This is a genomic window from Actinomadura atramentaria DSM 43919, from assembly GCF_000381885.1.
GTDB classification, from domain to species: Bacteria; Actinomycetota; Actinomycetes; order Streptosporangiales; family Streptosporangiaceae; genus Spirillospora; species Spirillospora atramentaria.
Window position 1 is genome coordinate 114121 of the sequence record NZ_KB907208.1, and the last position, 57548, is coordinate 171668.

Annotated in this window: 54 protein-coding genes (1 of these 54 running past the window's edge); 35 read left to right on the forward strand and 19 right to left on the reverse strand. The window is 72.7% G+C overall.

The window, feature by feature from the left end:
• Positions 1-147, forward strand: partial view of a hypothetical protein gene (locus G339_RS32055; protein ID WP_157407224.1) — the final stretch only. The gene continues 1605 nt to the left of window position 1, outside the view; only the last 147 of its 1752 coding nucleotides appear in the window; its start codon lies beyond the left edge, outside the window; the stop codon is at positions 145-147.
• Between the two features lie 13 nt (positions 148-160).
• On the opposite strand, the gene G339_RS0100535 is transcribed toward G339_RS32055, so the two are convergent.
• The 5 genes from G339_RS0100535 to G339_RS0100555 all read right to left on the reverse strand — a co-directional run bounded on the left by G339_RS0100535 (position 161) and on the right by G339_RS0100555 (position 7453).
• Positions 161-2374: a bifunctional glycosyltransferase/CDP-glycerol:glycerophosphate glycerophosphotransferase gene (locus tag G339_RS0100535; protein WP_019629124.1), complete on the reverse strand. Its 2214-nt coding sequence runs from the start codon at positions 2372-2374 to the stop codon at positions 161-163.
• Positions 2375-2473: 99 nt separating this feature from the next.
• Positions 2474-3409 carry a CDP-alcohol phosphatidyltransferase family protein gene (locus G339_RS0100540; RefSeq protein WP_019629125.1) on the reverse strand — a complete coding sequence of 312 codons (936 nt, stop codon included), beginning with the start codon at positions 3407-3409 and terminating at the stop codon, positions 2474-2476.
• A gap of 345 nt (positions 3410-3754) precedes the next feature.
• Positions 3755-5074: an acyltransferase family protein gene (locus G339_RS32060; protein WP_019629126.1), complete on the reverse strand. Its 1320-nt coding sequence runs from the start codon at positions 5072-5074 to the stop codon at positions 3755-3757.
• A gap of 77 nt (positions 5075-5151) precedes the next feature.
• Complete coding sequence (locus tag G339_RS0100550; protein ID WP_026341015.1) at positions 5152-6570, reverse strand: LCP family protein; 1419 nt, start codon at positions 6568-6570, stop codon at positions 5152-5154.
• Between the two features lie 37 nt (positions 6571-6607).
• A complete protein-coding gene (locus G339_RS0100555; protein ID WP_019629128.1) occupies positions 6608-7453 on the reverse strand; it encodes a TIGR03089 family protein in 846 nt (281 codons plus the stop codon).
• Between the two features lie 173 nt (positions 7454-7626).
• On the opposite strand from G339_RS0100555, the gene G339_RS0100560 reads away from it, so the two are divergent.
• From G339_RS0100560 to G339_RS0100570, 3 genes are all read left to right on the forward strand, one after another.
• Complete coding sequence (locus tag G339_RS0100560) at positions 7627-9726, forward strand: hypothetical protein (protein WP_019629129.1); 2100 nt, start codon at positions 7627-7629, stop codon at positions 9724-9726.
• 131 nt (positions 9727-9857) lie between these two features.
• The gene (locus G339_RS0100565) at positions 9858-10859 is read left to right on the forward strand and encodes a glycosyltransferase family 2 protein (protein ID WP_019629130.1); all 1002 of its coding nucleotides are present in this window, start codon (positions 9858-9860) and stop codon (positions 10857-10859) included.
• On the forward strand, positions 10860-11939 hold the full coding sequence (locus G339_RS0100570; RefSeq protein WP_019629131.1) for a glycosyltransferase family 4 protein: 1080 nt from the start codon (positions 10860-10862) through the stop codon (positions 11937-11939).
• A gap of 6 nt (positions 11940-11945) precedes the next feature.
• Here the strand turns inward: G339_RS0100570 and G339_RS0100575 are convergent, their stop codons facing one another.
• The gene (locus tag G339_RS0100575; RefSeq protein WP_019629132.1) at positions 11946-12920 is read right to left on the reverse strand and encodes a lysylphosphatidylglycerol synthase transmembrane domain-containing protein; all 975 of its coding nucleotides are present in this window, start codon (positions 12918-12920) and stop codon (positions 11946-11948) included.
• 210 nt (positions 12921-13130) lie between these two features.
• Between G339_RS0100575 and G339_RS0100580 the strand changes: the two genes are divergently transcribed.
• The 5 genes from G339_RS0100580 (at position 13131) to G339_RS0100600 (ending at position 19913) form a co-directional block, all read left to right on the forward strand.
• Positions 13131-13808, forward strand: coding sequence for a class I SAM-dependent methyltransferase (locus G339_RS0100580; RefSeq protein ID WP_205625472.1), 678 nt, complete (start codon positions 13131-13133; stop codon positions 13806-13808).
• A 102-nt stretch (positions 13809-13910) separates the two neighbouring features.
• Positions 13911-14978, forward strand: coding sequence for a mannose-1-phosphate guanylyltransferase (gene manB, locus G339_RS0100585; protein WP_019629134.1), 1068 nt, complete (start codon positions 13911-13913; stop codon positions 14976-14978).
• Between the two features lie 52 nt (positions 14979-15030).
• Positions 15031-15918 carry a DNA-3-methyladenine glycosylase family protein gene (locus G339_RS0100590; RefSeq protein WP_019629135.1) on the forward strand — a complete coding sequence of 296 codons (888 nt, stop codon included), beginning with the start codon at positions 15031-15033 and terminating at the stop codon, positions 15916-15918.
• A gap of 334 nt (positions 15919-16252) precedes the next feature.
• Entirely contained in the window at positions 16253-17212 is a 960-nt protein-coding gene (locus tag G339_RS0100595) for a LysR family transcriptional regulator (protein WP_019629136.1), read from the forward strand.
• 136 nt (positions 17213-17348) lie between these two features.
• Positions 17349-19913: a bifunctional FO biosynthesis protein CofGH gene (locus G339_RS0100600; protein ID WP_019629137.1), complete on the forward strand. Its 2565-nt coding sequence runs from the start codon at positions 17349-17351 to the stop codon at positions 19911-19913.
• 104 nt (positions 19914-20017) lie between these two features.
• Here G339_RS0100600 and G339_RS39645 read toward each other — a convergent pair whose 3' ends face one another.
• On the reverse strand, positions 20018-20518 hold the full coding sequence (locus G339_RS39645; protein WP_019629138.1) for a hypothetical protein: 501 nt from the start codon (positions 20516-20518) through the stop codon (positions 20018-20020).
• Between the two features lie 286 nt (positions 20519-20804).
• On the opposite strand from G339_RS39645, the gene G339_RS0100610 reads away from it, so the two are divergent.
• Positions 20805-21656, forward strand: a complete 852-nt coding sequence (locus G339_RS0100610) for a DUF5753 domain-containing protein (protein ID WP_084693061.1) — start codon at positions 20805-20807, stop codon at positions 21654-21656.
• Positions 21657-21698: 42 nt separating this feature from the next.
• Here G339_RS0100610 and G339_RS0100615 read toward each other — a convergent pair whose 3' ends face one another.
• Positions 21699-22982: a coenzyme F420-0:L-glutamate ligase gene (locus tag G339_RS0100615; RefSeq protein ID WP_019629140.1), complete on the reverse strand. Its 1284-nt coding sequence runs from the start codon at positions 22980-22982 to the stop codon at positions 21699-21701.
• Positions 22979-23920: a 2-phospho-L-lactate transferase gene (gene cofD / locus G339_RS0100620; protein ID WP_019629141.1), complete on the reverse strand. Its 942-nt coding sequence runs from the start codon at positions 23918-23920 to the stop codon at positions 22979-22981. The genes G339_RS0100615 and cofD overlap by 4 nt, the downstream gene beginning before the upstream one ends.
• 246 nt (positions 23921-24166) lie before the next feature.
• Here cofD and G339_RS36265 point away from each other — a divergent pair, with 246 nt between their 5' ends.
• Positions 24167-25120: a hypothetical protein gene (locus G339_RS36265; RefSeq protein WP_026341018.1), complete on the forward strand. Its 954-nt coding sequence runs from the start codon at positions 24167-24169 to the stop codon at positions 25118-25120.
• Between the two features lie 201 nt (positions 25121-25321).
• Positions 25322-25588: a WhiB family transcriptional regulator gene (locus tag G339_RS0100630; protein WP_019629142.1), complete on the forward strand. Its 267-nt coding sequence runs from the start codon at positions 25322-25324 to the stop codon at positions 25586-25588.
• A 151-nt stretch (positions 25589-25739) separates the two neighbouring features.
• Here the strand turns inward: G339_RS0100630 and G339_RS0100635 are convergent, their stop codons facing one another.
• A complete protein-coding gene (locus tag G339_RS0100635; RefSeq protein WP_019629143.1) occupies positions 25740-26156 on the reverse strand; it encodes a metallopeptidase family protein in 417 nt (138 codons plus the stop codon).
• Between the two features lie 200 nt (positions 26157-26356).
• Here G339_RS0100635 and G339_RS0100640 point away from each other — a divergent pair, with 200 nt between their 5' ends.
• The 7 genes from G339_RS0100640 to G339_RS0100670 all read left to right on the forward strand — a co-directional run bounded on the left by G339_RS0100640 (position 26357) and on the right by G339_RS0100670 (position 33140).
• Positions 26357-26737, forward strand: coding sequence for a DUF3499 domain-containing protein (locus tag G339_RS0100640; RefSeq protein WP_026341019.1), 381 nt, complete (start codon positions 26357-26359; stop codon positions 26735-26737).
• Between the two features lie 69 nt (positions 26738-26806).
• Complete coding sequence (locus G339_RS0100645) at positions 26807-28156, forward strand: phosphomannomutase/phosphoglucomutase (protein WP_019629145.1); 1350 nt, start codon at positions 26807-26809, stop codon at positions 28154-28156.
• Positions 28153-28335, forward strand: coding sequence for a Trm112 family protein (locus G339_RS0100650; protein ID WP_019629146.1), 183 nt, complete (start codon positions 28153-28155; stop codon positions 28333-28335). Before G339_RS0100645 ends, G339_RS0100650 begins: the two co-directional genes overlap by 4 nt.
• On the forward strand, positions 28332-29471 hold the full coding sequence (locus G339_RS0100655; protein ID WP_019629147.1) for an SIS domain-containing protein: 1140 nt from the start codon (positions 28332-28334) through the stop codon (positions 29469-29471). The genes G339_RS0100650 and G339_RS0100655 overlap by 4 nt, the downstream gene beginning before the upstream one ends.
• The gene (locus tag G339_RS0100660) at positions 29472-30428 is read left to right on the forward strand and encodes a cation diffusion facilitator family transporter (RefSeq protein ID WP_019629148.1); all 957 of its coding nucleotides are present in this window, start codon (positions 29472-29474) and stop codon (positions 30426-30428) included. It abuts the gene before it with no gap.
• A 435-nt stretch (positions 30429-30863) separates the two neighbouring features.
• Positions 30864-32429, forward strand: coding sequence for a sensor histidine kinase (locus tag G339_RS0100665; RefSeq protein ID WP_019629149.1), 1566 nt, complete (start codon positions 30864-30866; stop codon positions 32427-32429).
• Positions 32430-32456: 27 nt separating this feature from the next.
• Complete coding sequence (locus tag G339_RS0100670; protein WP_019629150.1) at positions 32457-33140, forward strand: response regulator; 684 nt, start codon at positions 32457-32459, stop codon at positions 33138-33140.
• Between the two features lie 3 nt (positions 33141-33143).
• On the opposite strand, the gene G339_RS0100675 is transcribed toward G339_RS0100670, so the two are convergent.
• Both G339_RS0100675 and G339_RS0100680 read right to left on the reverse strand, forming a co-directional pair.
• Positions 33144-33677 carry a hypothetical protein gene (locus G339_RS0100675; protein WP_026341020.1) on the reverse strand — a complete coding sequence of 178 codons (534 nt, stop codon included), beginning with the start codon at positions 33675-33677 and terminating at the stop codon, positions 33144-33146.
• An 89-nt stretch (positions 33678-33766) separates the two neighbouring features.
• Entirely contained in the window at positions 33767-34108 is a 342-nt protein-coding gene (locus tag G339_RS0100680; protein ID WP_026341021.1) for a MerR family transcriptional regulator, read from the reverse strand.
• 129 nt (positions 34109-34237) lie between these two features.
• Here G339_RS0100680 and ahcY (G339_RS0100685) point away from each other — a divergent pair, with 129 nt between their 5' ends.
• The 9 genes from ahcY (G339_RS0100685) (at position 34238) to G339_RS0100720 (ending at position 41232) form a co-directional block, all read left to right on the forward strand.
• The gene (gene ahcY, locus G339_RS0100685) at positions 34238-35668 is read left to right on the forward strand and encodes an adenosylhomocysteinase (protein WP_019629152.1); all 1431 of its coding nucleotides are present in this window, start codon (positions 34238-34240) and stop codon (positions 35666-35668) included.
• A 72-nt stretch (positions 35669-35740) separates the two neighbouring features.
• The gene (gene ahcY / locus G339_RS0100690) at positions 35741-37012 is read left to right on the forward strand and encodes an adenosylhomocysteinase (protein ID WP_019629153.1); all 1272 of its coding nucleotides are present in this window, start codon (positions 35741-35743) and stop codon (positions 37010-37012) included.
• Positions 37013-37046: 34 nt separating this feature from the next.
• Positions 37047-37322: a hypothetical protein gene (locus tag G339_RS38385; RefSeq protein WP_157407225.1), complete on the forward strand. Its 276-nt coding sequence runs from the start codon at positions 37047-37049 to the stop codon at positions 37320-37322.
• Entirely contained in the window at positions 37312-37860 is a 549-nt protein-coding gene (locus G339_RS0100695; RefSeq protein ID WP_157407226.1) for a hypothetical protein, read from the forward strand. The genes G339_RS38385 and G339_RS0100695 overlap by 11 nt, the downstream gene beginning before the upstream one ends.
• A 111-nt stretch (positions 37861-37971) precedes the next feature.
• A complete protein-coding gene (locus tag G339_RS0100700) occupies positions 37972-38520 on the forward strand; it encodes a hypothetical protein (RefSeq protein WP_019629155.1) in 549 nt (182 codons plus the stop codon).
• A 30-nt stretch (positions 38521-38550) separates the two neighbouring features.
• Positions 38551-39147: a hypothetical protein gene (locus G339_RS0100705; protein WP_019629156.1), complete on the forward strand. Its 597-nt coding sequence runs from the start codon at positions 38551-38553 to the stop codon at positions 39145-39147.
• 55 nt (positions 39148-39202) lie between these two features.
• The gene (locus G339_RS0100710) at positions 39203-40048 is read left to right on the forward strand and encodes an MBL fold metallo-hydrolase (RefSeq protein WP_019629157.1); all 846 of its coding nucleotides are present in this window, start codon (positions 39203-39205) and stop codon (positions 40046-40048) included.
• Positions 40049-40060: 12 nt separating this feature from the next.
• Positions 40061-40717, forward strand: a complete 657-nt coding sequence (locus tag G339_RS36270) for a hypothetical protein (RefSeq protein WP_019629158.1) — start codon at positions 40061-40063, stop codon at positions 40715-40717.
• A 68-nt stretch (positions 40718-40785) separates the two neighbouring features.
• Complete coding sequence (locus G339_RS0100720; protein WP_019629159.1) at positions 40786-41232, forward strand: hypothetical protein; 447 nt, start codon at positions 40786-40788, stop codon at positions 41230-41232.
• 36 nt (positions 41233-41268) lie between these two features.
• On the opposite strand, the gene G339_RS0100725 is transcribed toward G339_RS0100720, so the two are convergent.
• Both G339_RS0100725 and G339_RS0100730 read right to left on the reverse strand, forming a co-directional pair.
• Positions 41269-42687, reverse strand: a complete 1419-nt coding sequence (locus G339_RS0100725; protein WP_019629160.1) for a cellulase family glycosylhydrolase — start codon at positions 42685-42687, stop codon at positions 41269-41271.
• 89 nt (positions 42688-42776) lie between these two features.
• Positions 42777-43802, reverse strand: a complete 1026-nt coding sequence (locus G339_RS0100730) for an RDD family protein (protein ID WP_019629161.1) — start codon at positions 43800-43802, stop codon at positions 42777-42779.
• A gap of 92 nt (positions 43803-43894) precedes the next feature.
• On the opposite strand from G339_RS0100730, the gene G339_RS0100735 reads away from it, so the two are divergent.
• Positions 43895-44890 carry a stage II sporulation protein M gene (locus G339_RS0100735; RefSeq protein ID WP_026341024.1) on the forward strand — a complete coding sequence of 332 codons (996 nt, stop codon included), beginning with the start codon at positions 43895-43897 and terminating at the stop codon, positions 44888-44890.
• Positions 44891-44960: 70 nt separating this feature from the next.
• On the opposite strand, the gene G339_RS0100740 is transcribed toward G339_RS0100735, so the two are convergent.
• Genes G339_RS0100740 through G339_RS0100760 form a run of 5 tightly spaced genes read right to left on the reverse strand, consistent with a single transcriptional unit; the run spans position 44961 to position 50080 of the window.
• The gene (locus G339_RS0100740) at positions 44961-46253 is read right to left on the reverse strand and encodes a DUF58 domain-containing protein (RefSeq protein ID WP_019629163.1); all 1293 of its coding nucleotides are present in this window, start codon (positions 46251-46253) and stop codon (positions 44961-44963) included.
• On the reverse strand, positions 46253-47242 hold the full coding sequence (locus G339_RS0100745) for an AAA family ATPase (protein ID WP_019629164.1): 990 nt from the start codon (positions 47240-47242) through the stop codon (positions 46253-46255). Before G339_RS0100745 ends, G339_RS0100740 begins: the two co-directional genes overlap by 1 nt.
• On the reverse strand, positions 47239-48402 hold the full coding sequence (locus tag G339_RS0100750) for a DUF4350 domain-containing protein (protein WP_240489720.1): 1164 nt from the start codon (positions 48400-48402) through the stop codon (positions 47239-47241). The genes G339_RS0100745 and G339_RS0100750 overlap by 4 nt, the downstream gene beginning before the upstream one ends.
• On the reverse strand, positions 48399-49061 hold the full coding sequence (locus tag G339_RS0100755) for a DUF4129 domain-containing protein (RefSeq protein WP_019629166.1): 663 nt from the start codon (positions 49059-49061) through the stop codon (positions 48399-48401). The genes G339_RS0100750 and G339_RS0100755 overlap by 4 nt, the downstream gene beginning before the upstream one ends.
• Complete coding sequence (locus tag G339_RS0100760) at positions 49058-50080, reverse strand: hypothetical protein (RefSeq protein ID WP_019629167.1); 1023 nt, start codon at positions 50078-50080, stop codon at positions 49058-49060. Before G339_RS0100760 ends, G339_RS0100755 begins: the two co-directional genes overlap by 4 nt.
• Positions 50081-50380: 300 nt before the next feature.
• On the opposite strand from G339_RS0100760, the gene mtrA reads away from it, so the two are divergent.
• The 6 genes from mtrA (at position 50381) to G339_RS0100790 (ending at position 57541) form a co-directional block, all read left to right on the forward strand.
• Positions 50381-51058, forward strand: coding sequence for an MtrAB system response regulator MtrA (gene mtrA / locus G339_RS0100765; protein ID WP_019629168.1), 678 nt, complete (start codon positions 50381-50383; stop codon positions 51056-51058).
• A gap of 19 nt (positions 51059-51077) precedes the next feature.
• Complete coding sequence (mtrB, locus tag G339_RS32080) at positions 51078-52685, forward strand: MtrAB system histidine kinase MtrB (RefSeq protein WP_019629169.1); 1608 nt, start codon at positions 51078-51080, stop codon at positions 52683-52685.
• A complete protein-coding gene (locus G339_RS0100775; protein ID WP_033322009.1) occupies positions 52682-54448 on the forward strand; it encodes an LpqB family beta-propeller domain-containing protein in 1767 nt (588 codons plus the stop codon). The genes mtrB and G339_RS0100775 overlap by 4 nt, the downstream gene beginning before the upstream one ends.
• A 65-nt stretch (positions 54449-54513) precedes the next feature.
• Positions 54514-55182 carry a ComF family protein gene (locus G339_RS32085; RefSeq protein ID WP_019629171.1) on the forward strand — a complete coding sequence of 223 codons (669 nt, stop codon included), beginning with the start codon at positions 54514-54516 and terminating at the stop codon, positions 55180-55182.
• A gap of 675 nt (positions 55183-55857) precedes the next feature.
• Positions 55858-56544, forward strand: a complete 687-nt coding sequence (gene hpf, locus G339_RS0100785) for a ribosome hibernation-promoting factor, HPF/YfiA family (RefSeq protein ID WP_019629172.1) — start codon at positions 55858-55860, stop codon at positions 56542-56544.
• A 232-nt stretch (positions 56545-56776) separates the two neighbouring features.
• Positions 56777-57541: a response regulator transcription factor gene (locus tag G339_RS0100790; RefSeq protein WP_157407227.1), complete on the forward strand. Its 765-nt coding sequence runs from the start codon at positions 56777-56779 to the stop codon at positions 57539-57541.
• Positions 57542-57548 lie beyond the last annotated feature (7 nt).

The window sequence follows — 57548 nt, forward strand, 5'->3', positions numbered from 1 at the left end:
GGCGAGGCCGTCGAAACCATCGAGCCCGCCAAGACGGTCACGGCCGTTAAGTCCGACGCGACCACCAGCGCCACCGAACCCGCTGAAGAGGCGGACTTCGGCGAGACCGCCGAGCCCGCCGGAACGCCTGAAGCCGCCGACCACTGACGCACCTCGGAACTCAGCCGGGTGTCTTGACCTTTTCGCCGAGGAACAGGCCGCGGACGGCGCGTTCGGCGGCGCGGCCGTCGTCCCAGGGGCAGAAGCGCGCGCGGAAGTCGGCGCGGGCGGCGTGGGCGGGGTCGTCCCAGACCGCGCCGGAGGTGAAGGCGTCCGCCAGCTCGTCCTCGGTGCGGGTGACGACGCCGGGCGCGGTCGCGGGCAGGTCGAAGTAGACGCCGCGGGTCCGCCGGTACGCGTCGTAGTCGTCCACGTGGACGACGATCGGCCGGTCGAGGTTGGCGTAGTCGAACATGACGGACGAATAGTCCGTCAGCAGAACGTCGGAGGCGATGGCCAGGTCCTCGACCGAAGGGTGCCCCGACACGTCCACGACCTGGTCGTGGACCGGGCCGATCGAGTCCGCGAGGTCCTCGTCGCCGTAGAAGTAGTGCGCGCGCAGCAGGAGCACGACGTTCGGCCCCAGCCGCTCCACGAACCGGCCGATGTCGAACATCGGCCGGTAGCCGCGCTGGTACTCGCGATGCGTCGGCGCGTACAGGATCGCCGTCGCGCCCTCGGGCACGCCGAGTTCGGTCCGCAGCCGGGCGCGTTCGTCGTCGTCCGAGCGCACGAGCCGGTCGTTGCGCGGATACCCGATCTCCCACATCTCGTACTCGCAGGGGAAGACCCGCCGCCAGACCTCGCTGGAGAAGGGGTTGGAGGAGATGAGGTAGTCCCAGCGGTCCGAGCGGCGCATGAGCTTCCCGAAGTGCATGCCCTTGGCGCCGACGGGGTAGTCGCGCTGGTCGAGGCCCATCACCTTGAGCGGCGTCCCGTGCTGCGTCATGAGGTGGACCTGGCCGGGGCGCTTCACGATGTGCCCGGGGAAGTTCACGTTGTTGATGAAGTACTTGGCACGCGCGATGAGCCGGTAGTAGGCGGGCGACCCCGCGACGACGTGCTCCACACCGGGCGGCAGGCCGCCGCGCTCGCCCGCCGCGTCCGGCCGCACGACCCACACGCCGCGCACGTCGGGGGCGAGTTCCCGCGCCTTCTCATAGATTGCCGCGGGATTGCACGAGTAGCCGCGGTTCCAGTACGCCGCGTACACCGCGAGGTGCTCGTCCACGGGGCACCGCCGCCGCTCGACGCCGTAGTAGCCGAGCTTGAGCCGCCGCTTGACGCGCGTCGTCCGGCGGCCGACGCGGCGCGTCAGGTCGCGGTTGCGCGCCTCCCGGCGTCTGCGGGCGTCCGCGCGGTCGAGTGCGCGCCGGTAGGCGTCGTGGTCGCCCGCGGCCACCGCCGCGACCGCCGGGTCGTCGGCGGTGACGTGCCCCTCCGGGCGGTGGGACCGGTAGAACCGGGCGACCTTGGCGAAGAACGCGGGCCGGTCCTCGTCGGGCAGGCGGTCGCGCTTGCCGAGGATGACGAGCAGGTGCCAGAGCGCGCGGTCGAACATCAGCGCGCGGAACGGCTCGGTGGCGGGCGTCCGGTCCATGAACGCGAACACCCGCTCGTACTGCGCGAACACGTCGAAGTGGCGGCGGCCCGTGGTCCGCGTGATCGCGCCCCTGCGCCGCTGCCGGTACACGTAGCAGACCCGGTCGAGCAGGCTCACCCGCTCCGCCGCCATGAGGACGGGATACGTGACGTTGAGGTCTTCGTAGTAGCCGCCGCTGAACCGGAGCCCGAGTTCGAGCAGCAGTTCCCGCCGGATCGCCCGGTTCCAGGCGGTCATCATCAGTTCGAGCACGCTGGGGCGGTCGACGGGGGAGAAGACGTCCGGTGCCGGCGGCTCCCGGAACAGGCGGTTCATCTTGTTGCGTTCGAAACGCCCGGTCCAGTAGGACCGGGCGTAGTCGAACAGCAGCACGTCGGGCTCGGTCGCCGCGAGACGGGCCAGGATCGCCGGGACGGCGCCCTCGGTCGCGTAGTCGTCGCTGTCGAAGAACCAGAGGTAGTCGCCCCGGGCCAGCTCCAGCCCGACGTTGCGGGCTTCGCCGAGGCCGACGTTGTCGTCGAGGTGGACGACCCGCACCCGCCGGTCGCGCGCCGCGTACTCGTCGAGGATGGCCCCGCAGCCGTCCGGAGACGCGTCGTCCACGGCGATCAGTTCCAGTCCTTCGGCGTCCTGGACGAGCAAGGAGTCCAGGCACTGCCGAAGGTAGCCCTGAACGCCGTGGACGGGCACGACGACACTGAGGGTCGGAGCGGGAGAGCGGTCGAATTCCATGAGAACGCCAATCGGACGACATCGTCGGATGGATTCCGGGCGGCTTTCCGATGGACCCTCCCCGCGGGGGACCTGACGAGCGGGGTCGCGGTGGGGCTGTCAGCCGGTGCTGGCGACCGGCGTGCCCTCCTCGATCGGGAGTTGGGCGCGGGCGTCGGCGATGCGCCGGTCCAGCTTGGTCATCGACCGGCTGTAGTCCTTGGTGGAGAGCCAGAACTTGTAGATGATGATTAGCTCGAACGTCAGCATTCCGGCGGCCGACAGGGCGGTCACGGGGATGATCGCGCCCGGGACGGCGGCGGCGATCAGCGGGGCGACGATGAACACGCCCATCTGGAACTCGATGCCGCTGATCAGGTGCGGGCGGATGCGGCCGCGCAGCAGCGCGTTGCGGATGCGCGCGTACCAGGGGAAGCGCTTGTTGAAGCCCTGCTGGAGCGCGACGTTCGGGTTGTCGCCGACGACCTGCTCCTCCATGTCCGCCTCGGGGTCGGGCTGGAGCCCGGTCGACTGGAACGCGTCGTGGAGCGTGCCCGTGACGGGCTCCTCGCCGTTGCGCCGCCGGACGGCGAGTTCCAGCTCCGCCGCCTCCTCCTGCGCCATGCGCATCTTGCCGCGCATCTGGTTGCGGACCTTGTAGATCTCCAGCGCGTCCATGTACCGGAGCATGTCGAGGAACACGACGGCGACGGCGGCCCAGATGTAGGCGACATTGTCCGTCCGGGCGTACTGCCCGCCCATCAGGGCGCAGGCGCAGGCCAGGACGCGGACGCGGTCGAAGATGTAGTCGAGCCAGGCCCCGAAGATCGACCCGGTGCCCTTGAGCCGCGCGATCTTGCCGTCCATGCAGTCGAGCGTGAACGACAGGTGGTACAGCAGCGCGCCGATCAGCAGGTACGGCCAGGTCGCGACGGTGAAGCACGCGCCCGCGGCGAGGCCGAGGAGGAGCGCGCCGACGGTGAGCTGGTTCGGAGTGATCCGGGTGCGGTTGGCGGTGAAGCGGACCAGCCGGGCGGCGAGCGGATCGACCAGCATCACCGTCCACCACGCGTCACGCGCTTTATACGTTCGTTGCCGAACGTCATCGAGCGTGAAGTTCGCCATGAAAAGCTGTCCTTTCTCCGTGCCGAGAGGCATCCCCGGTCGCCGAGCGCGCGAACCTCAAGAATGTTCACGCTTCCCGGCATGCGGCGCCCACAGCCTGCGTGTGCGGGGGTTCTCGAAACGCCCTGTCGATGGTAACGGGTGACCGGATTCGGCCTTCGGCGTTGTCGCCGAGTTGTGACTAAAAGTGCCAACCGGTGCCAACCGGGCGAACCCGATGGGCGTCCGGTGCGGGCTGGCCGGGACGGCGGGACCGTTGGCACGGTCCCGCCCAGGTCAGGCGGGCGGGTACGGGCGTCCGCCGGGCGCGGACGGCAGCGAACCGGCCGGTTCGGGCGCTCCCGGCCCGGCCGGGACGTCCGGCGCGGAGCCCTCGGCCGGAGCGGCGTGCTTCGGCTGCCGGGTCGTCGTCAGCGCGGGCTTGCGCAGCCGGGTGAACGCCCAGGTCATCTTGGGTTCGAGCGCCCAGCTCATGCACTTCACGACCGGCTTGGAGCACAGGAACGTCCCTACGGCGGCCGCGCCGACGAGCACCGCGACCATGCCGGGGACCGTGTGCATCCAGTCGGACCCCCACCAGCCGGTGAACTGGAGCAGCCGTGTGACGAACCCGTGGAGCAGGTAGGCGTACAGCGTCGTCGCGCCGAGACCGGTGAACCATGTCCGCCGCTGCGGGACCAGCGTCAGGAACGCCGCGACGAGCAGCACCGCCGCCGCGAACATTGCGAGCCGCATCGCCGTGCCGGTCACGTTGTCGACGCCGAACGAGCTGTTCGGGCTCTTCCAGTAGACCCACGAATGGGCCATGTGGTCCTTGGCGACCCACGCGACCGCGAGCCCGCAGACCATCACGACGATTCCGATGGCCCGCGCCTGCGGTTTCTTCAGCATCTCGAAGTGGTCGGGCTTCAGCATCAGGCCGAGCACGTAGAACGGCAGGAGCCCGATCACGCGGTGGATGTCGAAGGTGCTGCCGAGGTGGCTCATGTACGACAGCAGCGAGAACACCAGCGCCACGGCGAGCGGCCACCGGATCTGCTGCCAGACCGGCGTGGACAGCCGCCAGAAGAACAGCGCGCACAGGAACCACGTCAGGAAGTACGGGTCGAGGAGGCTGATCTCCAGGTGGTGGCGGCCCGCCAGCCAGTCGTACAGCGAGTACGCCGTCTCGAAGACGACGTAGGGGATTCCGACGTTGGTGATGAGCTTGCGGGCCTTGCCGCCCGCGAACGTCCAGTTCCGCGAGAAGTAGCCGGTGATCACGATGAACAGCGGCATGTGGAACATGTAGATGAAGATGTAGAGGCCCTTGGCCACCGGCACGTCGAGCAGGTTGGCCAGGGAGTGCCCCATCACGACCAGCAGGATCGCCAGGAACTTCGCGTTGTCGAAGAACGGGTCCCGCTGCTTGCGGGGCCGGGGGGCGGTCGGCGCGCCGCCGTCCCTCGCCCGCTGCGCCGCGTCCGGACCGCCGCCCTCGCCCGGCCCCGGCGGGGCGTGCGCCCCGGTCGCGGCGGGGACCGCGGCATCCGGCGTCTCGCCGGGCCACGGGCGTCTGGGCTGCGGGGTGGCCGATGGCCTGGTGTCGTACGTCATGGGCTGTGGAGCCGGCTCCTCATCGGTACGTTCCGGCCGTCACCGCCGCACCGTCCCGTCTTCGGGCCGGCCGCGGGTCAGGCGCCCTTGCAGATGTCGTCGCTCGCCTTGACCTCGTCCCGCTGCTCGGGAATCCCGCCCCCGGCGCCCTTCAGACCGCCCCAGTCGCGGCCGATGATCAGGCCGACCGACCCGGCGGCGGCGGACGGGAGCGCCTTCGGCGCGGGCGCGTTCTGGATCTGGGCGGCGAGGGTCTGGGCCTGCTCTTCCGCCCCAGCACCGTACACGACCTTGGTCGTCGCCGTGCTGGAAGCGTTGCCCGTGCCGCTGATCTGGAAGCCCTTGGTCCGCAGGTCGGAGGCGACGCGGTTGGCCTGACGCGGCGTCCCGCTGCCGTTGTAGACCCGCACCGTCACCTGGCTCGGCGGGACCTTCGTGGCCTTGGGCTTGGCCTCGGACGGGACGGTCTTGTCGTTGCGGACGGCGGAGAAGAAGTCCTGGGCGCCCGACGACAGGATGACGCGGTTGGTGTCGGCGGGGTCCGGGCCGGACGGCACGGTGACGAACCGCAGCTTGCCCGACGACAGGCCGGACATGCTCTGCGCGAGCTGCATCATCGTGCCCTCCTTCAACTCGTCGTCCACCACGAGACTCTTGGTGGCGGCGTTGATGAGGGGGACGAGCTTCGTCGGGTTGCTCAGCGTCCCGGCGCTCAAAACCTTGTTGGCCAGCGCGCCGATGAACTTCTGCTGGCGCTTGATGCGCTGCGTGTCGGAGCCGTCGCCGAGGCCGTGCCGGGCGCGGACGTACGCGAGCGCCGTCTCACCGGAGATCTTGTGCGTGCCGGCGGACAGGTGGAGCTTGGAGTCCTTGTCGTTCACCGCGTTCGGCAGGCAGACCGGGACGCCGCCGACGGCCTTGGTGATCGTCTTGACGCCGGTGAAGTCGACCTGGACGAAGTGGTCGATCTTGATCTGCGTGAGGGCTTCGATCGTCTTGATCACGCAGGGCGCGCCGCCGTTGGTGAACGAGGAGTTCATCATGGCCCGGCTCACCGCGGGAGTCTTCTGCCCGTTCCGGCCCGTGCAGGACGGGATGGGGATGAGGAGGTCGCGCGGGAAGCTGATCCCGATGGCCTGCTTCCCGCCGGGGGAGAGGTGCATCAGGATCATCGTGTCCGAGCGCGGCGGCTCGTCCTTCATGCGCCTGCCGTACTTGGCGTTCTTCCCCGAGCGCGTGTCCGACCCGAGGACGAGGATGTTCATCGCGTTGTTGAGCTTCTTCGGCCGGTTGGGGCCGATGGCAGCGTTGACGTCCTCGTGCGCGATGTTGCCCAGCGCGTGGCGGTAGATGCCGTAGGTGGTGAGGGCACCCGCCACGGTGACCACCGAGAGGCCGACGGAGATCCAACCGAGGACGCGCCAGCCACGTCGACGAGTCGCCGGTTCGGGATCGGCGTCGTCGACGTACTCCATGTACATCGGGTTGTTGTTCATCGGCTCCGAGTGGGACGGGATCGCGTCTGAGCGTAGGTCAGGCGAGCCGGTGGACGGACCCGGACGCGTCATTGGGTTCGGGCACACCGGCCATCGCTGTCACATGTTCGAGGGTCAGGCGACGATCTAGGGCCGCTTTGTCAAAGTTTCGTTGGATTATGACGGAAGCTCCTGAGACTAGTGGAGCAAGGAGACTCGCCAGTAGACCCTCGAGTGTGGCGAAGGACATGGCAACGAGGAGCCTGTCCTGCGAGTCCAGGCCCCATTTGTCGACGGTTCGGGCCGCTTCGGCCACCAGCTCGCCCGCTGTCAGTGTGACCTTTGTCACAGTCAACGCCGAGGTCTGCGGGCCAACGCCCGGCGGCGGCGTGAAACGGTCGCCGTGTGCGCGCACCTCCACCGCGTAGTCGGTGACGCCGGGCGGCGCCGCGGCCAGCGGGCCGCCGAGCGCGTGCAGCGACAGACCGACCAACTCGTCGGCGGCCGACCCGAGCGGGCCGTCCGCGACGTCCGCGAGCACCTCTTCCGCCGCCGCGAGGATGAACGGCGCGTCCGGCGGGTCGCCCGCGACCCCGTCCGCCGGATCGACCACGCGCACGGCGACGCCCGCGGACCAACACGCCATCAACCACACTGCGGACTGCCAGTGCGGCGGAAGCACCAACACCGCGTGCTCGATCCCGCCCGGCCCCGCGCCGAGCTCGTCCACCAGCAGGTTCGCGGTCTTGGCGACCCAGTTGTCGAACGTGCGGGCCGACAGCTCCACCCGCTCGCCGGAGGCGTCGTCGTAGAAGGTCACCAGCGGCCGGGACGGGTCGTCGGCGACCCGCCGCCGGAGCAGCTCGGCGGGCGTGCGCGGCTCCGGTCCTCGTGCGTCGGTCATGGGCCGAGCGTAGAGGCACGCGCGGCCCGATCCGATGATCTCCCGACGCTTGCGGCACGTCACCAGCGGTGAATACGATCAGGCACCCGATCGACGGACCGCGCTCCCGGACGGCGCGCGGCGGCCCGTGGCGGCCCCGCCCGCGGCCGACGGAACGCCCAGCGGAGGCACATGTGAGCGCGGGCCGGCTGCTCGCGCGGCTCACGGTGATCCCGGCGCTGCTGGTCATGGCGTGGCTCGTCGTCACCCTGCCGCTGCTGTTCGGCGGCGTGCTCCGTCCCGGACCGGCGATCGTGATCTTCGTCCCGGTCGCGGCGGCGCTGCTGTGGGCGGGTTTGCGCCGGTCTCCCGCCGACGACCCGGTCCGAGTGCCCTGGTGGTCGACCGTCGGCGTCGTCGTCGTCGCCTTGGCGTTCCTGGTCCTGCAGGCGCTGATGTGCTCCGAGCAGATCATCGTCCGCCGCGATCCGGCTTCCTACGTCCAGTTCGCGACGTGGCTCACCGACCACGGTTCGCTGCCCATTCCGCAGATGCGGCAGGCGTTCGGCGGCGGAGATCCGGTCCTCACCTACGACAGCCCCGCCTTCTACGCGGACGGCGGCTCGATCGTCCCGCAGTTCATGGCGGGGCTGCCGCTCGTGCTGACGCTCGGCGGCTGGCTCGGCGGCACCCACGGGATGGTCCTGATGGCGCCGCTGCTCGGCGCGGGCGCCGTGCTCGCGTTCGGCGGCGTCGTGGCGCGGTTCGCCGGGCCGCGCTGGGCACCGGCGGGCGCGCTGATGCTCGCGCTGACGACGCCGATGATCTGGGGTTCGCGCTCCACGCTGAGCGAACTCCCCGCGCTCGTCCTTCTCCTTGGCGGGCTGGCGATGCTGGACGACGCCGCGCTGAGCCGACCGCGCGTGCGCGCGTTCCTGGCGGGGCTCGCTTTCGGGTTGATCGTTCTGGTTCGTATCGACGCGCTGCGGGACGTCTTCCCCCTCGTCGTGATCGCGGGCCTGCTCATCGGCCTCGCTCCCCGGCGGCGCCGGCGTGACCGGCGAGGTCTGCCCGCGAACCTCGCCGAGCCCGGCGCGGACTCCGCGCGCGAGCGGCCCGTCACCCGGATGGGCTGGCCGCTGGCGGCCGGGCTTCTCGTCGGTGCCGGTGCGGGGCTCGGGGAGGGTTTCCGGTTCTCCCGGCCCTACCTCCGCTATCTCCACGCTTCGCTCGACCCGCTGCTGATGATGACCGCCGCGCTGGTCGTCGCGACGGCGTTGATGGCGGTCGCGCTGCGCGTTCCGGCGACCGGGGAACGGTTGCGGCGGCTCGGCCGGGCGGTCGCGGGCGGTCCGGTGCCCGGCCTCGGCGCGGTGCTGACGCTGCTCGTCATGACGGCGTTCGCGGTGCGGCCGCTCGTCCAGACCGTCCGGCGCGTCCCGAAGTCCGAGGACGACCGCCTCAACGCGCAGTTCATCGAGCAGGTGCAGCGCTTCACCCACCTGCCGGTCGACGGAGCCCGCCAGTACTCGGAACTGTCGCTCTACTGGGTGATCTGGTACGTCGGCATCCCGGTGGTGCTGCTCGCGTCGTTCGGCGCGGCGCTGCTCGTGCGGCGGCTGCTGCGCGGCGGGGATCTGCGCTGGTTCCCCCCGCTCGCCGTCATCGGCTGGACGACCGTCACCACGCTCTACCGTCCCGCGATCACGCCGGACCACCCGTGGGCCGCGCGGCGGCTGCTCGGCGTCGTCATCCCCGGCATGATCCTGCTCGCGCTGTGGGCGGCGTCCTGGGCGATGCGGCGCGTCCGGCGCGCGGGCTACGGACCCGTCGCCGTCCGGTGCGCGGCCGTCGCGGTGGCGCTGCTGCTCTTCCTCCCGATCCCGCTCTCGTCCCACGGCGTCCTCACCGAACGGACCGAGCAGCACGAGATCGGTGCCGTGCGCGGCATGTGCAGCGGCATCGGCGGCGCCGGACGGTCCGTGCTCGTCGTGGACCACGCGACCTCGGATCGCCTCCTTCAGGTCATCCGCGGGATGTGCGGTCTGCCCGCGGCCCGCGTCAACGACCATGCGGGCACGGCCGACGTCCGGCGCGTCGTCGGGAAGATCTACGCGGTGGGGCGGCGGCCGGTGGTCCTCGGCGCGCAGGCCGGCCAGGTCTCGCCGTACGGCCAGGCGGTCCAGGTGATGCGGCTGCGGACCCGGCAGGACGAACGCACGTTGACCTCGCCGCCGGACTCCACCTGGGGCCTGACGTCCGACGTGTGGATCGCCGAGCCGCCGCGCCCGTAAGGTCGCGTTCGCACCCGCTCTCCCACGTGCCATCGGACAGACCCTCAACTGCGCCGACGCGCGGGCGAAGCGCGGCGCGGTCGGCCCGCGGCGGCGTCATCCGGAGCGGAGGACCGGTATTCTCGCGCTGCGTGAGCACCGAATCCGCCACCGAGACCGCACCCGTGTCCGTCCCGGCGCCCGAGGCCGAGGCCGTCCCGGCGAGCCTGCCGCAGGACCGGACGGAGCCCGTGTCCGGCGACTCGGGCGTCCATGTCACGATCGTGCTGCCCTGCTACAACGAGCAGGACCACGTCATCGCCGAGATCGAGCGCATCTGCGCCGCGATGGACGCCAGCGGAAAGTCCTACGAGCTGCTCGCCGTGGACGACCGCTCCACCGACGACACGCTCGCCCGGCTCCGCGAGGCCGCGCCGCGCTTCCCCACCATGCGGATCATGGCGTTCCAGCACAACAGCGGTTCGGGCACGGTCCGGCGGATCGGCAGCCAGCAGGCGCGCGGCGACATCGTCGTGTGGACCGACGCGGACATGTCCTACCCGAACGAGCGCATCCCCGAGCTGGTCGAGATCCTCGACACCGACCCGTCGGTGGACCAGGTCGTCGGCGCGCGCCGCACCGAGGAAGGCACGCACAAGCTCCTGCGCGTGCCCGCCAAGTGGTTCATCCGCAAGACCGCGGAGCGGCTCACCAACACCAAGATCCCGGACCTGAACTCGGGCCTGCGCGCCTTCCGCCGGTCGGTGGCGCTGCCCTACCTGCGGCTGCTGCCGCCCGGGTTCTCCTGCGTCACGACGATCACCATCGCGTTCCTGTCCAACCAGCACCCGGTGCGGTACGTCCCGATCGACTACGCCAAGCGGGCGGGCAAGTCGAAATTCCACTTCACCAAGGACGCGTACCGCTACATCCTCCAGGTGCTGCGGATGGTGATGTACTTCAACCCGCTCAAGGTGCTGATGCCGCTGGCGCTGTGGCTGCTGGTCATCGGCATCGTCAAGGGCGTGTACGACATGGTCGCCCACTTCGGCTACTTCGCGAACAACACGATCATGATCTTCGTGACGGGGCTGATCATCGCCTCGCTGGCACTGCTGGCGGACCTGATCGTCCGATCACGCGGCGACGTCTAGATGCGGGTCGCGATCGTCGGACCGGCGTTCCCGTACAAAGGCGGCGGCGCGCAGCACACGACCGAGCTGGCGCACCGGCTCGCGGCGGCCGGGCACGACGTCGCCGTCGAGTCGTGGCGGGCGCAGTACCCGAAATTCCTGTACCCGGGCCAGCAGACCATCGACGACCCCGAGGGCGAGCCCTTCCCCGCGACCCGGCACGCGCTGGACTGGCGGCGGCCGGACGGCTGGTGGCGCACGGGGCGTTCGCTGCGGTCCGCCGACTTGGTCGTATTCGCGGTGCTGAGTCCGGTGCAAGTGCCGTCCTACTTGGGGATTCTCGCCGGAGTCGGGCGAGGAACGCGGACTGTGGCGCTGTGCCACAACGTTCTGCCGCACGAGCGCAAGCCCTACGACCGGCCGCTGATGCGCGCGCTGCTGCGGCGCGTGGACGGCGTGCTCGTCCACTCGGCGGAACAGGCCGAGCTGGCCCGGACGCTGACGTCTCGGCCCGTGCGGGTCGCGGAGATGCCCGCGCACCTTCCGGTCGCTCCGGCCGGTGAGATTCCCCCGGTCGGTGAGGTGCGGCGTCGCCTCCTTTTCTTCGGCATCGTCCGGCCGTACAAGGGCCTGGACGTGCTGCTGCGCGCGCTCGCCGACGGCCCCGCCGACGTCGGGCTGACCGTTGCCGGCGAGTTCTGGGGCGGCGTGGACGAGACGCAGGCGCTGATCGGCGACCTGGGTCTCACCGGGCGGGTGGATCTGCGGCCCGGATACGTCCCGGCGGCGGAGGTGCCCGAGCTGTTCGCGGCCGCCGACGCGCTGGTCCTGCCCTACCGTTCGGCGACGGCGTCGCAGAACGTGTGGATGGCCCACGAGCACGGCGTCCCGGTGATCGCGACGCGGGTCGGCGGCTTCCCCGACCAGGTCCGCGACGGGGTGGACGGGCTGCTCTGCGAGCCCGGCGACGCGGCGGGGCTGGCGAAGGCGATCGAGCGGTTCTACGCGCCCGGTGAGGCCGAGCGCCTGCGCGCGGGCATCGAACGCGTGGACCACGGTCCGCGCTGGGACGCCTACATCGACGTTCTGACCGGGGAGTGACCGCCGTCACTCCTTGGCGGGCGGCCCGGTGACGAGTTCCCGCGCGTCGTCGGCGTCCCCGTCCGCTGGAGCGACGACGCGTCCGCGCCCCGCGAGGACTCCCGCGCCCGCGTAGAGCAGGTCCGCGATCGTCAGCACGACGCGCGAGGAGATCGCGACGACGAGGGGCGCGCCCGCCGGAAGCACCGGCGACAGCACTGCGGTCAAAACCGCCTCGCGCGCACCGAGCCCGCCCGGCGCGATGAACACCAGCAGCCCGGCGACGAACGCGAGCGCGTACGAGCCCACCGCGAGCGGAACCAGCCGGAGACCGCCGCCGCCGACCGACTGGCACAGCAGCCACAGGTGGCCGCCGAACAGCAGCCAGCCGACGATCGTCCAGCCGGCGGCGCGCGACATGGCCCCGAACGACACGGCGTGCTCGAGCGGCGACTGCCGAGCGAACCGCAGCACCGTGTTCAGCGCCCAGGTCACGAACTTGGGATGCAGGGCGGCGAGCAGGACCGGCGCGAACGGGAACATCCACCAGTACTCGCGCCGCGCCGCCGCCGACGTCAGCGGCAGCGTCGCCGCCGCGACCGCGAGACCGCACGCCGTGGTGGTCGCAACGGCCAGCACGGACGCGCTGAAGCTGCGAGCGCGCGGCACGTGGTGCTCGCGCGAAAGCTCCACCTGCGTCAGGACGACCCACACCATGCCGGGCACGTACTTGCCGAGCCCCGAGATCGCCGAGATGCGGAACGCGGCCTTCAACGGCAGCGGCGAGCCGAGTCCGCTCATGAAGGCGCGCCAGCCGAGCGTCCACGCGAACAGCCCCGCGACGCCGAAGACGAGCGCGCCGACCAGCGTGTACCAGGACATCTGCCGGAACGCGCGGACGGTGTCGTCCCACTGGGAGGCGACGCTGTAGGCGCAGAACCCGAGCGCGAGCAGCACGAGCAGCACGCGCAGCGCCCGCAGGACGGCGGCCTTGGACGTCACCGGTCACCCTTCTCGTGGTCGCGGACCCTCGGCACGGGGCTCCGCACGGCCGCGCCCCGGAACGGAAGGCCCGGCGCGGCGTCGAGGTTCCCGGGGAACCCCACCCGCCCAAGCGTAGGCGACCGGGCACGCCGCCATGATTGGGTGCCGCGTGCGCCCCGGGCGCTCGGTAGGGTGGCGCGGGTGAAACTCTCGGATGTCGTGGCCTTCATGGGGCATCAGGTGCATGTCTGCCGGTACCGCGAGGCCGGGACGCTGCTGGACTGGATGGGCCGCGACCTGCGCGGGCACCGCGTCCTGGACGTCGCCGGCGGCGACGGCTACTGGGCGGGCCTGACGCGCAAGCGCGGCGCCGAGGCGGTCTCGATCGACCTGGCGCGCGCCAAGATGGTCTACGGGGCTACCCTCGCCCACGCGCCCGCGCTGATCGAGTGCGACGCGCTGCGGCTGCCGTTCGCCGACGCGTCGTTCGACGCGATCCTGTCGGTCTGCGCGATCGAGCACTTCGACGACGGCGGCAAGTCTCTCGACGAGATGGCGCGCGTCCTCAAGCCGGGTGGGCAGATCTTCATGTCGGCGGACGTGCTGAGCCGCGCCGACGCCTGGCCGAAGCTCCGCGACGCGCACAAGGCGAAGTACCACGTCCAGCACACCTACACGCACGAGTCGCTGCGCGCGCTGCTGGACGAGCGGGGCCTCGACCTGGTCCGGCACTCGTACCAGTTCCGCACGGCCGCCGCCGAGCGCCTGTACCTGTCGCTGTCCACCTACGGCGGCAAGATCGGCTTCAACGCCGCCGCACCGCTGGCCCCGCTCGTCGCGCTCGCCGACCGCAGCGCGCCGAACGAGCGCGGGAGCATCGTGCTGCTCCAGGTGCGCAAGCGCTGACCTCGCGCTTCCCCTCCGTGATCTTCGCGGGGACCGCGCAGTAGGCTCGCCCGAACGCCGTGGGAGCCGGACGCCCGTCCGGCCGGTCGAGGGAGGAGCCCAGTGGAAGCGATCCTGTTGGTCGGGGGGCGGGGCACGCGGTTGCGCCCGTTGACGATCTCCACGCCCAAGCCGCTGCTGCCCACGGCGGGCGTTGCTTTCCTGGCCCACCAGCTCGCGCGCGCGAGCGCCCTCGGCGTCACGCGGATCGTGTTCGCGACCTCCTACCGCGCCGAGATGTTCGAGGCCGCCTTCGGCTCGCACGCCTACGGCGTCGAGCTCTGCTACGTGAGCGAGCGCCAGCCGCTCGGCACCGGCGGCGCGATCCGCAACGCGGCGACGGCTCTGGAGTCCGGTCCGGCGGACCCGGTGCTCATCCTCAACGGCGACATCCTGTCCGGCCACGATGTGAAAGCGCAGGTCGAGCTGCACACGTCGGCGGACGCGGCCGTCACACTGCACCTCACCGAGGTCGAGGACCCATCGCGGTTCGGGGTCGTCCCCACCGACGCGGACGGCCGGGTGACGGCGTTCCTGGAGAAGACGGCGCGGCCGCTGACGAACCAGGTCAACGCGGGCTGCTACGTGTTCCGCCGCGCGGCGATCGACACGATCGAGGAAGGCGAGGTCGTGTCGGTGGAACGGGAGACGTTCCCCTCGCTGATCGCGTCCGGCGCGACGGTGATGGGATACGTCGAGTCGGCTTACTGGCTGGACGTCGGCACGCCCGAGGCTTTCGTGCAGGGCTCGCGTGATCTCGTACTCGGTCGGCTCGCGTCCCCGGCGATGCCGGGGCGGCCCGGGCAACGGCTCGTCCTCGACCGCGCCGTAGTGGCGCCGGGCGCGGTCGTGCGCGGCGGCACCACCGTGGGGCGCGGCGCTGTGATCGAGGCGGGCGCGACCGTCATCGGCAGCGTGCTGCTGGACGACGCGTTCGTGGCCGAGGGAGCGACGGTCCGCGATTCGGTCCTGAGCCGGGGGGCGCGGGTCGGCCCCGGCGCGACCCTGGACGGCGTCATCCTCGGTGACGCGGCGGTCGTGGGGCCGGGCAACGAGCTGCGGGACGGCCTGCGGCTCTGGCCGGGCATCGAGCTTCCGGCGACGGCAGTCCGCTTCTCCACCGACGCCTGACGGGCCTTCGGCGCAGGCTGTCCAAGTCTTGGTCAACGCATAGAGTGCGGCGGTGGCCGAGACCGTGGAGCGCGAGTGGCGTCCGCCGTGGCCCGTCAATGTGGCGCGCGTCCTCGCACCGCATCGGCGCGGGCACGGCGACCCGGCGTTCCGTGTGGACGAGGCCGGCGGCGTCTGGCGCGCGTCGTTCACTCCGGACGGGCCCGGCACGCTGCGGGTCGTCGCAGTAGGCGGGACCGTGCGCGCGACGGCCTTCGGGCCGGGTGCGGCCTGGCTGCTGGAGAACGTCCCGGACCTGCTCGGTGCCCGCGACACGACCGACGGGTTCAAGCCAGTTCACTCCGCGCTCCGCACCGCTGTCGGCCGGACGCCCGGGTTCCGGATCGGCCGGACGAACCGGGTCTTCGAAGCGCTGGCCCCGGCCGTCCTGGAACAGAAGGTCCTCGGGCTGGAGGCGTTCCGCGCCTGGCGCTACCTGCTGCGCCGGTTCGGTACGCCCGCGCCCGGCGCGCCCGCCATGCGCGTTCCGCCGCCGCCGCACGTGTGGGCGCGGATTCCGTCCTGGGAGTGGCACCGGTCGGGCGCGGAGGCGATCCGCGCGCAGACGATCATCGGTGCCGCGCGGGTGGCGGCGCGGCTGGAGGAGGACCCCGCCGAGGACAGGCTGCGGTCGCTGCCGGGGATCGGGGTGTGGACGGCCGCCGAGATCCGCCAGCGCGCGGTCGGCGACGCGGACGCGGTGTCGGTCGGCGACTACAACCTGCCCGGCCTCGTCGGATGGGCGCTGGCGGGGCGGAAGGTGGACGACGCGGGGATGCTGGAACTCCTGGAGCCGTACGCGGGGCACCGGCACCGCGTCACGAGGCTGCTGGAATTCTCCGGTCTTCGTCCTCCTCGGCGGGGGCCTCGGCTCGCGGTGCGCGACTACCGCTCCTTCTGACGAGGATGCGGGGCGGCGGCCCGAACCGGGGCCCGCGTCGCTCGCCGGTCGTCCAGTCGTGGCCGTCGCGGGAGTCCGCGCCGAAGAAGACGCCGAGCGCTCCGAACGCGGCGAGTGTGAGGAACAGGGCGAGCAGGGAGTACATGGGGGACCGTCCTTCGACGAACGTGGAGGGCCTGGCCGGGCCCCGGGGGACGCTCCCGCGCGGGATGTACTGCAAGTCTGCGCTCGGACGAACGTTCAGGTCCAGCGATGATTTCTGTAGTGTTCGTGTAAGGACTCCTTCACCGTCCCAGCGTGCCAGTGGTCGCCCGCCGTGGAAGGATCTCGTCGCATGCTGGATCTCGGTCGGCTCCGCGTGCTGCGCGAGCTGAAGCGGCGCGGCACGGCGGGCGCGGTGGCCGAGGCGCTCGGCTACAGCCCGTCGGCGGTCTCCCAGCAGCTCGCGCAACTCCAGCGGGAGGTCGGCGTTCCGCTGGTCGAGCGGGCCGGTCGGCGGCTGCGCCTCACTGAAGCGGGCGAAGTGCTCGCGGAACGGGCCGGGGCGCTCCTCGCGGACGCGGAGCGCGCCGAAGAGGCGGCGCTCGCCGCCAGCGGCCAGGTCGTCGGGACGGTCCGCGTCGTCGGGTTCCAGACGGCGCTGCTGAACGTCGTCGTTCCCGCGCTGCCAGGACTCGCGGCCGCCTATCCCGACCTGCGGGTCGACGTCCGCGACGCGGAGGACGACGCGATCCTCGACGCGCTCGCCGCCCACGAGATCGACGTCGTGCTGTCCGACGAGCATCCCAACCTGCCCCGGCCGGACCGCCCCGGCCTGGCGTCGGAAGTGCTCGTCACCGAGCCGATGCGCGTCGTGCTCCCGGCCGGGCACCGGCTCGCGCGCGGACCGGGGCCGGTCCGCCTCGCCGACCTGGCAGCGGAGCGGTGGGCGTCGCCCTACGCGAGCACCAACCACGCGGCGCAGATCGAGCGGGCCTGCGTCGAACTCGCCGGGTACCGGCCGGACGTCCGGCACCGTTCCAACGACCTGCGCGTCATCTTCGCGCTCATCGCGTCGGCGGGCGCGGTGGGGATCGTGCCGCACCTCGCGGGCGCGGAGAACGAACCGGGCGTCGTTGCTCGTGAAATCGCGGGCGCTCCGCTGCACCGCACGATGGAGCTGTGGCGACGCGCGGGAGCGGACGTCCGGCCGTCGGTGCGGGCGGTGCTGGACGCGGTCCGCGCCGCTGCCGACGCGCTGGTCGCCGCGCGGCCCGGCCTCGTCCGGGGACGCCCGCCCGCCGCCGGGGAATAGAACGGGACTCCCGGCCGCTGCCAAGGACGAAGCGGGCACCCCGCCGCTCCCGGAATTATGACGATTGGCATAGAGTGCCCCGCATGGACGCCATGAGGACGCCGACCGATCACCGCGCGCGCCGGGGGGCGCGGCGATGACGGGCGTGACCGAGTCCGCGCTGCGCAGGGCGCTCGCCCGCGCGCGCGACGGCAAGACACTCGACCGATCCGAGGCCGCCACCCTGCTGCACGCCCGCGGCGCGCAGCTCGACGACCTGCTCACCTACGCCTCCCGCACCCGCGACGCGGGCCTGGCCGCCGCCGGGCGGCCGGGAATCGTCACCTACAGCCGCAAGGTCTTCATTCCCCTGACCCGGCTGTGCCGTGACCGCTGCGGCTACTGCACGTTCGCGACCGTCCCGCACAAACTCGACTCCCCGTACCTCAGCCCCGACGAGGTCCTGGAGATCGCCCGGCAGGGTGCGGCGCTCGGCTGCAAGGAAGCGCTCTTCACCCTCGGCGACCGGCCCGAAGCACGCTGGAAGCAGGCCCGCGAGTGGCTGGACGCGCACGGCTACGACGACACGCTCTCCTACGTCCGCGCGATGGCGATCCGGGTCCTCGAAGAGACGGGCCTTCTCCCGCATCTCAACCCGGGCGTGCTGACCTGGCGGGACTTCCAGCGCCTCAAGCCCGTCGCGCCGTCGATGGGCATGATGCTGGAGACGACCGCGACGCGGCTGTTCACCGAGCGGGGCGGCCCGCACTTCGGGTCGCCGGACAAGGACCCGGCCGTCCGGCTCCGCGTCCTGGAGGACGCGGGCCGCACGAACGTCCCGTTCACGACCGGCATCCTGATCGGGATCGGGGAGACCGTCGACGAACGCGCCGACGCGATCTTCGAGATCCGCCGGACGATGCGGGAGTACGGGGCGATCCAGGAGGTCATCGTCCAGAACTTCCGCGCCAAGCCCGACACCAAGATGCGGGACACCCCGGACGCGGAACTGGCCGAGCTGGCCGCGACGATCGCCGTCACGCGGCTCATCCTCGGACCGAAGGCGCGCATCCAGGCGCCGCCGAACCTGGTGTCCGACGAGTACGCGCTGATGCTCCGCGCGGGCATCGACGACTGGGGCGGCGTCTCGCCGCTCACGCCCGACCACGTCAACCCGGAGCGGCCGTGGCCGCAGATCGACGAGCTGGCGGAGCGCACGGCCGCCGCCGGATTCGAGCTGCGCGAACGCCTGACGATCTACCCGGAGTACGTCCGGCGCGGCGAGCCGTGGCTCGACCCGCGCGTCGCCGGGCACGTCGCGGCGCTCGCCGATCCCGCGACCGGCCTGGCCCGCGAGGGCGCGATTCCCGAGGGCCGCCCGTGGCAGGAGCCGGACGGCGGGTTCACCGCGTCCGGCCGGACCGACCTGCACGTCGAGATCGACACCACCGGCCGGACGTCCGACCGCCGCGACGACTTCGACGAGGTCTACGGCGATTGGAACGCGCTACGCGAGCGGATGAACGCACCGCACCGCTTCGACGCCGACATCAGCGCCGCACTAGCGCACGCCGAACGCGACCCCGCCGGGATCTCCGACGACGAGGCCCTGGCGCTGCTGCACGCCGAAGGCCCCGAGCTCGACGCGCTCACCCGCATCGCCGACGACCTGCGCCGCGACGCGGTCGGCGACGACGTGACCTACGTCGTCACCCGGAACATCAACTTCACCAACGTCTGCTACACCGGCTGCCGGTTCTGCGCGTTCGCGCAGCGCCGCACCGACGCCGACGCGTACACGCTGTCGCTGTCGCAGGTCGGAGACCGCGTGGACGAGGCATGGGCGGCCGGGGCGACCGAGATCTGCATGCAGGGCGGCATCCACCCCGACCTGCCCGGCACCGCCTACTTCGACCTCGCCCGCGAGGTCAAGCGCCGCGCCCCCGGCATCCACCTCCACTCCTACAGCCCGATGGAGGTCGTCAACGGGGTGAGCCGGACGGACATGTCCGTCCGGGAGTGGCTGCAGGAGGCGAAGGCGGCCGGGGTCGACTCGCTGCCCGGCACCGCGGCCGAGATCCTCGACGACGACGTCCGATGGGTGCTCACCAAGGGCAAGCTGCCCGCCGACCAGTGGGTCGAGGTCGTCACCACGGCTCACGAGCTGGGCATTCCGACCACCTCCACGATGATGTACGGGCACGTCGACACCCCGTCGCACTGGGTCGCGCACATCAGGCTCCTGCGCTCGATCCAGGAGCGGACGGGCGGGTTCACCGAGTTCGTCCTACTGCCCTTCGTCCACAACAACGCGCCGATCTACCTGGCCGGCCTCGCGCGCCCGGGACCGACCGCGCGCGAGAACGTCGCCGTCCACGCCCTCGCGCGCATCCTGCTGCACGGCGCGATCCCGAACATCCAGACGTCCTGGGTGAAGCTCGGCGACGAACTCTGCACCCGCGTCCTGCGCGGCGGCGTCAACGACCTCGGCGGCACGCTGATGGAGGAGACGATCAGCCGGATGGCGGGTTCGGAGAACGGCTCGTTCAAGCCGATCAGCGAACTGGAGGCCATCGCCGCCGCGGCGGGACGTCCCGCCCGGCAGCGCACGACGCTGTACGGCGAGGTCCCCGCCGAGCGGCTGGAGGCGGCCCGCCGTACCGACGGCATCGGCCACTTCGGCGGTGGGAGCCTGCGTTCCCTGCCGCTGACGGCCGTCTGAGGACCGATGACCGTGCGCGGCTGAACCGCGTCACCGCCGCACCGTCGTCCAGCGCTCAGCGGACGACGGTGCGGCACCCCGCCGCCAGGCTGTCCTCGGGGCGTTCACCGCTTCCTGCCACCGGGCCGCTTTCGCGGCGAACCCCGCTTGCCCTTGTTCGTCTTGCCCTGCCTCCCGAGGCCCTTGGACGAGCCGTTGTCGCGTAGCGGTCCCGCGCTCGCAGCCGTCAGAGCCGGGACGGGCGGCCGTGCGGCGATCGGGGGCACGCCCGGTGCGACGGCCTCCGATGTCACCACGGCGGACGCGTCGTCCGCCGCCGCCTCATCCTGAAGCCCCGCCGACTCGGCCGGGACGCGGACGCAGTCGATCTCGAACATCGCGGAGCTGTCGGCGGAACCGTCGCTCTCCAGGATGTGGACGACCCGTTCCGCAGGGAACCGCAACGTCCACACAACGCGGCCGGTCCGCATCACTTCCCGGACCTCGACCACCCCGGAGCCCGCCGTCACCTCCAGACGGCGTCCGGCGCGGGTCGTGGTGATCACGTAACGGTGCAGGCCCTTGGCTCCCCAGTCGGCCAGCACCTCGACGCTGTCGCCTCGCATGGCTTCTTCCCTTCGGTCGATCGGACGGAGTCCATGAGAACCTGTGCCGGAGCCCTGCCGCATCCTGAGCTCCAACCTGTGGATAACTCGAATTTCCGCAGGTCAGATGGCTGACAAGGGATGGCTCACGGAAGGCTGGGCATCGGCTTGTCGATCAGATGAGGCGGGACGAAGAAACCGGATCGAGCGTCGTGCGCGGCGGTAACCCGTCAGCTACCGCGAGAGTTTTCGGAACTACTCAACGTCATCGCCCCGATGGTGCTGAGATGGGGAGCCGGAGGTCCCGATGACACGTAAACGTCGCCTTCCCAACATCAACGCCCGGCGTCTGGGCGTGTACCTCATGAAGACCAGGGAGATCGTCGAGCTTTCCTACGAGCAGGCGGCCGAGCGGATCGGCTGCGAGGTGGATTGGCTGATCAGGGTCGAGACCGGGTTCGAGTCGCCCTCGCCCGAGAAGGTCCGCCACATGCTGGAGAGCTACCAGGTGATCGGCGCCAAGGCCGCCGAAATGATGATCGACCTGTCCTACCGGTCGGCGGGGCCGCCGTGGATAGAGCGGCACGGGGAACAACTGCGCCCCGAGGAGCGGGACGCGCTGATCTGCGAGGCGGAGGCGTCCCTGGTGCGGTCCTACCGCATCCGGCTGATCCCTGATCTCGCGCGCACCGAAGCGTACGAACGCATGCTCGCGAGCGGCCGAGGCTTCGACCTGGAACCGGACGCCGCCTGGGACCTCATGGACTCCCGGCAGCGTTTCCGCCCCGGCGGCCGCACGCGCCGACTCGACATGATCATCGACCAGCAGGCGCTGACGCTCCCGGTGCCCGACCCCGAGGTGATGGTCGAGCAGCTCCGCCACCTCCTGGAGCTGTCCGAGCGGCCCGAAGTCACGATCAGGACCATCCCTGAGACCGCCCCGATCTACGAGGAGCGCGGCCACCATTTCGACGTGCTTGAACTTTCCAACTCCGCCGAGCGAGTGAGCGTCGACCACACGGTCCTCGGGGCGAGCATCAGCCCGTTCGACCTCCTCGACATCTGGCAGCACATCGAGAAGACGTCCGCGATGAACCCGGAGGACTCGCGCGCGCTGATCCGGAGCATCCTCACCGACCTCCGGGCCGGACTGCGCTGACGCTCCGGCCGGCGGGCGCGGTCGCCGACCGCGCCCGCCGGCTCAGCGGACCTCGATGAACGCCGACGGGTCGCGGCTCGGCCGTTCGCGGGGCGGGGCCGCCGGACGGCCGACGCCCACCGCGCCCATCGGGTCCCAGTCGGCGGGCAGGTCGAGCACCTCCCGGACGACGTCGCGGCAGAACATCGTGCTCGAAACCCAGCACGACCCAAGGCCCTGCACCGCGAGCTGAACCAGCAGGTTCTGCACGCCCGCGCCGACCGCGACGGTGAACATCTCGCGTTCGGCGGTGTTGCGGCGGTCGTCGGGATACGTGTGCGAACCGTCCATCACCAGGCAGGGGACGACCAGGTAAGGCGCGCGTCGGAGGACGTCGCCGCGCCGGAGGCGCTTGGCGATCGACTCGGCGGAGAAGCCGTCGCGCCGCAGGTCCGCCTCCCAAGCGTCGCGCATGGCGTCGAGCAGCCGCGTGCGCGCGTCCGCCGACTCCAGCAGCACGAAACGCCACGGCGTCGTGTGATGTGGAGCAGGGGCGGCAATGGCCGCCGCGACGGCGCGGCGGACGGCGGCGCCGTCCACCGGATCGGCCGTGAACTCGCGGATCGTGCGGCGTGCGAACACGACGTCCGCCGACCCGTACCGGAACATGTCCTCGTCGGGGCTGCGCTGGAGCACGCGCGCTCCCGGGCCGTCCGCGTCGGTGACCAGCCCGGCGAGGCCGCGCACCACCGCGATCGGCACGCCGTCGAGCTTGCCCTTCACCAGGTCGCCGGCGGCCGCGAGCTCGTCGGCGACCGCGACGACGGTCGCCTCCAGGCGGTTGCCGTACTCGTCCGCCCCGCCGCGCAGGTCGTTCACGGGATCGAGGCCGGCGACGCCGATCGCCGCGTCGGTCAGCCCGTTGCGCCACGGCCGACCGAGCGTGTCGGAGATGACGACGGCGACGTCCCGGCCGCGTTCGCGCAGCGCCGCGCGGAGCCGCCGGGCGGACGCGTCCGGATCTTCGGGCAGGAGCAGGACGGTGCCCGGCGCGGTGTTCGACGCGTCCACGCCCGCCGCGGCGAGCACGAGCCCCTGCCGGGTCTCGACGATCCGCGTGACGCCGCGCGCGTGCTCCCGGCGCGCGACGAGCCGGACCGTCTCCGCGTCGATCGCCTTCTCGCGGTCGTCGGCGCGCAGGACCCGCCCCTCCGCCTTGCTGACGACCTTGGAGGTGACGACGAGCACGTCCCCGTCGCGCACCAGGTCGAGCGGGACGAGTGATGCCAGGTCGGTGCCCTCGGCGACTTCGGGCAGGCCCGGAATCCCGAAGACCTCCAGGCTCACGGCGCCAGCTCCCGCGCCAGCTCCAGCGCGGCGGCGGCGATGGCCTCGGTCGCGGCGTCGTCGGACATCAGCAGTGGCCGCGACCGCACGGCGATCCCTTCGACCTCGACGCCCGCGTCGGCCTCGTCCACGAGCCAGCCGTCGATGAGCTCCGGGCCGTACAGTTCGGCGACCGCGCGGGCCGACGTCTCGACGCCGATCGCGGTGAGGCACGCGTCCGCCATCCCCCGCACCGGCGCGTCGCCGATGATCGGGGAGATTCCGACGACGGTCTTCTCCGCGAACGCTTCCCGGATGCCGGGAACGGACAGAACCGTGCCGATGCTCACGACGGGATTGGACGGGGGGAACAGCACGACGTCCGCCGCCTCGATGGCCTCAAGAACGCCCGGCGCGGGCTTGGCGTCCTGCGCGCCGATGGGGGCGATCGACACGGCCGGGAGCGACGCGCGCAAGCGCACCCACCATTCCTGGAAATGGATCGCGCGGCGGCCCTGCTCGGGATCGTCGACGACGACGTGCGTCTCGACCTGGTCGTCGGTCATCGGAATGAGGCGGACGCCCGGCCGCCACCGGTCGCACAGCGCCTCGGTGACCGCGGACAGCCGATACCCGGCCGCCAGCATCTGCGTGCGGACGATGTGGGTCGCGAAATCCCGGTCGCCGAGCCCGAACCAGCCGGGCCCCACGCCGTACTCGGCGAGTTCCGCCTTGACGGTGAACGTCTCGTCCGCGCGGCCCCAGCCCTGCTCCTCGTTGATGCCGCCGCCGAGGGTGTACATCACGGTGTCCAGGTCGGGACAGACGCGGAGCCCGAACAGCGAGATGTCGTCTCCCGTATTGCCGATCACGGTGATCTCGGCCTCGGGAGCGGCCTTTCGGAGGCCGCGCAGGAAGCGGGCCCCACCGATTCCGCCGGCCGGCGCAACGATCTTCATGGGCTCAGCCTAAGCGGCCGCAGGCTGGGGTTTAGACGTCGCCGCCCGGTTTGGACGGTCCCGGCGGAACGCAGGGGAATGAGACGTGAGGGCCCGCGATGTGCAAAGCTTTGCGTCTGTCATCCGATTGCCTTCGTTGGGCGATGCAGGCTCCCGTCCCCGCGTCGGGTGAGGGTCGCAACGTCTGGAGATGAGGCGTCCGTCCCCCGGGGTCGGGCGAGGACCGCAACGTCTGGAGAAATCGTCGTGAACAAGGAAGCCGTCCAGCGCCTGCGCGAGCCGGCGGCCTGGGTACTGCTCGCCGCCGCAGGAGTGCAGCTCCTGGCGGGGCTCCTCGACCTCTTGATCAGCTCGTCGGAGTACAGCACGTTCTCCGGGCGGGCCCTCAGCGAGACCACCGGCGGAATGTTCACCGGCGTGGCGACCGTCGCGCTGCTCGTCGTCGCGGTCCTGCTCGTCACGCACACCGCCGCCGAGCCGACGTCGCAGGCGCGGACGATCACCCTCGCCTCCCTCGTCGTGGTCGGCGGGCTCGCGCTGTTCGGCGTCGTCGCCTGGCTCGCGGGGATGTTCACCGACCTCGGTGAGGGCTCCAGCTCGTCCATCAAGCTCGTGGCGTTCCTCTACGGCGCGTCCAAGCTCGCGGTGATCGGCATCTCCGGCTGGTTCATCTTCACCGTCTTCCAGGCGCTCCCGTCCGCCCCGAAGGCCGCCGCCGGGCAGGTGCCCCCGGGCTACCCCGACTACGGCCAGCAGGGCTACGGCCAGCAGTACGGGCAGCAGCAGTACGGCCAGCAGCAGGGCTACGACCAGTACGGCCAGCAGTACGGCCAGCAGCAGGCGTACGGCCAGCAGGGCCAGCAGCAGGGCTACGACCAGCAGCAGTACGGCCAGCAGCAGGGCCAGCAGGGTTACGACCAGCAACAGCAGCAGGGCTACGACCAGTACGCTCAGCAGCAGTACCAGCAGTACGGCCAGCAGGGGCAGCAGCAGGGCCAGCAGGACCCGCAGCAGGCCGCCCAGCAGGCCGAGGACGAGAGCGCCGGCGAGTGGACGCGCGCCTACGGCGGCGACCAGGGCCAGCAGGGGCAGCAGGGCCAGCAGCAGCCCGGCCAGCAGGGATATGGTCAGCAGTACGGCCAGCAGGGCGGTGAACAGGGCGGCGCCGATTGGTACCGCGACAACCGTCCCCCGCAGTGATCTCTCGTTTAACTGATCTTCTGTCAAAGCGGGTGGACCCTTAGCCCAAAAGACCCCGTTCGTCCCTTCAGAAACCCGTTCCGCTTGACGGATCAGGTGTTACACACGTGTAATTTCGGAGGTGTAGTTCTATGCCTTCTCGGGGGAACGGAGCGCAGGGAAGGCATCGACCAGGGGGCTCCACGGGCTAGGAGGTGCGCTGTGAGCGAGGTTGTCATCCCGCTGGCGCACGGCACAGACGACGGCGAAGAGCTGGGCTGGCAGGAGCGCGCACTGTGCGCGCAGACCGATCCGGAGGCGTTTTTTCCGGAGAAGGGCGGCTCGACGCGCGAAGCCAAGAAGGTGTGCCGCGCATGCGAGGTCCGGGCCGAGTGCCTGGAGTACGCGTTGCAGCATGACGAGCGTTTCGGTATTTGGGGCGGGCTCTCCGAGCGGGAGCGGCGCAAGTTGAAGCGCCAGGCCGTCTGAGCGCGTCCCCGGTGTCCCGTCCCCGGCCGAGCCGGGGACGGGACACCGGGCGCGACGAACCGTGCGTACGGCGGGCCCCCGCACCGGGCCGGGTCTTGACGATCCCCCGGTGCGGGGGCCCGACGCTTCTCAGGCGCGGGCAGCGAGAGGGTCAGTCGTCGGGGGTGTCGTAGCTCGGATCGACCGACTCGGGGGAGAGGCCGAGCAGGTCCGCGACCTCCTCGACCAGCAGGTCCCGGACGAGCCGGGCGGTCTCCCGCTCGCCGTCCGCGCGGGCCTCGACGGGCCGCCGGTAGATCACGATCCGGACGCCGCCGCGGCCCGGACCGGGCTCGGTCATGCCGAGGGGCACCGGGCCGTCGGACCGGGGGTCGACGTCGGGGACGTCCTCGACCACGAACTCGACCTGGGCCAGCTCGCGGCCCCAGCGGCGGCCGAGTCGGCGGACCTCGTCCGCGACGAGGTCCTCGAACCGTTCGGCACGGCTGCGCGAGATCGGCGCCCGCGGCGGTGTGAGGGGGCCGCGCAGGCCCCGTCCTCGCCGGTCGCGGCGCCGTACGCCAGCCACACGGGATCGCACGTTCCCAGCTTACCGCCCGTCCCGTGATCCATCCCTGTGCCGGAGGTGAGGGGACCGTCTCCCCGCGGTGACGGATCGTGCCGATCGGCGACGGGATTGTGATCGTTACACGGGAAAATGTCCGGTAACGGCGACACGTTCCCCGGGGTGGTGGCGCAGTCGGCGGCGGCGGGGTACGGTCGGCCATCGTGAGCCCCGTCCGCATCTGCTCCCGCACCGCCTGCAAGGCGCCCGCAGTGTTCACGCTCACGTACGTCTACCGCGACTCGACGGCCGTCCTCGGGCCGCTTGCCGCGTACGCCGAGCCGCACTGCTACGACCTCTGCGCGGAGCACTCCGAGCGGCTCACCGCGCCGATGGGATGGGAACTCGTCCGGCTGCCCGTCGAGGAGGAGGCCGAGCCGAGCGCGGACGACCTGGAGGCCCTCGCCGACGCGGTCCGCGAGGCGGCCCGGCCGCTGCCGGGGACCGGCCAGGAACCCGTCGGGCAGGGCACCGAGGTGGGTCGGCGCGGGCACCTGCGCGTGCTGCGCTCCGAGCCCGCGCGCACCCAGCCCGGCCAGGAGTAGCCCCCGCCCGTCCCGTGATCTTCCCCCGGTAGGCTCAGGGGTTCAGACGGTGACAGGACGGGAGCAGGAGTGGGCGACCTCGCCAAGATCTTCAAGGCGTACGACATCCGCGGCGTCGTGCCCGCGGAACTCGACGCCGGGACCGCCGAGGCCGTCGGCGCGGCCTTCGTGCGGGTGACCGGCGCGTCGGCGGTCGTCACCGCGCACGACATGCGGCCGTCCTCCGTCCCGCTCGCCGAGGCGTTCGCGCGGGGCGCGACCGGGCAGGGCGCGGACGTCGTCGCCGCCGGGCTGGGCTCCACCGACCTGCTCTACTACGCCAGCGGCGCGCTCGACCTGCCCGGCGTGATGTTCACCGCGAGCCACAACCCGGCGCGCTACAACGGCATGAAGCTGTGCCGGGCCGGGGCGCGGCCGGTCGGCCGGGACACCGGGCTGACCGAGATCCGCGACCTCGTCGAGCGCGGCGTGCCCGCCTTCTCCGGCCCCGCCGGGACGGTGACGTCCCGCGACCTGCTCGCCGGGTACGCCGACCACCTGAAGTCGCTGGTGGACCTGTCGTCGATCCGGCCGCTCAAGGTCGCCGTGGACGCGGGCAACGGGATGGCCGGGCACACCGTTCCGACCGTCTTCGCCGGGCTGCCCGTCGAGCTGGTCCCGCTCTACTTCGAGCTGGACGGAACGTTCCCCAACCACGAGGCCAACCCGATCGAGCCGGAGAACATGCGGGACCTCCAGGCCGCCGTCCGCGCGAGCGGCGCGGACATCGGCCTGGCGTTCGACGGCGACGCCGACCGCTGCTTCGTCGTGGACGAGCGCGGCGAGATCGTCTCGCCCTCGGCCATCACGGCGCTCGTCGCGACGCGGGAGCTGGCCAAGCACCCGGGCGCGTCCATCGTCCACAACCTGATCACCTCGCGGGCCGTCCCGGAGATCATCGCCGAGCACGGCGGCACGCCGGTCCGCACGCGGGTCGGGCACTCGTTCATCAAACAGACGATGGCCGAGACCGGAGCCGTCTTCGGCGGCGAGCACTCGGCGCACTTCTACTTCCGCGACTTCTGGTTCGCCGACTCCGGGATGCTCGCCGCGCTCCACGTCCTGGCCGCCCTCGGCGAGCAGGACGGGCCGCTGTCGGAGCTGCTGGCCGAGTTCACCCGCTACACGGCGTCCGGTGAGATCAACAGCGAGGTCGCCGACCAGGCCGTCGCCGCCGAGCGGGTCCGGGCGGCGTTCGCCCCGCGGCCCGGCGTTACGATCGACGAACTGGACGGACTGACGGTCGGCGCGGACGAGTGGTGGTTCAACCTCCGGCCGTCCAACACCGAACCGCTGCTTCGCCTCAACGCGGAGGCCGCCGACGAGCGGACCATGACGGCGATCCGCGACGAGGTACTGGCCATCGTGAGGGAGAAGTGACCGTGAAGCTCGACTCGTGGCTGCTGGAGGTCCTCGCCTGCCCCAACTGCGGAGGGCGGCTGGAGGCCGACGACGCCGCGGCGGAGCTGGTGTGCGCCGGCCCGTGCCACTACGCGTACCCGGTCCTGGACGACATCCCGGTCCTGCTCGTGGACGAGGCCCGGACCCCGGCCCCGTGAGCGTCGCGGTTGACGCCGGGCGGCTCGACGACGTGGCCCGGATCGAGGCCGCCGACCCGTCGGACATGCTGCGCCAGGTCGCGTCGTCGGCGGCGCAGATCCGGGAGGCCCGCGCCGCGACGCTGGAGTCCGGCGCCGTGGACGTCCTCGCCCGCGACGGGCGGCCGCGCGCGATCGTCGTGACCGGCATGGGTGGCTCGGGCATCTCCGGCGACGTCCTCGCGGCCGTCTGCGGCCTCGGCTGCGCCGTTCCGATCATCACCGTGCGCGGCTACCGGCTGCCCGGCTGGGTCGGCGCGGCCGACCTGGTCATGGCCGTGTCCTGCTCGGGCGGCACCGAGGAGACGGTCGCCGTGGCGGCCGAGGCCGCGCGGCGGGGCTGCCGGATGCTGTTCGTCGGCGGTGCGGACTCGCCGCTGTCGGCGCTGGCCGAGCAGAGCCGGTCGCCGTTCGTTCCGGTCCGCTCGGCCGGGCAGCCGCGCTCGACGCTGTGGGGGCTGACGGTCCCGCTGCTCGTCGCGGCGCGCGGGCTGGGGCTCGTCGACGCCCCCGACGGCCTGCTGGAGGTGGCCGCCGGGCGGCTGGAGGACATCGCGCACCGCTGCCGCCCGAGCAGCGAGACGTTCGTGAACCCCGCCAAGCAGGTCGCGGCGGAACTCCTCGGCGACATTCCGATGATCTGGGGCGGCTCGGAGACGACGGCGACGGCCGCGTACCGCTTCTGCTGCCAGCTCAACGAGAACGCCAAGTACCCGGGAGTCTTCGGCTGCCTGCCGGAGTCCGACCACAACCAGGTCGTCGCGTTCGACGGGTACTTCGCGCAGGGCGGCGCGGCCGACCCGGACGACTTCTTCCGCGACCGCGCCGACGACGCCGAGCACGGGCTGCACCTGGTCGTCCTGCGCGACAGCGAGGAGCACCCGCAGATCCGTAAGCGCCGCGAGGTGTCGGTGGAACTGGCGCGGGCGCGTGGCGTCGCGGTCACGGAACTGCGGGCCGAGGGCGAGCATCCGCTCGAAAGAATCGCGACACTCATCGCGCTCGCCGACTACGTCACGGTTTACTTGGCTATCGCACTGGGTGTCGACCCGACGCCCGTCGCGACCATCCAGGAACTGAAGACGAGGATCGCATAGATGAGTGCTGAGGGCGGGACGAAGGCGATTATCGCGGCACTCGCCGCGAATCTGGGCATCGCCGTATCGAAACTCGTGGCGTTCGGGTTCACGGGTTCGTCCTCCATGTTGGCCGAGTCGATCCACTCGATCGCGGACTCGGGCAACCAGGGACTGCTCATCCTCGGCCGGAAGAGGTCGGAGCGGGACCGGACGCCCGAGCACCCGTTCGGGTTCGGCCGGGAGCGCTTCTTCTACGCGTTCGTCGTCGCCGTCGTCCTGTTCACGGTCGGTGCGGCGTTCTCGCTGTACGAGGGCGTCGAGAAGGTGATGCACCCGCACGACGTCGAGTCGCCCGTGTGGGCGTTCGCCGTGCTGATCGTCGCGATCGGGCTGGAGGGCTTCTCGCTCCGGACGGCGATCAAGGAGTCGAACTCGCTGCGCGCCGGGAAGTCCTGGGTGGCGTTCATCCGCCGCGCCAAGGCGCCGGAGCTGCCGGTCGTCCTGCTGGAGGACGCGGCCGCGCTGCTGGGTCTGATCTTCGCGCTGTTCGGCGTCGCGATGGCCGTCGCGACCGGCGACGGCGTCTGGGACGGCGTCGGCACCATCGCCATCGGCCTGCTGCTCGGCTGCGTCGCCACGGTCCTCGCGATCGAGACCAAGAGCCTGCTGATCGGCGAGGGCGCCGACCCCGAGCAGGAGAAGCGGATCATCGCGGCGATGGAGTCGGCCGACGAGGTCGAGCACGTGATCCACATCCGGACCGAGTACATCGGCCCGGAGGAGCTGCTGATCGCCGCCAAGATCGCGGTCAACCACGACGACACGGCGGCCGACGTGGCGCGGGGCATCGACGCGGCGGAGGCGCGCATCCGCGCGGAGTTGCCCGAGGCCCGGCTGATCTACCTGGAGCCCGCGCTGCTGGATCGCACGAAGGGCGCTCCCGTCGCGGAGACGACCGAGGACACGGCCTCCTGAGAAGGCGCCGATCCGGGCGTGACTCGGTTTCCGTACGCGCTGCGAGACCCCTCGCCGACCGTTCCTCGGTCGGCCCCAGCCCAGGCGTCGGCGTGTGGGCGGCCGGCGAGGGCGTCTCGTGCGGTGACCGTCCGAACCCCTGAACCGGGCGGTCTTCCCGGCCGCTGCGCGAGGGTCAGGTCCGCGCGGCCGCCGGGGCCCCGGGGACCGGAGCGGGCGCACCCGGTTCGGTCCTCGGCGTGACCCGTGGCGGCGCTCCGGAAACCCCCGCCGGAGCACCGCCGCCGTGTCACAAGAAAGACATTACGGTCGGGGTGCGGCTCGGGGCGTCAGCCCTGAGGAGGGAACCGGGGTCGTCCTGCAGAGGGATGCCGTCGCCGAGCGTAAGCCTGCGCGGTGAGGTGAACATGGCGCGAAACCGGTCACCATGAAGGGGTGACCAGTGACGACCGACCCGCCGCCCCGCCCGCCGATCCGCCGACCGCGTTCGGCCCGGCACTCGCCCATCACGCGTGGAGGTTCTCCGGGCGGATCGTCGCGGGCGTCGGCCAGCTCCTGCTGTGGGTCCTCACCGGCGTGGGGACGCTGCTGCGGCCCGTGCGGCGGCGGCTCGCGACGCGGCTGACCGGGGCGCGGCCGGGCTCGCCGGCGGACACGGGGACGCAGCGGGCGCTGTTCCCCCGCTGGATCCACTTCTGGTCGGAGGTCGCGGAGTCCTGGTACTTCGCACCGCTCACCGGCCTCGCGCTGACCGTCGCGGCGCTGGCCGAACTCGTGCCCCGGACGCAGTCCCCGATCAGCGTGGCGGGCGCGTTCGCCGTCGCGGCGACGCTGCCGCTGGTCTGGCGGCGCGAGTACCTGCGCCCGGTCGCGGCGGTCGTCCTGGGCGCGTCCGCCGCGAGCCTGCTGACCGGGCAGCCCGTGCTCGTGACGACCGCGTTCGCGGCGCTCTACACGCTCTACGCGCTCGGCCGGGAGCTGCCGCGCCAGTCGACGGGCGTCCTCGCGGTCGGGTCGGTCGTGACCGTCGGGGTGGTCTACCTCGCGACGGCGACGCTCGACGACGTCCCGTGGCCGGCGACGATCATCGCGGTGCTCGCCGCCATCGGTCTCGGCGACGCCCGCACGGCCGTGGAGAGCGCGGGGCGCACCGAGGCGGCGGCGGCCGAGCGGACCCACGAGACGCTGACGCGGCTGAGCGTCGCGCAGCACGAGCAGGCCGTCATGCGGGAGCGGGCGCGGATCGCGCGGGAACTGCACGACGTCGTCGCGCACTCGGTCTCGATGATCGCGGTGCAGGCCGAGACCGCGCCCTACACGATGGAGAACCTGTCCCCGGAGGCCCGCGCCGGTTACACCGAGATCGCCAAGACCGCGCGCGAGGCGCTGGTGGAGATGCGGCGGCTGCTCAGCGTGCTGCGCGCCGACGCGCGCCCGGAGCAGCCGGACTCGGCGCCGCAGCCCCGGCTGGACCGGCTGCCGGAGCTGATCGACCAGCACCGGGGCGCGGGCGGCCGCGTCGACCTGCGCGTCGAGGGAGATCCGCGCACACTGTCCACGACCGTGGAGCTGTCGGCGTACCGGATCGTGCAGGAGGCGCTGACGAACGCGCGGCGGCACGCGCCCGGCGCGCAGGTGCGGGTGGACCTGGTCTACCTGCCGGACCGGCTCGCCGTCCGCGTCCGCGACGACGGACCGGCCGGGCGGGCTCCGGTCGAGGGGGCGACGGCCGTCCTGCCCGGTCGCGGCGACCCGACGGTGACGCTGCCGGACCCGGCGGGCCGGACCCGCGTCATGCCGCCGGAACCGCCGCCGCAGGCGCCCGCGTCCGGCGGACACGGTCTGGTGGGGATGCGGGAACGTGCGACCATGCTGGGCGGACGGTTCTCCGCCGGGCCGGCCGTCGAGGGCGGCTTCCAGGTGGACGCCGAACTCCCGCTGACCAGTAAGGAGAACGCCGCCCGTGATCCGCGTTCCGAGGCGCCGCCGGGGCGGCGCTGACCGCCCCCCGAGGACGGAGCCGATCCGGTGATCAAGGTCCTGATCGTCGACGACCAGACCATCGTCCGCGCCGGATTCGCGGCGCTGCTCAACGCGCAGGAGGACATCACCGTCGCGGGCGAGGGCGGCGACGGCCGCGAGGCCGTGCGGCTCGCGGAAATCCACCGGCCCGACGTCATCGTGATGGACATCAGGATGCCCGTCATGGACGGCATCGAGGCGACGCGGCGCATCCTCGCGCAGCCGTGGGCCGAGGGCGTGCGGATTCTCGTCCTCACGACCTTCGACGTGGACGAGTACGTCTACGAGGCGCTCGCCGTCGGCGCCAGCGGCTTCTTGCTGAAGGACGCCACCGCCGAGGAACTGGTGACGGCGGTGCGGGTGGTGGCGCGCGGCGACGCGCTGCTCGCGCCGCAGGTGACGGGGCGGCTGATCCGGGAGTTCACACGGCAGCGCCGGACCCGTCCGCAGGCCCCGCCCGCGCTGGAGACGCTGACCGCCCGCGAGACCGAGGTGCTCGTGCTGATCGCGGGCGGGCTGTCCAACGCGGAGATCGCGCAGCGTCTCGTCGTGAGCGAGCACACGGTGAAGACGCACGTCGCGCGCGTCTTCACCAAGCTCGGCCTGCGGGACCGGGCGCAGGCGGTGATGCTGGCGTACGAGTCGGGCGTCGTCGTGCCCGGTGGCGGTCCGGGGGGCGACCCGGCCTGACCGTCAGCGGTACGGCTGGCTCGGCGGCGGGTAGTTCGGCGGGGGCGTCGGGTAGCCGCGCGGCTGCCCGGCGGGCGGGCCGCCGTACTGCGGCGGGGCGTGGTTCGGTGGCGGGTAGTGCGGTGCGGCCGGGTTCGGCGGCCCGTAGTTGGGCGGGCCGTAGTTCTGGGGCGCGGGATTCGGAACCGGGCCGGGCTGCGGGTACGGCTGTGGCGTCGCGTGCGGCGCGTACCCGGCGGGGGCGGGGGACTTGAGGCGGCGGCGGACGCCCGCCGCCTCGCCGAGGAACACCAGCCCGCCGAGGAACACCAGCGGCCCGAAGATCATCATCATGACGGCCTCGTGGCCGTTCTGCGACTTCTGGTCCTCGTAGCCGCGGGTCGTGGAGGAGCCGTGGCTGAACGTCCTGCAGGTGTCGCCCGGCGACATGACCTGGTCGCCGCACTTCACCTCGCTGCTGCCGCGCGTCGCGATGCCGCCGACGAACAGCCCGATGCCGAGCACGACGCCGAGGACTCCGTAGAGCCAGCGTTTCATGCGGTCTGCCTTCTGATGGTGGGGGGAATCGCAGGGATGCTAACGATCTCTTCGGACGTCGGCGGCGCGGTCGAAGTTCGGGGCTCGCCTCATCGGCGGCGGTCGAGCAGGCGGAGCGCCTTCTCCTTCTCGAAGTCCAGGTAGCGGGCGGGCGGGGCGGGAATCCGGCCGATGCGCTCGCCGAGCTCGCGCAGCCGCGCCTGCACCTCCGGTTCGGCGAGCACGCGGAGCCCGAACGCCAGTTCGGCTGGGCCGACGTCGTAGCGGCGCTCCAGCGTGAGCGCGAGCGCGACGGCGCGCAGTTCGGCGTCGCCGAAGCGGCGGTGGCCTGGACCGGCGTCGCGGGTGGCGGGAAGCAGGCCGAGCGCTTCGCGGTACCGGAGCATCCGGGGGGACGTGCCGAGCCGTCGCGCCGCCTCTGTGATACGCATGGGCCGATTCTGACAAATCTGTGTGAGGAAGTCGCCCCCGGCCGTGCTCTCCGGGGAAGGACCGGCCTAGACTCCCTCCGGAACCCGGCCCAAGACCATCGACGCGGAACCTCAAGGAGCACAGACAGCATGGACTTCAAGGTCGCCGACCTCTCGCTCGCCGACTTCGGGCGCCGGGAGATCCGGCTCGCCGAGCACGAGATGCCCGGCCTGATGGCGGTCCGCCGCGAGTTCGCCGCGTCGCAGCCGCTGCGCGGCGCGCGGATCATGGGCTCGCTGCACATGACGATCCAGACGGCCGTGCTCATCGAGACGCTGGTGGAGCTCGGCGCCGACGTCCGCTGGGTGAGCTGCAACATCTTCTCCACGCAGGACCACGCCGCCGCCGCGGTCGTCGTCGGGCCCAAGGGCACCGTCGAGCAGCCGCAGGGCGTACCGGTGTTCGCCTGGAAGGGCGAGACGCTGGAGGAGTACTGGTGGTGTACCGACCAGGCGCTGCGCTGGCCGGACGGCGGGACGCCGAACATGATCCTCGACGACGGCGGCGACGCCACGCTGCTCGTCCACAAGGGCGCCGAGTACGAGAAGGCGGGGGCCGTCCCGACCGCCACCGCCGACGACCCCGAGGAATGGGGCGTCATCCTCGACACGCTGCGGCGGACGATCGAGGAGAAGCCGGGCCGCTGGACCGAGACGGCGACGAACGTCAAGGGCGTCACCGAGGAGACCACGACCGGCGTCCACCGCCTCTACGAGATGCACAAGGCGGGGACGCTGGCCTTCCCGGCGATCAACGTCAACGACTCGGTCACCAAGTCGAAGTTCGACAACAAGTACGGCTGCCGCCACTCGGTGATCGACGGCCTGAACCGCGCCACGGACGTGCTGATCGGCGGCAAGGTCGCGGTCGTCTGCGGCTACGGCGACGTCGGCAAGGGCTGCGCGGACGCGCTGAAGGGCCAGGGCGCGCGCGTCATCGTCACCGAGATCGACCCGATCTGCGCGCTGCAGGCCGCGATGGACGGCTTCCAGGTCTCGGTGCTGGAGGACGTCGTCGGGATCGCCGACATCTTCGTCACGACGACCGGCAACTTCAACATCATCCGCGCCGACCACATGGAGCGGATGAAGCACCAGGCGATCGTGTCCAACATCGGGCACTTCGACAACGAGATCGACATGGCCGGGCTGGCGAAGATCCCGGGCGTCGAAAAGGTCGAGATCAAGCCGCAGGTCCACGAGTGGCGCTTCCCGGACGGGCACACGATCCTCGTCCTGGCCGAGGGGCGGCTGATGAACCTCGGCTGCGCGACGGGCCACCCGTCGTTCGTGATGTCGAACTCGTTCACCAACCAGGTCATCGCGCAGATCGAGCTGTTCACCAAGACCGAGGAGTACCCGGTCGGCGTGTACGTGCTGCCGAAGCACCTGGACGAGAAGGTCGCGCGGCTCCACCTGGACGCGCTCGGCGTCAAGCTGACCACCCTCACCAAGGAGCAGGCGGACTACATCGGCGTCCACGTCGAGGGCCCGTACAAGCCGGACCACTACCGCTACTGATCCGTCGGGGAAGTCCGAGCGACGCCGCCGCGCCCTTCCGGCGCGGCGGCGTCCTCATCACGAGGGGACGCTGTGACCGACCTGCCGCCGAGCGACGTCGCCGACGCCGGGCTCGCCGCCGCGGGCGTGGCCCGGATCGACTGGGCGGACCGGTCGATGCCGGTGCTGCGGCGCATCCGGGAGCGGTTCGCGCTGGAACGGCCGCTGGAGGGTTGGCGCGTCGCGGCGTGCATGCACGTCACGACGGAGACCGCGAACCTGATCCGGACGCTGCAGGCGGGCGGCGCGCAGGTGGCGCTGGCCGCGTCCAACCCGCTGTCGACCCAGGACGACACGGCCGCGGCGCTCGCGGCCGAGTACGGCGCGGCGGTGTTCGCGCGGTCGGGCGTGGACCGCGACGGCTACTACCGCCACATCCACCAGGCGCTTGAGATCGGCCCGGATCTGGTGCTGGACGACGGCTGCGATCTCGTCAACACGCTCCACCTGGAGCGCACCGACCTGCTCGGGACGGTGAAGGGCGGCTGCGAGGAGACGACGACCGGCGTCATCCGGCTCCACCAGATGGCGCGGGAGGGCGTGCTGCGCTTCCCGATGGTGGCGGTGAACGACACCGACACCAAGCACATGTTCGACAACCGGTACGGGACAGGCCAGTCGACGCTGGACGGCATCGTCCGCGCCACCAACACCCTGCTCGCGGGCAAGACGATCGTCATCGCCGGGTTCGGTTACTGCGGCCGCGGTCTGGCCGAGCGCGCGCGGGGGCTCGGCGCGCGGGTCGTCGTCACCGAGATCGACCCGGTGAAGGCGCTCGACGCGGTGCTGCAGGGCTTCCGGGTCGAGCCGATGGACGACGCGTGCCGGCACGGGGACGTCTTCATCACCGTCACGGGCAACCGGGACGTGATCCGGGGCGAACACCTCGCCGCCATGAAGGACGGCGCGATTCTCGCGAACTCCGGGCACTTCGACGTCGAGATCGACGTGCGAGCGCTGCAGGACCTCGCGGTCGCGGTGAATCCCGCCGTGCGCCCGCAGGCCGACGAGTACGTGCTGGCGGACGGGCGTCGGCTCGTGCTGCTCGCCGAGGGCCGTCTGGTGAACCTGGCCGCCGCCGAGGGGCATCCCGCCGCGGTGATGGACATGTCCTTCGCGGACCAGGCGCTGACGTGCGCGTGGCTGGCGGCGGTTCACGGCGACCTCGACGCGGCGGTCCACGACGTCCCGAAGGAGATCGACACCGAGGTCGCCCGGCTCAAGCTCGCCTCGATGGAGGTCGGGATCGACGCGCTCACCCCCGAGCAGGAGGAGTACCTGCGGTCCTGGCGTCTCGGTTCCTGACCGGGATGTCCGTCTCGCACGCTAGCGTGCGGGCGTGGACCCACGAGCCGACCCGCGGCCGGACGACGATCGACTCCGCGCGCTGCTGAGCGAGGACCGGCCTTCGGTCGCCGAACCCGAGCGGATCGGGCGGCATGACGTCCTGGTCGAGCGGTCTCCGTTCGGCACGGGCGTGTACCTCGTGCGCGGCGGTCGGGTGCTCGTGTCGTGGGCGCGGCACGGTTACCGGGAGGACGTGGCCGAGGCGCCCGACGATCCAGGCGCGTTTCCTCCTCGCGGACTACGCGCCGACGCTGCGGGTGGGGGATGAACTGCGGGTCCGCGATGTGCGCGGCCACGAGCTGGCGCTGCGCCGTGTCTGGGACCGGCTGCGCGGCACCTTCACGCAGGTGGACGGCCCCGACGCCGCCGTCGACGTGCCGCGCCTGGGGGCGTGGGACGCGCTCGGCCCGCTGTTCCTCGGAGCCGACCCGGCGAACGTGCCCACGGACGTGCCGGGTGAGCCTGAACCGTTGCTGGAGATCACCGTGAACGACGCGACGCGGCGTCGGTCCGACAGCGAAATGCATCCCGAGAATCTGGAGACCTGCCTGCGGTGGGTCCGCGCATTGACGCCCGAGGACGGCAATTTCCTCACCTTCGAGGGCCGGACCGGCGGGATCGTCCAGATGATGCGGGAGGACGATGGTCGGCTCTGGCTGGAGACGCCCGAACCCGGGGCCAGGCGGGCGGTGGGCCGGTATGTCGAGGTCGAGGAGGCCGAGCGGATGGTCGAGGTCCTCGCGCGCGAGGACCGTGTCGCCGTCGCTGAACTCGGCGGTCTCACCGAAGTCTCGTTCGACGGTTGAACCGACGGCGTGGCCGGAGTCGGACATCCCGAGGGGGAGCCGATCCCGTCCGCACGACGTCTCGGTAAACGGTCCCATGCCGGGCCGTACGGACGTCGAACGGAGACGATCATGAAGCGCTGGATCTCGGTGGCCGGGACGGCGGCGATGGCCGCCGTGCTCGCGACGGGCTGCGGATCGGGTGGATCGGGATCATCGGGTCCGACGAAGAAGACCGCGCCGACTCCGGGGCACCTGGAGTTCGAGAAAGTGCAGCCGATCGCCGTGAACTCGATGGGCAAGGACCCCAAGTGCGGATACGGGGAATGGAACAACGGGACGTTCGGCATTGAGGAGCCGTTCTCCAAGCAGACGACGTTCTACCGCGAGTACTCCTGCTACGAAAAGCAGGGCGAGGTGTTCCCGAACGCGGGCGCTCAGATGACGTTCGCGGTGTTCGGGACGGAAGAGCAGGCCAAGGCGTACGTCGCGAAGGAGAAGGACGACGTCTCGCTCGTCGCGATCCTGCTCGACGGGAAGACGGCCGTCACGCTGAACATCGGGTACCTCACGCTGAACAAGATGAACGTCCTCAAGGACGTGCAGGCGAGCTGCGCCGGATGCGGGACCGTCGTGCAGGGAGCGCACGCGACCGACCCGGTGCCCGGCCACGTGGACTGAGCCGGGAGCGTGGCGCGGTAACGTCCGGGAATGCCGCGCGGAACGTACCTGCACCTGTCGGAGAACCTTCACGAGCGCTTCCAGTGCGCGCCCGGGCCGGGCGGCTGGCGCTACGTCGGGGATCGGTCCGACGGGGTGCGCACGGACCTCACCGTGGACGCGCGGTGGCGGCAGATCCGGGTGGAGGTGCGCGCTCCCGGCGTCTGGCTGCGCGGCGGCTTCACCGGGCAAGCGATGGCATGGGTGCGCGGCGCCGACGACGACGCGGGCGCGGCGGCGGAGGGCACGGCGCGGGCGGCGGGCTTCCTCGGTGAGTCGCCGGGGTTCCTGGTCGCCGCCGCGCGGTCCCTCGGCCTTGAGGACGGGCGGGAGAGCGGGCTGCGGGTCGTCGAGATCGCCGGGCCGTCGCTCGCCGTCCTCACGGTGACGCGCCGCGTGCGCCGCGCCGGGACGCACCTGCACGAGACCGACTTCGCGCCGCTCCCGGTCGAGCGCTACGAGATCACCGATCCCGACACCGCCGAGACGCGGATCGTCCACCTGGCGGGCGATGTCGTGCTGGACGCCCCCGGCATCGAGCTGGCGGAGCTGGAGTCGCCGCCGAACCTGGCGCTGCCGGGCGCATGACCGGCCGCGCGCCGGGGTAGGGGCCGCCCCTCGACCGAGGGAGAAGGGGGTCCCGATGGGCTCGGCCAGGACCGGCGCCGTCGAGCCGGACGACGGCACGCTCACGTTCGTGGGCAACGCGACCACGATCATCCGCTACGGCGGCTTCACCCTGCTCACGGACCCGAACTTCCTGCACCGCGGGCAGCGCGCGCATCTCGGCTACGGCATCGTCAGCCGCCGCCTCAAGGAGCCCGCGCTGGGCCCCGACCAGCTCCCCGAGTTGGACGCGATCGTGCTGTCGCACCTGCACGACGACCACTGGGACAGGATCGCCGAGGCGAAACTGGACCGTTCCCTGCCCGTCTACACCACGGACGCCGCCGCCCGCGCCCTCCGCGGGCGGGGCTTCGCCGAGGCGGACGGGCTCGACACGTGGGGACATCGGACCCTGACCGCCGGAGACCGCTACCTGCGGATCACGGCGCTTCCCGGACGTCACGGCCCCGGGCTCCTCCGCAAGGCGCTTCCGCCCGTCATGGGGACGCTGCTGGAGTTCGGCAGCGGCGGCGGCGAACCGGATCTGCGGCTGTGCATCAGCGGCGACACGCTCATGTACGGCGAGATCAGCGAGATCGCCCGCCGCCATCCCGGCATCGACACCGGCATCGTGCATCTCGGCGGAACCCGGCTGCTCGGCCTGGTGACGGTCACGATGGACGGCCGCCAGGGGGCGGACTGGGTCGAGACCGTCCAGTGCGCGACGGTGGTCCCGGTCCACTACGACGACTACACGGTGATGAAGTCCCCGCTGTCCGACTTCGACGCGCAGATGGCGCGCCGGGGTCTGGCCGACCGCGTCCGCCGCGTCCGGCGCGGCGAGAGCCTGCAGCTCGCGCCCCTCGCGGGCGCGGCGCGGTGAGGGAGCGGTGCGATGACCACGACGACGCAGGCCGCGACGCGGCTGCGCGGCGTCCGCCGCGTCCCGCACCCGGTGGGCCGGGTCTTCGGCGGCACGCTCGACGTCGCGCCCGACGCGCCCCGGCTCTTGCCCGACCGGGCGGGGCCGCTCGCGGCCGTCGGCGCGCACGGCGTCACGGCACGGCTGTCGGAGGGCGGCGGGCTGCCCCGCGGCCTGCCCGGCGTGCTGCCGGGCGTCCTCGGGGTCGCGCTGCGCGTGCCGACGCACAGCACGCCCATCGACGTCCTGTTCACCACGTCCGCGATGCCGCCGGTGCTGCGGCACCTGCCGCTGCCGCGCCGCTCGTTCCTGTCCGGCGTCTACACGACGCTGCTGCCGTACCGGCTCGGCGGCCGGGTGCGGCTGCTCGGGCTGTTCCCGCTGCGCCGCCGGATGCTGCCCGGCCGCGTGGACCTGCTCGGCGACGCGGTCACCGCCGCGCCGCTGGTCTTCGGCCTGGCCGTCGCGACGCTCACCGGGCCGTGGCGACCGTTCGCGCGGCTCCGGCTGGACACGCCGCTGCCGGGCGACCGGAGCTTCGACCCGGTGCTCAACGCCCGGCCGGAGGCGCATCCGGCGGGCTCGCTGGTCGCGCTGAGCGGCCGGGGGAGCGAGACCGACGAATCCTGAGCCGCGCTCGTGGGCGGGTCCGTCCGGACCCGCCCCGCGCGGCACCGACACGAAGGAGCCGAGAACCGATGGACGCCGTCACCCGGGGGCTGATCGCCGGTGCCGCAGGCACCAGCGCCCTCAACTTCACGACCTACCTCGACATGGCGGTGCGCGGGCGGCCCGCCAGCAGCACGCCGGAGGAGACCGTCGACAAACTCGCCGGCGACGTCGGCGTCGACCTCGGCAAGGGGTCGTCCGCCGCGGGCCGCAAGGAGGGCATCGGGACGCTGCTCGGCTACGCCACCGGTCTCGGCTCGGCCGTCTGCTACGCGATGCTCGCGCGGCGGCGGGCGCCGTGGCCGGTCGGGGTGCTCGCCCTGGGCGCGCTCGCGATGATCGGCTCGAACGCGCCGATGACGCTGCTCGGCGTCACCGACCCGCGCAAGTGGTCCGCGACGAGCTGGATCTCCGACGCCGTGCCGCACATGGCGTACGGGGCGGCCGCCTACTTCGCCTGCGAGCACCTGCGCTGACGCGGGAGGGCACGCCGCGGCGCGCCCTCCCGCCCATCAGGGCGTCACGGTCAGGGTGTGCGTCGGCTTCGAGGAGTCCGACCAGACCGACAGGACGCGGCGCTGGGCGTCCCACGACGAGCGCCACGCGCCCGCCGGGTCGGACGAGGCGACGTTGGGCGTGCCGGGGAAGCCGGACGCGGGCAGCCACAGCTCCGTCGCGCCCGTGACGCCCGCGCGCTCGGCGAACGAGACCTTCAACGACGCGGCGGACGCGGTGATGGACGTCGGCGTCCCCGCGACCGCGCGCGGATAGGGCCGCGCGAGCTGCCTGCCGAGCGCGGTCGGCGCGCCGTCGGCGAACACGCCCGTGGAGCCCGGGTCGTTCGACCAGTAGGCCCAGCCCGCGGTGAGGTCGTCGGCCATCGCGAGCCAGTCCGCGGTGAACTCCGCCGCGCCCTCGGTCGTCGCGGGCATCCCGCCGACCTCGCCGATCCACAGCGGCATCCCGAGCCGCTTCGCGGCGGCCGGGAGGTTGCGCCGCCACAGGACGAACTGCGCGTCCACCAGGAGCTTCGTCAGCCCCGAGTAGGTGCCGCCGATGTCGACGCCGCCCGGGTAGAAGTGCGGGGCGAGGACGAGCCGCGCGCCGCCCGGACGCGGGTCGGTGACCTTCTCCAGAGCGATGTCGGCGCCCTCGTTCGCGCCGAGCGACTGGGGCTCCACGAAGATCCAGCCGTCGCGGTCCACCTCGCGGATCGCGTTGACGAGGCGCTGGTAGAACGGCGTGAGCGTCGGACCCTCGAAGAAGCCGAACTGCCGAGTCCCGCCGAACGGCTCGTTCATCAGGTCGTAGCCGAGCACGGCCGGGTCGTCCGCGAAGCGCGCCGCGACGTGCTGCCACATGGCCGTGTAGCGCTGCATCAGCTCGGGGTGCTTGCCGGTGTGGTTCCAGAAGTTGTCGTAGGCGCGCAGCATCGCGGGCTGGACGTAGGTGAGGACCCACGGCTCCTGCGGCGTGCAGGACAGCCCGTCCGTGAACGTCGCCCACGCGGGAGCGCCGTTGCCCGCGCCCGTGCAGGCGGCGGGCCCGTACAGGTCCTGGTGCATGTCGAGGATGACGTGCATGCCCTGCTCGCGGTACCAGGAGACGCGTTCGGCGACGTCGTCGAGGTACTTCTCGTCGTACTGGCCAGGGCTCGGCTCGACGTTCTTCCACTGGATCAGGTACCGGACGGAGTCGGTGCCGAGGTCGCGGGCCTCGCCGGCGACGTCGGCGCGGCTGATCCACGGCAGGCCGGACGGCCCTTTGGCGCTGCCGGCGGTGTTGAGGCCGTGCAAAATCAGCGCGCGGCCCTGGTCGTCGGTGATGAGCGGCGGGGGAGCGGTGTCCGCGGCGGCGGGCGGGACGGCGGTCAGGGCCGCCGCCGCGAGGGCGAGGACGGTGATCCGGGTCAGAACGGTGCGAGCGCGCATGGCCGGACTCCAGAGCCGAAATATGAAAGTTATTCGGACTCTAGGTCGCGTGCTCCGGCCGAGGAAGAGTGCGCTGGATCACAAGGAGGTCACGATCGCCTCGGCGCCGGGCCCTGCGCAGGCCAGCCCCCGGTGGGCTGCGGCGGCGGGTTGAGCACGTTCTGGTACGGCCCCGCGCCGTACTGCTGCGGCGGGAGGAACGCCGGGCCGCCCGGAACCGGGCCGCTGAACGGCGGCGGGACCGGACGCGCCGGGCCGGGCGGGGGCGGCGGCGGACCGCCCGCCATCGCCACCGCGGGGGCGGGGCCGGGGAACGCCTCGTCCGGGACGGGCGGCTCGCCGCGCAGCCGCCGCAACTGCGCGCGCTGCGCCGCCAGCCGCCGCGCCTCGCGCACCCGGCGCTCCGCGAGCACCGCCGACAGCACGAGCTCGGGCCGCCAGCCGGGCGGCGGGGGCGGGCTCACGACCGCCGCGACCTGCCCCGCGATGCGCGCGCCCAGCTCGTCGCGGACCTCCGGCAGCAGCTCCCAGAACCGCACGAGGTACTGCCGCGCCGTCATCGCCAGCTCGTCGGACACCCGCGACAGCTCCAGGCCCTGCGCCCAGGGCATGAGCCCCGGCGGCATGACCGCGACCGGCCCGAAGTGCGCCGGGCCGGACGTCCGCTCCTGGATCACGATCGTCCCGGCGAACACGTCGCCGAGGCGCTTGCCGCGGTTGCTGCACAGCGACGCGATCAGCGCGGGCGCGCCGTACAGCGTCCAGAACTCCAGGAACCCGGCGAGCGAGCGCAGCAGCGCCTGGCGGAACCGGACCGGCCCGCCGTCGTCCGCGACGACCCGCAGGCCGAGCGCGAGCTTGCCGACCGTGCGGCCGCGCGTCAGCGTCTCCATCGCGCACGGGTAGCCGACGATGACCAGCACCACCGTCACCAGCGACAGCCCGACCGCCCACGCGTCGTCGGCGACGGCCGCGATCATCCCGACCAGGTTCGTCAACGTGCCGAGCACCATGAGCTGCAGGATCACGTCGAGCAGGAGGGCGCAGCCCCGGCTCGGAAGCCGCGCGACCCGAAGTTCGAGCGCGACGGCCTCGCCGGTCACCAGTTCGGCCACGAGCGGCCCTCCTCCAGGTTGGGACGTCCCATTTTGCCCCCTCGGCGGACGGGAACACCGCACACCGGGCGAACCGGCAGTACGCTCGCCCGGTGGACGTTGACGCGTATGTGGCCGCGCACGACGGCGAGTGGCGCAGGCTGGAACGTCTCGTCAACTCCAGCCGGAAGCTGACCGGCGAGGAGATCGACGAGCTGGTCGAGCTGTACCAGCGCACCGCGACGCACCTGTCGGTCGTCCGCTCCAGCTCGCCGGACCCGCAGCTCGTCGGCCGCCTGTCCGTCCTCGTCGCGCGGGGCCGCGCGACCGTCGCGGGCGCGCAGGCGCCGATGTGGCGCGACGTGACGCGCTTCGCCACCGTCGCGTTCCCCGCCGCCGCGTACCGGTTGCGCTGGTGGTGGGCGGCGATCGTCGTCGTCGGCAACGTGTTCGCGGTGGTCCTCGCCGTGTGGATCGCGCGCAATCCCGACGTGCAGTCGTCGGTGGGCTCCGATTCGGCGATCCGGCAGCTCGTCGACCACGACTTCGCCAACTACTACACCGAGCACTCGGCCTCGTCGTTCGCGTTCCACGTCTGGGTCAACAACGCGTGGGTGTCGGCCGTCGCGCTGATGTTCGGCATCCTGCTCGGCCTCCCGACGCTGTACGTCCTGTTCATGAACCAGCTCAACCTCGGGCTGACGGCCGGGCTGATGTTCGCGCACGGCAAGGGCGCCGTGTTCTTCGGTCTGATCCTGCCGCACGGGATGCTGGAACTGTCCGCGGTCTACCTCGCCTGCGCGGCGGGGCTGCGGCTCGGCTGGACGGTCATCGACCCCGGCCCGCGCCGCCGGGGCGAGGCGCTCGCGCAGGAGGGCCGGGCGCTGATCGCCGTCGCCATCGGCCTCGTCGGTGTGCTGTTCGTCTCCGGGCTCATCGAGGGCTTCGTCACCGGCTGGGTCCACGAGACGTGGCTGCGCATCGGGATCGGCGTCCTCGCGGAGGCCGCGTTCCTGACGTACGTCGTCGTGCTCGGCCGCCGCGCGCTTCAGGCCGGGGAGACCGGCGCGAGCGACCTGGAACCCGATGCGGTCCCCGTCGCGGGCTAGCGCCGCCGCCGGGCCAGGTCGGATCGAGGTCGGGCAGGCACCACCAGGGCGAAGCGACCTGGTGCCAGCGTCAGAGGCGGCCCGCCGCCTTCAGAGCCAGGTAGGCGTCCGCGAGGGCCGGGGCGATGCGGTCCGGCGGCGCGTCCACGACCTCGACGCCGAACGCGCGCAGCTCGGCCGTCAGCCGGGCCCGCTCCGCGTGCGCCCGCTCCGCCGCCGCCGCGTCGTACACGGCGGCCAGGTCGCCGCGCGCGGACGTCATCTCGGCCGCGCGGGGATCGGCCACCGCGGCGATCAGGACCAGATGGCGCGCGGTCAGCCGGGGCAGCAGCGGCAGCAGCCCCTCCTCGATCGCCGCCGGGTTCAGCTCGGTCAGCAGCACGACCAGGGACCGCTGCCGGACGCGCGACAGCAGCGCCGACACCGTCCCCGCCGCGTCCGACTCGATCAGCGCGGGCTCCAGCGGCGCCATCGCCTGCACCATCGCGGTGAGCAGGTCCGTCCGCGACGAGCCCTCGACGCGCGCCCGGACCCGCCGGTCGTAGGCCAGCAGGTCGACGCGGTCGCCCGCGCGGGACGCCAGCGCGCCCAGGAGCAGCGCCGCGTCCATCGAGCAGTCCAGCCGGGGCACGTCCCCGACCCGGCCCGCCGACGTGCGGCCGGTGTCGAGCACCAGGTAGATCCGGCGGTTCTGCTCGGGCCGCCACGTCCGCACGACGACGTCGCCGCGCCGCGCGGTGGCGCGCCAGTCGATGGAGCGCACGTCGTCGCCCGCCACGTACTCGCGCAGCGAGTCGAACTCGGTGCCCTGCCCGCGGATCTGCGCGATGTTCGTCCCCGTCAGCTCCCGCAGCTTCGCGAGCTTGGCGGGCAGGTGGCGGCGGGACGGGAACGCGGGCAGCACCCGCACCCGCCACGGCGCGGGCCGGGAGAGCTGCCGGGCGGCCAGGCCGAGCGGACCGCGCGACCGCATGACGACGGTCACCGCGTCCCGGTCGCCGCGCCGCGTCGGCGTCAGCGTGATCTCGACGCGGCGGCGCTCCCCGGCGGGCACGTCGATCCGCACGACGCGCGGTGCGGCGCCCGCGCTCGGCGGCCACACGTCGCGGAGCCGCGCGCGCACCCGCCGCCGCCCGGTGTTCTCCACGATCAGCGCGACGCGGGCCGTCTCACCGAGCCGGACGCCGGTGTCGCCGTCGCGGTGCAGCCGCAGCGCCCGCAGATTGCCCGCCAGCAGCAGGTCGGCGGCGACGCCGACCGCGAGCACCGCCCAGACCCCCAGGAGCGACCACCAGCTCGCCACCAGCAGCGGCAGGAACGCGCCGAGCAGCGCGAGCAGCCCGAGCCGGCCGGTGACCGCCATCAGCGGGGCGCGGGGACGTGGGCCAGGATGCCGTCGAGCACGCCGTCGGCGGTCGCGCCCTCCAGCTCGGCCTCGGGCCGGAGCTGGACGCGGTGCCGCAGCGTCGGCCGGGCCAGCGCCTTCACGTCGTCGGGCGACACGTAGTCGCGGCCCGACATCCACGCCCACGCCCGCGACGTCGCCAGCAGCGCGGTCGCGCCGCGCGGCGACACCCCGAGCGCCAGCGACGGCGACTGCCGCGTCGCCCGGCACAGGTCGACGACGTACGCGGCGACCTTCGGGTCCAGGTGGACGGCCCGCACCTGCGCGCGGCCCGCGGCGAGGTCCGCCGCGCCCGCGACGGGCCGGACGGCCGACAGGTCGCTCGGGTCGAACCCGGCGGCGTGCCGCTGCAGCATCGCGATCTCCTCGTCCCGGTTCGGGACGGGCACGGTCAGCTTCACCAGGAACCGGTCGAGCTGCGCCTCGGGCAGCGGGTACGTGCCCTCGTACTCGACGGGGTTCTGCGTCGCGCACACCACGAACGGGTCGGGCAGCGCCCGCGCGGTGCCCTCCACGGACACCTGCCGCTCCTCCATCGCCTCCAGCAGCGACGCCTGGGTCTTGGGCGGCGTCCGGTTGATCTCGTCGGCGAGCAGCAGGTTCGTGAAGACCGGGCCCTGCCGGAACTCGAACTCCGCCGACCGGTTGTCGTAGATCAGCGAGCCGGTGACGTCGCCCGGCATGAGGTCGGGCGTGAACTGGACGCGCTTGAAGTCGAGGTCGAGGCTGCGGGCGAGCGTCTTGACCAGCAGCGTCTTCGCGGTGCCCGGCACGCCCTCCAGCAGCACGTGCCCGCGGCACAGCAGCGCGATGACCAGGCCGGTCACCACCGAGTCCTGGCCGACGACGGTCTTGGCGACCTCGCCGCGCAGCGCGGTCAGCGCCGCGCGCGCCCGCTCGGCGCCGCTGGGAAGGTCGTCCTTCTCCAGGTCGATGGGGTGGTTCAAGAGTCGCGCACCTGCCTTTCCAGGTCGTCGAGGAGGTCGGGGAGGACGACGAGCGCGGCGTCGTCGGCGGGCTCCGGGCCGTACAGCGCGAAGCCGACCGTCCCCTCGTCGTGGGTCGTCCGCGCCGCCACGGCGGCGACGATCTCGGGGGCGGCGGCGGGGTCGTCGGCCGCGCCGCGCGGCAGCCCGAGCAGCGGGACGATCCGGTTCCGCGCGCCGGTGCGCAGCGCGGCGGCGGCGGTGCGCCGCGCGTGGTGCGCCCGGTAGAGCCGGGAGCGGCCCTCGATCGTCTCGGCGGACCGGACGGTGACCGGCAGCCGTTCGGCGACGACCGGCCCGAACCGGCGGCCGCGCCACAGGGCGACGAGCGCGACGGCGACGGCGAGGCCGACCGGCATCAGCCGCCAGCCGAACGGCACCATCTCGCCGAGCGATCGGTCGCCGCCGTCCGTGCCGGGCGGCGGGAGGTCGGGGACGAGCCATACCAGCGACGAGCGGTCGCCGAGGAGGTTCAGCGCGAGCGCCGCGTTGCCCTCCTCGTCGAGGTGCTCGTTGGTGAGCGGTCCGCCGCCGCCGAGGACGGTGACGGTCCGGCTCCCGACCGGGATCTGCACGAGCCGGGACGCGTCGCCGGTGGCGTAGCAGCCGACCGCGCCCGCCGGGACGTCGTAGGCGTGCGCGCCGTGGAACGCGACCGTCCCGGCCTGGACGGCGGCGGACAGCGGGCAGCCGGGCTCGACGGTCGAGGAGAACGCCTCCCCGGCGTCCTCGACGCCGGGGGCGAGCGCGTCGAGGACCCGCTGGCTCGGGCCGACGAGCACGGTGTCGCCGGGCGCGGCGGCGAGCCGGGCCAGGTCGGCGCCGGTGAGGCGGTCGGTCCGGGTGACGATGAGCAGGCCGTCGGACGAGCTGGCCCCCGCGGCGTCGGCCGCGTTCCGCGCGACGGTGACGCGCGTGCCGCGCTCGCCGAGGATCTGGGCGATCGCGCGGGCGCCGTCCCGGCCCGCCGAGGCCGGGTCGAGCGCACCGGCCGTGCCGGACGGCCGCAGCGCCGCGAGGACGATCGCGACGAGCACGATCGCCAGCAGCGCTCCGACGACGCCGCGCGCCGCGCGCAGCCGCCGCCCGGCGACCTGGCCGGCCGTGGGAACCGTGGTCACCACCGGGCCTCCTCCGGCGCGCCGGAGGCCGTCTCCAGCGGGGCGGGTCGCGCGGCCTGGACGCGTTCGTCCAGCGCCCGGAGCCGCGCGTAGGCGTCCGGGCCGCCGGGCCGGTCGCCGTACCAGACGTCGTCGAAGATCCGCACGCCCGCGCGCAGGTCGGCGGCCAGGTCGGGCAGCGCCGCACCGGCCTCGCGGGCGAGCTCGTCGGCGGTGCGGCCGGGGCGCGGGCCGACCACGGCGCGTTCTTCGAGGTCGCGGGCGACGGCCAGGAGCCGTTCGCGGATCGCCTCCGGCCAGCGGCCCGCCGCGGCGAGCCGTTCGGCGTTGACGCGGTGGTCGAGGGCGGTGGCGGTCCCGGCGCCGTCGAGCAGGGCCGGACGCGCCGCGCGCGGGTTTCGGCGGCCGCGCATCAGCCACACGATCGCCGCGATGAGCGCGGCGGCGATGAGCAGGATGACCAGCAGCGACACCCAGCCGCCCCCGGTGCCGTGCGAGCCGGGCGCGCTCGCGCGGTGCAGCAGCCCCTGGAGCCATTCGGAGAACCGCTGCCAGGTGCGCTCCAGCCACGACGGGTCGTCGCGGTGGTAGACGGGCTTCTCCAGCTCGCGGCGGGCCAGTTCGCGGGCCTGGTCGCGGCCGATCGGGTCGAGGATCACGGCAGCCGTCCCGGGGCGCCGGGGGCCGCGGGCCGCCAGCGCTCGAAGAAGTCGTCGTCGTCATCGCCGGACGCGGCCGGGCGGGTCCGCAGGTCGAGGTCCAGGCCCTCGCGGCGCATCCGGCGGTCCATGTAGAGCAGCACGATCACCCCGGCGTCGAACGGCAGCACCACCGACCAGCCGACGATCCGCCCGACGGTGTCGATGACCAGCCCGGCGAACAACTGCCCGTCGGACGGGTCGCCCGACGTGAGCACCAGTTGGGCGACGAGGAACGGCAGGCGCAGCGCCAGCAGGCCCATGAACACCGTCAGCGTCAGCGTGACGACGAGCGTGGCGGCCGTCCGCCACCAGCCGCCGCGCGACAGCGTCCGGCCGCGTCCGAGCGCCGCGCCGACGCCGCGCCGCTCCAGGACGGCCGCCGGGACGGACTGCACGAGCATGACGTAGAGCCAGATCATCGCGACGAGCCCCAGGGGCAGTCCGAGCAGCGCCGAGACGACGATCAGCGGCGGCTCGGCCTCGACCGCGAGCGCGGCGATCAGCGGCGCGGCCGGGACGAGCAGCCCGGCCAGCGAGACGACCAGCACGACCAGCGAGGTGCCGAGCAGGGCGGGCAGCCGCGGCCCGACGTCGCGCAGGACGCGGCGCGGCGCGGGCCGCCCGAACATCGCGCGGCCGAGCACGGGCGCGAGCAGGCCCGCCAGCACGAGGATGCCGAGCGCCGTCAGGACGAGCCCGGCCACGCCGAGGACGAACTGCGCGCCCACGGAGCGGAGCAGGACCTCGGGCGTGCGCTCGTCGTGGGCCTCGTCGCCGACGATGACGTAGCCGACGACCGTCCCGAGGACCTGGACGACGGTGCAGACGGCGACGGAGAACCCGAGCGTCAGGCGCGGCGCGCGGCGGATCGCGGCGACCGCGCCGTCGAGGATGTCCGCGGTGGAGAGCGGGCGGAAGGGCACGTCCCCGCCGAGCAGGGCGGCGGGATCGTCGTCCCACCCGGCCGTTCTCGGCATTCTCCGCTCCCCGCTCGGCTTCGCGCGCCGTCCGCCGCGTCCGGACATCCTGCCACGGCTCCGCTGCCTGGATTGCCGGATGAGGCCCGGTGGGTCACGATGTGCCGGATGACCGAATCACGGCAAACGGTCATGGACGGTGCGGAACCTGTCTACACTCCGGCCTTTGAGTACGGCGTGGCTCGACCACACCCGGCCTTTAACCTGGACCGGGGAGAGTCATGGCACGGGTAAACGCAGGTAACCTGGCTCGGCAAGGCGATCCGCCCACCGAACCCTGACTTCGTGACGATGAGGGCCATGAGAGGACGTGTACTGGTCGTCGACGACGACCTCGCGCTCGCCGAGATGCTCGGCATCGTGCTCCGCGGCGAGGGCTTCGAGCCGTCGTTCGTCCACGACGGCGACAAGGCGCTCGAGGCGTTCCGCGAGACGCGGCCCGACCTCGTGCTGCTCGACCTGATGCTGCCCGGCGCCGACGGCATCGACGTGTGCCGCCAGATCCGGGCCGAGTCGGGCATCCCGATCGTCATGCTGACGGCCAAGAGCGACACCGTCGACGTGGTCCTCGGCCTGGAGTCCGGCGCCGACGACTACATCGTCAAGCCGTTCAAGCCGAAGGAGCTGGTCGCGCGCGTGCGCGCCCGGCTGCGCCGCACCGACGAGCCCGCCCCCGAGACGCTGCAGATCGGCGACATCACCATCGACGTCGCCGGGCACTCGGTGAAGCGCGGCGACACCCACATCCCGCTGACCCCGCTGGAGTTCGACCTGCTGGTGGCGCTGGCCCGCAAGCCGCGCCAGGTCTTCACCCGCGAGGTCCTGCTGGAGCAGGTCTGGGGGTACCGGCACGCCGCCGACACGCGGCTGGTGAACGTCCACGTCCAGCGGCTCCGCGCGAAGATCGAGAAGGACCCGGAACGCCCGGAGATCGTCGTCACCGTCCGCGGTGTCGGCTACAAGGCGGGCCCGGCCTGAGAACCCCCGGACGGCCCTGATGAACGCGGTGAGACGACGGGCCCGGCGCTGCCTGGCCTGGCTCCGCCGTCTCGTCGCGGGCGCCTACCTGCGGTGGCGCCGGTCGATCCAGGTCCGGGTCGTCACCTCGACGCTGTGCATCTCGGCGATCGTGGTGGCGATCCTCGGCGCGTTCCTGACGCAGCAGATGTCGAACGCGCTGATGGACAGCAAGATCAAGGCGGCCCGGCTCCAGCTCGACGAGGGGCTGTCGACGGTCGCGCGGCAGCTCGGCAACCAGCCCGACAACGGCAGCCGGCTGGACAACGTGATGGCCGGGCTCAAGGCCCGCAGCGGCCCGTCCGGCCTGTACGAGGTCTACATCCGCGACACGCGCGACTCGTCGTTCGACGGCTACAGCACCAACGAGCTGCGGGTCGAGAGCATCCCGCAGCGCCTGCGGGACGAGCTGCGGCGCGCGCCCGCCGACGCGACCGCGTACACGTTCGGGAAGCTGTCGTACGTCGGCCGCCCGTCCGAGCGCGGCCTGATCGTCGGCGGCAAGGCCGGGCAGTTCGAGCTGTACTACCTGTTCCCGCTCACCCAGGACCAGCACACGCTGACGGTCGTCAGCCAGGCGCTCGTCGGCGTCGGCGCGGTCCTGGTGCTGCTGCTCGCGGCCATCGCGTCCCTGGTCACCCGGCAGGTCGTGATCCCCGTGCGGCTCGCCGCGCAGGGCGCGCAGCGGCTCGCGGAGGGCAAGCTGGAGGAGCGGATGCGCGTGCGCGGCGAGGACGACCTCGCGCGCCTGGCCCGCTCGTTCAACGAGATGGCCGCGAACCTCCAGGACAAGATCGTCGAGCTGGAGGAGCTGTCGCAGGTGCAGCGGCAGTTCGTCTCGGACGTCTCCCACGAGCTGCGCACGCCGCTGACGACCATCCGCATCGCGGCGGACATGCTGTACGAGCACCGCGACACCTTCGACGACCCGATGGTCGGCCGCTCGGCCGAACTCCTGCAGAGCCAGCTGGAACGGTTCGAGTCCCTGCTGGCCGACCTGCTGGAGATCAGCCGCCACGACGCGGGGGCCGCCACGCTCGACGCGGAGTCGCTCGACATGCGCGACCTCGTGCTGCGCGCCGTCGGCGACATCCAGAACCTCGCCGAGCACAAGGGCAGCAAGGTGCTGCTCCAGCTCCCCGGCGAGCCGTGCATGGCCGAGGTGGACCGCCGCCGCGTCGAGCGGATCATGCGGAACCTGCTGGTCAACGCGGTCGAGCACGGGGAGGGCGAGGACATCGTCGTGTCCGTCGCCGCCGACCGGGACGCCGTCGCGGTCGCCGTCCGCGACCACGGGGTCGGCCTGCGGCCGGGGGAGGGGCAGATGGTGTTCGACCGGTTCTGGCGCGCCGATCCCGCCCGCGCCCGCACCACCGGCGGCACCGGGCTCGGCCTGTCGATCTCCCGCGAGGACGCGCAACTGCACGGCGGCTGGCTCCAGGCGTGGGGCGAACCGGGCTCGGGCTCGCAGTTCCGGCTGTCCCTGCCGCGGACGGCGGGCGCGGAGCTGCGCGGCTCGCCGCTGCCGCTCGTCCCGCCCGGCGCGGGCGGCCGCCCGCTCTACGCGGAACTGGAGGCGGGCGAATGAGGTGTACGCGCGGCGTGGTCGCCGCCGTCCTCCTCGCCGTCGCGCTGACGGGCTGCGCGAGCGTGCCGAGCGGCGGCCGGGTCGTCACCGGGCGGCCCGCCGAGCCCGCCGAGCAGGTCGACGACCCCTACGTCCGGCTGATCCCGGTCAGCCCGCGGCCCGAGTGGAGTCCGACGCAGCTCGTCGCCGGGTTCCTCGCGGCGTCCGCCAGCTTCGACGACGGCCACAAGGTCGCCCGCGAGTACCTGACCGGCGCGGCGTCGTCGTGGAACCCGGGCCCGCGCCCGCCGGTGGCGGTCTTCGCGGACCGGCCCCGGCTGGAGATCGTCGCGCAGACCGCCACCCAGGCGACCGTCAAGGCGTCCGGCAGCCGGCTCGGCTCCATCGGCGCGGACGGGCAGTACACCGCCGACCCCAAGGCCGCCGAGGTCACCTTCGACGTCGTCAAGACCGCGCAGGGCCCGTGGCGGATCGCCGGGCTGCCGGGCGACCCGAACAACGGCCTGATCCTGACCAAGAGCGACGTCGACCGCGCCTTCCGGACCGTCAACCTGTACTTCTTCGCGCCGGACGGCGGGACGCTCGTCCCCAACGGGATCTTCCTGCCGCTGGTGAACCGGCAGAACCTGCCGGGCCAGCTCGTCCGCGCGCTCCTCGCGGGGCCGACGTCCTGGCTCGGCCCGGCCGTCGACTCGGCGTTCCCGCGCGGCACCCGGCTGCGCGGGCTGCGGATCGAGGACGACACCGCGGTCGTCGACCTGAGCGTCGAGGCCCGGTCGGGCGACGTCGACCGGATGTCCGCGCAGCTCTCGTGGACGCTGCGGCAGCTTTCGGAGATCACCCGGTGGAAGCTGGAGATCGCCGGGGACACCGCGACGCCGCACCGGTACGGCAGCGTCCAGCCCGTCCGGGCCTGGGACGGCAACGCGCCGGACGGTCCCGCCGTGCCCGACCAGCCCGCGTACGTGCTGGGCTCGTCGGGGCGGCTCAGCCGGCTGGCCGGGGACCAGCCGCAGCCCGTGCTGCCGCAGGCGGCGCAGGTCGTCCGCCCGGCCGTCTCCGGCGACTACAAGGAGGTCGCGGGGCTCAGCCCGGCGGGCGACCGGGTCCTGCTGCGCGACCTCGCGGGCAACTCCGGCTTCCGGACCGTCCTGAAACGGCACGGCGCGGGAACGCGCTTCACCGCGCCCTCGTTCGACCGCAGCGGCGCGCTCTGGACGGTCGAGACGGGCAAGGAGCGGTCCTGGCTGTGGGTGCGGCCGCGCGGCGGGCCCGCCTTCCGGGTGAGCGACTGGGGCCTGTCGGGCCGCGAGGTCGTCGCGTTCCGGCTGGCCCGCGACGGCGTCCGCGCCGCCGTGATCGTCAAGGCGGACGGGCGGGCGCAGCTGCGGCTCGGCCGGATCGTCCGCGACCAGGGCTCGTCCGGCCTGGAGGCGGGCGCGTTCCTCGCCGTCAGCTCCGAACTCGTGGACGCGATCGACCTCGCGTGGCGGGACTACGGGACCCTCGCCGTGCTCGGCCGCAAGGGCAACGACACCCGCGTGCTGCCGTACCTGATCCCGGTGGGCGGCGGCGCGATCAGCTCGCTCGGCGTCGGCGCGCTCGGGGTGCCGAAGACGATCGCGGCCGCGCCGGGCGCGCCCGTCCTGATCGGCACGAAGGACGAGGGGCCCGGCCAGGTGTGCCGCCAGCGCGCGCCGCACGACCTGATCAGCGAGTGGATCTGCCCGGTCCCCGGCTCGGACCCGATGTATCCCCGCTGACCGGGGTCGTCCACAGGCGGCGCGGGCGTTGGCGCGCCGGTCCGACGCCCCTCCACGCTCGCGCCATGAGCTTCCTCGATGACCTCTTCGACCTCGTCGCCCCCGAGTTCTGCGCGGGCTGCGGGCGCGTGCGGGCGCGGCTGTGCCCCGGCTGCGCCGTCCCGTTCGAGCTGCCGCCGCGCCGCGTGCCGGTCCGCGCGCTCCCGCGCGGCGTGCCGTGCTGGACGACGGCGACCTACGCGGGCGTGGTGCCCTTCGTGCTCAACGCCCACAAGGAGCACGGCCGCCGGGCGCTGGTGAGCCCGCTCGGGGCGGCGCTGGCGCGTACGGTCCGCGCGGCCCTGCCGCCGGACGCGCCCGGCCCGCTGGGGCTCGTGCCCGTGCCGTCCTCGCGGCGGGCCACGCGGCGGCGGGGCCACGACCCGCTGCGGCGGCTGACGGCCGAGGCCGTGCGGGTGCTCGCCGGGCCCGTCGCGCTCGCGCCCGTCCTCGCCCAGGTCCGTCCGGTCGCCGACCAGGCGGGCCTGAGCCGCGCCGGGCGGGCCGCCAACCTGCGCGGCGCGCTGCGCGCCGTCCGGGGCGCGCGCGGCGTCCGCGTGATCGTCGTGGACGACGTGGTGACGACCGGCGCGACGCTGGCCGAGGCCGTCCGGGCGCTCCGCGCGGCCGGGGCCGACGTGGTCGCGGCCGCCACGATCGCCGCGACGGTCCCGGCGACACGCCGCTCCGGGTGACGACCTTCACAGGGCGTCCCCGCCGCTGACGGTGACGATGCGTGGCCGATGAGCGGAGGACACGCGCGGAAACGATGAGGCGCTCGTCACGTGCGGTCATCGGCGGATTAGAGATTTCGCCAACCGAGACCCCCGGATTTAGCAGGCGGACAGCACCGTCCCGACTGCGGGAACCCCTTCCGGACAAGGGGATCGAGCCGATCGCCGGGGCGCCGGCCGGACCCCGGCGGCGCGGTCCGCGGGCCTCCCGATGACGGTCCGTGAGGATTTCGTCGGCCCAACCCCCCTGACATTCACGGCGTAAGGGGTTAGCGTTCCAGACATGGCACCCGCCCGGGTCCGTGGTTGCGTCGGATCGGCGCGCTCCTCGGGAGCGCGACCTCCGGTCCGGCTAGCCGATGCCAGGCGCAGGCGAAACGGCCCACGTAAGGCGACTTCTCGTCGACCGATCACGGTGCGCCTTAGAGGTAAGTCCTGCCCCGTCGGGGGGTCCGACACCCCCCGCAGCGGGAGAAGGGCAGTAGTGGCGAGAGCGCCGCGAGCCCCTCAGCAGGCGGATGTGGGGACGAAGACCAGGTCGGCCGGGCGGGTGCGACCCACCGAGCAATGGCGCCTTCCGGTGGTTGCGAGACCCCCGGAAGGGAAGACATCGCAACCGGGAGAAGGGGGACCCACATGGACATCGTCGTCAGGGGTCGTCACACCGACGTCAACGAGCGGTTCCGCCGCCACGTCGAGGGCAAGCTGAGCAAGATCGGCAGGCTCGACCACAAGGTCATGCGCGTGGACGTGGAGGTTTCGGAGGACGCCAGCCTGCGCGTGCCCGACGAGCGCGAGCGCGTCGAGCTGACCATCCGCGCGCGCGGGCCGGTCGTGCGGGCCGAGGCGGCCGCCGAGGACCGGTACGCCGCGCTCGACCTCGCGCTGGACAAGCTGGAGGGCCGGCTGCGGCGCGACGCCGAGCGCCGCAAGGCCCACCACGTCCGGGCGCGCGGCCGGGCGGCCAGGCCGGCGGACGCGGAGCTGCCGGACGCGCTGCGCCCCGCGGGCACCGCCGGGGCGGCCGCGACGCTGGTCGCGCCCGTCGAGACGCTGGACCCCGCCGGAACCACGGCCGCCACGACGCCGGCGGCCGACGCCGACGAACAGTTCGTCCCGTTCGAGATGGACGGCGACGGCCCGGTCGTCGTGCGCGAGAAGACCCACCGCGCCGTGCCGATGGGCATCGAGCAGGCCGTCTACGAGATGGAGCTGGTCGGCCACGACTTCTTCATCTTCCACGACAAGGACGCGGGTCTTCCGTCGGTGGTCTACCGGCGGCGAGGATGGGACTACGGCGTCATCCGCCTTGCCGAAGAGTGATGCGGCACTCGCGTCACGTCACCGGCGGAACCGTGTCATGATCTAGAAAGGCGTTTTCTGCAAGGCCGTGGACGCGGCGGTCCGGGGCCGGGCGGGGGCGCGGCGGTCGTCCGGCACGACTCCGGCCGCCCGCCCCGCCGCCCCGGCCCCGCCGCTTCCGCGGTCCCTCCCACGGACCGAATCCCAGCCAGTTGAAGGGGGGAAGCGGCGTCTCCTCCGCGCCGCGACTCAGGTGAGCGAGAAACCCGAGGCTCGCGGTCCCGCGGCGGTGCCCCGGCAGGCCGCCGCGCCCGCCGCCGGCACCGCGTCGGGCCGGGACGGGCCCGCCGCGGCCGATCCGATCCGCGTCCTGATCGTCGACGACCACGCGCTGTTCCGCCGCGGCCTGGAGATGGTGCTGCAGGACGAGCCGGACATCGAGGTCGTCGGCGAGGGCGGCGACGGCCACGAGGCCGTGGAGATGGCGGGCGAGCTCATCCCCGACATCGTGCTGATGGACGTCCGGATGCCGCGCCGCAGCGGCATCGAGGCGTGTACCGCGATCAAGGACGTCGCGCCCAGCGCGAAGATCGTCATGCTGACCATCAGCGACGAGGAGGAGGACCTCTTCGAGGCGATCAAGGCGGGCGCGAGCGGCTACCTGCTGAAGGAGATCTCGATCGACGAGGTCCCGCAGGCGGTCCGCGCGGTCCACGGCGGCCAGTCGCTGATCAGCCCCTCGATGGCGTCGAAGCTGATCACCGAGTTCGCGGCGCTGGCCAGGCGGAGTGAGGAGCGGACCCAGCAGGTCCCGGCGCCCCGGCTGACCGACCGGGAGATGGAGGTGCTGCGGCTGGTGGCGCGGGGCCTGGGGAACCGGGAGATCGCGCGGGAGCTGTTCATCTCCGAGAACACCGTGAAGAACCACGTCCGCAACATCCTGGAGAAGCTCCAGCTCCACTCGCGGATGGAGGCGGTCGTGTACGCCGTCCGGGAGAAGCTGCTGGAGATCACCTGACCGCCGC

Coding starts and splice junctions, on each gene's coding strand:
- G339_RS0100555 (WP_019629128.1), bottom strand. CDS start 7,453: ATGACCGACGCACGAGGACCGGAGCCGCGCACGCCCGCCGAGCTGCTC.
- G339_RS36270 (WP_019629158.1), top strand. CDS start 40,061: ATGACCACGACGACGCAGGCCGCGACGCGGCTGCGCGGCGTCCGCCGC.
- ahcY (WP_019629152.1), top strand. CDS start 34,238: ATGGACTTCAAGGTCGCCGACCTCTCGCTCGCCGACTTCGGGCGCCGG.
- G339_RS0100760 (WP_019629167.1), bottom strand. CDS start 50,080: ATGCCGAGAACGGCCGGGTGGGACGACGATCCCGCCGCCCTGCTCGGC.
- G339_RS0100680 (WP_026341021.1), bottom strand. CDS start 34,108: ATGCGTATCACAGAGGCGGCGCGACGGCTCGGCACGTCCCCCCGGATG.
- G339_RS0100540 (WP_019629125.1), bottom strand. CDS start 3,409: ATGCTGGTCGATCCGCTCGCCGCCCGGCTGGTCCGCTTCACCGCCAAC.
- G339_RS0100725 (WP_019629160.1), bottom strand. CDS start 42,687: ATGCGCGCTCGCACCGTTCTGACCCGGATCACCGTCCTCGCCCTCGCG.
- G339_RS0100570 (WP_019629131.1), top strand. CDS start 10,860: ATGCGGGTCGCGATCGTCGGACCGGCGTTCCCGTACAAAGGCGGCGGC.
- G339_RS0100535 (WP_019629124.1), bottom strand. CDS start 2,374: ATGGAATTCGACCGCTCTCCCGCTCCGACCCTCAGTGTCGTCGTGCCC.
- G339_RS0100660 (WP_019629148.1), top strand. CDS start 29,472: ATGAGTGCTGAGGGCGGGACGAAGGCGATTATCGCGGCACTCGCCGCG.
- G339_RS0100740 (WP_019629163.1), bottom strand. CDS start 46,253: ATGGCGGTCACCGGCCGGCTCGGGCTGCTCGCGCTGCTCGGCGCGTTC.
- G339_RS0100600 (WP_019629137.1), top strand. CDS start 17,349: ATGACGGGCGTGACCGAGTCCGCGCTGCGCAGGGCGCTCGCCCGCGCG.
- cofD (WP_019629141.1), bottom strand. CDS start 23,920: ATGAAGATCGTTGCGCCGGCCGGCGGAATCGGTGGGGCCCGCTTCCTG.
- G339_RS0100775 (WP_033322009.1), top strand. CDS start 52,682: ATGAGGTGTACGCGCGGCGTGGTCGCCGCCGTCCTCCTCGCCGTCGCG.
- G339_RS0100550 (WP_026341015.1), bottom strand. CDS start 6,570: ATGAACAACAACCCGATGTACATGGAGTACGTCGACGACGCCGATCCC.
- mtrA (WP_019629168.1), top strand. CDS start 50,381: ATGAGAGGACGTGTACTGGTCGTCGACGACGACCTCGCGCTCGCCGAG.
- G339_RS39645 (WP_019629138.1), bottom strand. CDS start 20,518: ATGCGAGGCGACAGCGTCGAGGTGCTGGCCGACTGGGGAGCCAAGGGC.
- G339_RS0100705 (WP_019629156.1), top strand. CDS start 38,551: ATGCCGCGCGGAACGTACCTGCACCTGTCGGAGAACCTTCACGAGCGC.
- G339_RS0100710 (WP_019629157.1), top strand. CDS start 39,203: ATGGGCTCGGCCAGGACCGGCGCCGTCGAGCCGGACGACGGCACGCTC.
- mtrB (WP_019629169.1), top strand. CDS start 51,078: ATGAACGCGGTGAGACGACGGGCCCGGCGCTGCCTGGCCTGGCTCCGC.
- G339_RS0100675 (WP_026341020.1), bottom strand. CDS start 33,677: ATGAAACGCTGGCTCTACGGAGTCCTCGGCGTCGTGCTCGGCATCGGG.
- G339_RS32060 (WP_019629126.1), bottom strand. CDS start 5,074: ATGACGTACGACACCAGGCCATCGGCCACCCCGCAGCCCAGACGCCCG.
- G339_RS0100595 (WP_019629136.1), top strand. CDS start 16,253: ATGCTGGATCTCGGTCGGCTCCGCGTGCTGCGCGAGCTGAAGCGGCGC.
- G339_RS0100700 (WP_019629155.1), top strand. CDS start 37,972: ATGAAGCGCTGGATCTCGGTGGCCGGGACGGCGGCGATGGCCGCCGTG.
- G339_RS0100720 (WP_019629159.1), top strand. CDS start 40,786: ATGGACGCCGTCACCCGGGGGCTGATCGCCGGTGCCGCAGGCACCAGC.
- G339_RS32085 (WP_019629171.1), top strand. CDS start 54,514: ATGAGCTTCCTCGATGACCTCTTCGACCTCGTCGCCCCCGAGTTCTGC.
- hpf (WP_019629172.1), top strand. CDS start 55,858: ATGGACATCGTCGTCAGGGGTCGTCACACCGACGTCAACGAGCGGTTC.
- G339_RS0100610 (WP_084693061.1), top strand. CDS start 20,805: ATGACACGTAAACGTCGCCTTCCCAACATCAACGCCCGGCGTCTGGGC.
- G339_RS0100580 (WP_205625472.1), top strand. CDS start 13,131: ATGGGGCATCAGGTGCATGTCTGCCGGTACCGCGAGGCCGGGACGCTG.